This is a genomic window from Microbacterium hominis NBRC 15708, from assembly GCF_001592125.1.
GTDB classification, from domain to species: domain Bacteria; phylum Actinomycetota; class Actinomycetes; order Actinomycetales; family Microbacteriaceae; genus Microbacterium; species Microbacterium hominis.
On the sequence record NZ_BCWI01000016.1, the window covers coordinates 1 to 57671 of the forward strand.

Genomic DNA, 57671 nt, shown 5'->3' on the forward strand with positions numbered 1-57671 from the left:
GCTAGGCTCACGGGATGGACCTGCGGGTTGCGGCGTACGCCGTCGTCGTCGACGCGGACGATCGCGTGCTGCTCGCCCACTGGCATCAGGGGCGCCGCGGCGCGTGGACCATGCCCGGCGGTGGCCTCGAGCCCGGTGAGGACCCCGTCGACGCGGCCCGTCGTGAAGTCTGGGAGGAGACCGGCTTCCGCGTGCGGGTGGGCGAGCTCCTCGGCATCCATTCCCGCGTGATCCCCGCGAGCAGACGCGTGTATGCGGAGGACACGGAACCGCTCCACACCCTGCGGATCGTATACCGAGCCGAGGTGACCGGCGGCCGGTTGCGGCACGAGCAGAACGGGTCGACCGACCGCGCCGAGTGGTTTCCGCTCAGCGCCCTTCCGCCGCAACGGGTGAAGCTGGTCGACGTGGCGCTCGGCATGGCCGGCCTCGCCGTCAGCGCGTCGGGCTGACCGGCTGCGAGATGTCGGCGACCGTGGCGTCGTAGGCGGCGATCAGTTCGTCGGCGTCCACGAAGAGGCTGTACCCGTGCGCGCCGGCGCCCATCGCGATGCGGCGCCCGGCGATCGACGCGTCCGCGTACACCGGCCAGTCGGTCGTGCTGCCGATGGGGACGATCGTCCCCCGCTCGTACCCGGTCGCCTGCAGGGCGAGCTCGGGCTCCGGCAGGCGCAGCTTGTTCACGCCGACGAGAGCGCGCAGCTTCGGCCACGAGATCGCCAGGTCTCCGGGGATCAGCGCGAACAGGTAGGTGTCGTCCGACTTCTTCACCACGAGGGTCTTCACGATGTCGGCCGGCTGGAGACCCAGCAACCGCGCGGCCTCGTCGAGACTGGATGCCGGGGGTCGCTCGCGCAGCTCGATGTCGAGACCGCGCGCTGCGGCGGCGGTGCGCACGCGCGCGAGCGGATCAGTCATGGCGTTTCGACTCGCTGCGCTCGCTCAACGACCGGGGGCTGCGCTCGCTCGACGACCGGGGGCTGCGGGAGCTCGACGACCGGGACTGCTCAGGCATCCGGTGCGCGCAGCGGGTCGTCCGCCACCCACAGCTCGTCGTCGGCGCGCAGGGTCTGCCAGGCGGCGTAGACGACGCCCGCGGCCGCCGCGACGCCGAGCAGGATCGCGATGACACCGCCGGCGCCGATGCGCTTCTTGGGTGCCGCGACGCTGAGCTGCTTGGTCGCCTTCTTGCCGTACTTGTCGGCCTTCTTCTGGATGGCCGCCAGGTCGATCGAGCCGAAACCGCGGCCGGCTGCGAGGTCGTGACGCTTCTCGCTCGCGGCATCCCACACCGACAGCGCCGAGCCGATCAGGGCACCGGCGGTCGGGACGACCTTGTCGTTGTAGACCTTCTTGGAGGTCGCGACGCCCTGCTCGACGTACGGGGCGGCGTACTTCTCATACGTGTGCTGCACGGTCGGCACGACCTGCTCGCGGTTGTAGTTGCCGAGCTGGCGTCCCGCCTCGCGGGCGACCTCGCCGGCCTGTCCGATCAGGACCTGCTGCGACTCCCACAGCGTGTTCGCCTGGTGCTGGAGCTTGCGGAGTTCCTTCTTGCGCTTGCGGCTGAGGCTCACGGTGCCCTCCCTGGGTTCCGGCTGGGTTTCATCCCATCTTGCCAGACCTCCCGGGCCTTGCGAGGGGTTGACAGGTGAGAGAATGCTAGGCATGCCGATCCACACCGCCGTCGCGACCATCCACACCAACCACGGCGACATCGTCGTCAACCTCTTCGGAGACCACGCACCCCGCACCGTGCAGAACTTCACCGGTCTCGCCGACGGCTCGCAGGCGTGGACGCACCCGGCGACCGGCAAGCCGGGTGAGGGCCCGCTGTACAAGGACGTCATCTTCCACCGCATCATCCCGAACTTCATGATCCAGGGCGGCGACCCGCTCGGCCAGGGCGTCGGCGGGCCGGGCTACAACTTCAACGACGAGATCCACCCCGAGCTCACCTTCGGCGCGCCCTACCTGCTGGCCATGGCCAACGCGGGTCTGCGTCGCAACGCGATCACGGGTAAGGCCGAGGGCACGAACGGCTCGCAGTTCTTCATCACCACCGACCCGACGCCGTGGCTCAACGGCAAGCACACGATCTTCGGCGAGGTCGCCGACGATGCGTCGCGCGCCGTCGTCGACGCGATCTCGGCCGTCCCGACCGCCGCGGGCGACCGCCCGATCGAGCCCGTCGTCATCAGCTCCATCGACGTCGTCGCGGCCTGATCGCGCGGAACCGGCCGGCGTGACCGACTCCGAGCTCCGGACCAACCCGGACAACTTCTGCTACCGGCATCCGGATCGCCAGAGCTTCGTGCTCTGTCAGCGCTGCCTGCGGACGATCTGCCCCGAGTGCCAGACGCCGCTGCCCGTGGGAGTCATCTGCCCGGAGTGCCTGGCCGACCAGCGCAAGGCGGCGAACGTCACGCGGATGCCGCGGCGCCGCGTGGCCGGACTCGACGGCAAGCCGGTCGTCACGTACGCGCTCCTGATCGTCACGAGCGCCCTCTACCTCATCGGCCTGATCCCCGGCGGGGTCGGCGCGACCGTGCGCAATGCGCTCGCGTTCTACGCCCCCCTGGCCTACACCGAGCCGTGGCGGCTCGTGACCGTGACGCTCGTGCACGCGAGCATCTGGCACATCGCGTTCAACATGCTCGCGCTGTGGGCGCTGGGGCGCAGCCTCGAACCGCTGCTCGGGCGGTGGCGGTTCCTCACGCTGTACGTCCTGAGTGCGGTCGGCGGGTCGGTGCTCACGGCACTGCTCGCGCCGGCGACGGTGGTCGTCGGCGCCTCGGGCGCGGTCTGGGGTCTGCTGGGTGCGATGTTCATCATCGGCCGACACCTCGGCGCGAACGTGACGGCGATCGCGGTGCTGCTGGGGATCAACCTGGTGATCACGTTCCTGCCGGGCTCGAACATCGCCTGGCAGGCGCACATCGGCGGCGGTCTGGTGGGGGCGCTGATCGGCGTGATCTTCGCGCGCACCCGCAAGATCCGTCAGCGCGCGCTGCAGACCTGGCTGTTGATCGCCGTCGCCGTCGGGCTCGTCGCGCTGCTGGCGGTGCCGCTCTTCGTGTACGCCTGACGCCGTCCGCCTCGCGGGAGGCGGGGTCCGCGGGTGCCGCGGGAGAGAGTTATCCACAGCTTCATCCACATATGGGGATGAATCACACCGGTGTAATTCACAGGGGGATGCGCCTGTGGACAGCGCGGACGACGGGTCGTGCGGGGGTCAGCGCCAGCGCGTCGTCATGAGGAACCCGATGAAGGCGATGCCGAAGCCGATCACCAGGTTCCAGCCGGCGATGCCCGGGATCGGCAGCGCCTGGTTGCTCAGGTAGAACACGATCACCCACAGCAGACCGAGGATCATGAGCCCGAGCATGATGGGCTTGAACCACACCGGGTTGGGTGCGGACTCGCCCTCGCCGTACTCCGCGAGCTGCTCGTCTTCCTTGCCTGAACGTGCCATGGCGAAGATTCTACCTGGCAGGTCTCCCTCAGCCATGCTGTGCGAGAATCACACCGTGAACGAGGGTATGGGCGACGACGGGCCCCGGGTCGCCGGCCCGGGTGAGCACACGTCGCGTCGCGCGCGCCGACTCGCCGCACAGGACGGTGCGGGCGGTCCGTCGACCCCCTCGTCCGCGGATGCCGCCACCTCCGCCGCACCGGCCGCGGAGGCTCCCGCGACCCCCGTCGTGACCCCCGCGCGTCCGCGACGGCGCGCGTCCTTCCTGGGCGTGCTCGGCGAGTTGCTGATCACGGCGGGTGTCGTCGCCCTCCTGTACGTCGCCTGGCAGATGTGGATCGGCGACCTGATCATCGGCTCGCAGAAGCACAACGAGGCCAGCGCGCTGTCGCAGAGCTGGCTGCAGCAGCCGAGCGACGACCCGACGGCATCCGGCTCGCCCAGCGCGACACCGAGCGCATCTCCGACCGAGACGGGTGATCCGGTCGTGCCCGTCCTGGCCCAGCAGGACTACGGCCAGCAGTTCGGCGTGATGTTCATCCCTCGTTTCGGTCCGAACTGGCAGTTCACGGTCGCCGCCGGAACGGGTCGTCGCGACATCCTCGACGCGGGCGAGATCGGTCACTACACCGACACCGCCATGCCGGGCGAGGTGGGCAACACCGTCTACGCCGCGCACCGCTGGACCTCCGGCGCCCCGTTCGACCCGATCGACAAGCTCGTCATCGGCGACGCGATCGTGATCCAGACGCCCGACGGCTGGTACACCTACCGCTTCCGCACGCTGGAGTACGTGCAGGACACCCAGGTCGAGGTCCTCCTCCCCGTGCCGCAGCAGGTCGGTCTGGCGGCGAACGGCCGCTACCTCACGCTGACCAGCTGCGCCCCCAAGCTCAACATGCTCGAGCGCATCATCGCCTACGCGGTGTTCGAGAGCTTCACCCCGACCGCCGCGGGTGCCCCCGCCTCACTGACTCAGGGAGTGACCGCCTGATGTATGCCGCTCTGTGGCGCGTCCTGCCCGGCCCGGCCTGGGTGCGGGTGCTCATCCTCCTCGTCCTGCTGGCCGCCGTGCTCTACGGCCTGTTCTGGTACGTGTTCCCCTGGGTCGGTCAGTTCATCAACCCGCAGGAGGCCACTGTCGGTGGCTGATCGCGCGCGCGTGCTGGTCGTGGACAATCACGACAGCTTCGTGCACACGCTCGTGGGCTACCTGCACGAGCTCGGCGCCGACACCGAGATGGTCGAAGCGGATGCCGTCGCCGACCTGGTCCGCACGATCGGAGCGTTCACCGGCGTGCTGGTCTCCCCCGGTCCGGGACGTCCCGAGGACGCGGGGTCGTCGGTCGCCGTCGTCCGCGCCGCCGCTGCCGCCGGCATCCCTCTGCTCGGTGTCTGCCTGGGGCACCAAGCCCTCGCGGTCGCCTTCGGGGCGACCGTGGCGGAGGCGCCCGAACTGCGCCACGGCACCACCTCGCACGTGCGGCATCGCGGGGACGTCCCCTTCACGGGACTGCCGTCACCGTTCACGGCGACCCGGTACCACTCGCTCGCTGTGAGGCGGGACACGCTCCCGGAGGAACTCGACGTCACGGCCGAGACGGCGTCGGGGGTGGTGATGGGACTCGCCCACCGCCACCTGCCGCTGTGGGGGGTGCAGTTCCACCCGGAGGCGGTGCTCACCGAGGGCGGCTACCTGCTGCTCGGAAACTGGCTCGAACGGGTGGGCGTGCCCGGTGCGGCGGCGCGCGGTGCGCGACTGCACCCGCTTCGGGGCTGAGCCCGCGCGCGGCCGGTCAGGTGCCGGAGCAGACCCGCAGTTCCACCGTGGAGTGGATGGGGACGTCTCCCGGCGGCAACGACTGTCCGGCGACGATCGGCGTGCCGGGGTTGGCGGGGCACGACGGATCCTCGACGACGGTCGGCGTGAGCTTCAGGCCGTCCGACTCGAGTTCGCGCGTCGCGGCCTCCACCGTGTAGCCGACCAGGTTCACCAGCGCGACCTTGCCGCTGGCCACCGTGAGGTTGACGCGCGTGCCGACGGGCACCTGCGCTCCCTCGGTCTGGTCGGCCGACATCACGATGCCCTGCGCCAGATCGGGGTCGCTGCGGGTCGTGACCGCGCCCAGCTGCAGGCCCGCCGTCTTCAGAGCGGCCTCGGCTTGCGTGGACGACAGACCCGTGAGCGCGGGCACGGCGCTGGTCTGCTGGCCCGTCGACACGTAGACGGTGATCGACTGACCCGGTGCGACCGTGGTGCCCGCGCCCGGATCGGTGCGGATGACGTTGCCTTCCGTGATCTGGTCGCTGCTCTGGTCGACGCGCCGCGGCTGCAGATCCTGGGCCGTGAGCGTCTCGCTCGCGCGGTCCCACGACATGTCGGTGACGTCCTCGACGATGCGGGAGTTCTGGGGCACGGGCGTGCCCGGGCGACTCGTCATCACCCAGATCAGCACGGAGATCAGGACGACCGCCAGCACGGCGACGCCCGCCCAGATCCAGGCCGCGGGCGGGCCGGCCTGCGTGCGTCTCATCGTCGTGTCCGCGGTCAGCTGCCGGAGCGACCGCGCGGTCTCGGCCGCCTGCCGCGGGTTGGCGCCGTAGAGCTCGCTGGTGAGCGCCCCCACCTGCTTCTTCGTGGGTGCGCGCCCCTCGAGGGTCGCGTCGAGCGCCTGTCGGAAGGAGGCCGCGTCCTGGTAGCGCTGGAACGGATCCTTGGCGAGAGCACGCAGGGCCACGGCGTCCACGGAGCGGGGGATCGCGTCGACGAGCTCCGACGGAGCCAGCGGGGTCTCGCTGACATGCTGGTACGCCACGGCGACCGGCGACTCGCCGCGGAACGGCTGACGGCCGGTGAGGAGCTCGTACAGGACGATGCCGGCCGAGTAGAGGTCGGCCCGGGCATCGACCGGCTCGCCCTTCGCCTGCTCCGGCGAGAGGTAGGCGGCGGTCCCGATGATCGCGGTCGTCTCGGCGACCGTCGAGGAGGAGTCGGACACGGCGCGGGCGATGCCGAAGTCCATCACCTTGACCTGGCCGGCCGCGGTGATCATGACGTTGCCCGGCTTGATGTCGCGGTGCACGACGCCCGCGCGGTGCGAGTACTCCAGGGCCTCCAGGATGCCGTCCACGTAGCGGATGGCATCGGGGACCGCGACACCGCCGTCGGTGACCAGGTCTTTCAGCAGGGTGCCCTCGACGAGCTCCATGACGATGTACGGAACCTGGTGCGCCGTGCCGTCGGGGTCGGTCTCGGTGTCCTCTCCGGCGTCGTAGACGCGGACGATCGCCGGGTGCGACATCCTCGAGGCGGACTGCGCCTCGAGACGGAAACGGGTGCGGAAGGCGTTGTCGTCGGCGAGCTCGCGCTTGAGGACCTTGATCGCGACCTGGCGGCCGAGGGTCAGATCCTGTCCACGGTAGACGCTCGCCATCCCACCGCGGCCGATGAGCTCATCGACGCGGTACCGCTCGGACAGCACACGCTGCTCTCCCGACACTTCTCTCCCCTGGGCTGACTCACCGCCAGCCTAATCGAACCCTGCTGAACGCCTCCTGGGGCGCCCCCGTCCCAGGAGGCTCGCCGCTCAGGGCGCCGGAGTTCCCGTCGACGTGCTCGCCGTGGGGATCTGCGCCTGGCCCTCCTGCGAGGAGCCGCTCTCGCGGTCGCCGCACTGAGCGGTGTATTTCACCAGAATGAGTGATCCCGGCTGCACGTCCTTGTCGGCGGTCACCTGCAAGCTGCGCGGTGCGGTCGGCGACTGGTAGGTCGTGCTGTCGTTGGCGTTGAAGGTGCCGTTGATCACCGTGAAGTTGTACGCCGTGACCGACGATCCGGCCGGGCAGCTGAAGGCCTCCCACGTCACCGTGAACGTCTGCGACCCCTTGGGATCGTTCGTCACGGTCGGCGCCGTGGGCGTGCCGATCGGCGACATCTCGTCGTAGAAGGTCACCGTGATGATGCTGCCGGTGGGGACTTCGCCGCGCGTCGGGTTGGTCTGGTAGATCTTGCCGACCTCGGCGTCGGTCGGAGCGGCGGAGCCGCGTTCGCACGTGATCTGGACGTCGTTCGCGGTGGCGATGGACTGCGCCTCGTCACACGTCTTTCCGATCAGTCCGAGGCTGTCGATCGACACCGTCGTCTTGCTGGGCGTCGGCGTGGGAGTCGTGGGTGTGCGGGAGGCCGTCGTCGACGTGGTCGTCGGCGTCGGCGTCGGCTGCCCGCCCTGGTTGGCGAACAGTGCGAACAGCGTGCCGCCGAGGACGATCAGCAGCAGCGCGATGAGCGCGACGAGCGGCCACGTCCACGGGCTGCGCTTCTTCTTCGGCTCCTCGGCGGGCGCTCCCGCGTCCGCCGCCGAACCCAGCGCGGCGGCGGTCGGCAGGATGCGGGTCGCCTCCTGGGTCGCCATCCCCGGAGTGAGCAGCTTGGTGACGTCGTCGAGCGCCATCGCTCCCGCGATCGCGGGGACGATCGCCACCGCCCCGGCGACGTCGCCGCGACGCAGCGCCGTGGCGGCCCGGGCGACCGCCGACGCGGTGGCCGGCCGGTCTTCGGGCTTCTTGGCGATCATGCTCATGACGAAGTTGCGCACCGGCTCGGCGATGGTGGCCGGCAGCGGAGGCGGAGCGTCGTTGATCTGCGCCATCGCGATGGCGACCTGCGACTCACCGGTGAAGGGGCGCTTGCCCGCCAGGCACTCGTAGGCGACGATGCCCAGCGAGTAGATGTCCGTCGCCGGGGATGCCGGGTGACCCGACGCCTGCTCGGGCGACAGGTACTGGACCGTGCCCATCACCTGTCCGGTCGCCGTCAGAGGCACCTGGTCCGCGATGCGCGCGATGCCGAAGTCGGTGATCTTCACGCGCCCGTCGGGCGTGATCAGGAGGTTGCCGGGCTTGATGTCGCGGTGGACGAGGCCGGCCGCGTGGGCGGCCTGCAGGGCGGCGGCGGTCTGCGCGACGATGTCGAGCGTCTTGTCGGTCGACAGCGACCCTTCGCGCTCCAGGATCGTCGACAGCGCCTCGCCGGGCACGAGCTCCATCACGAGGAAGGCCGAGCCGTTCTCCTCGCCGTAGTCGAAGACGCTGGCGATGCCCTCGTGGTTGACGAGCGCCGCGTGGCGGGCCTCGGCACGGAAACGCTCCAGGAAGCCCGGGTCGCCCATGTACTCGTCTTTGAGGATCTTGATCGCGACGGTGCGTCCGATCACGTGGTCGGTGGCCTCCCAGACCTCGCCCATGCCGCCGATCGCGATCCGCGAGTCCAGCTCGTAGCGTCCACCGAAGCTCACACCCTGTGTCGGTCTCATCTGCTCAGCACCGCCTCCATGACTTTCTTCGCGATTGGAGCCGCGATCCCGTTGCTCGTGCCGGACTGCCCGAGACCTCCGCCGTTCTCCACCATGACGGCGACGACCACCTTCGGATCCTGCGCCGGGGCGAAGCCCGTGAACCAGAGCGTGTACGGATCCGAAGCCCCGTGCTCTGCCGTCCCGGTCTTCCCGGCCACATCGACCCCGTCTATTGTTGCACCGCTGGCAGCGCCGTCACGGACATTCGAGATCATCAGCGAGGTCATCGTCGCCGCATCCGTCGTGCTGAGCGCGCGGCCCAGCTCGGTGTCGGCGAAGCTCTCCTGCACCGTCAGATCCGGGGCCACGACGCGGTCGACCATGCGGGGCTTCATCACGACCCCGTCGTTGGCGATACCGGCCGCGACCATCGCCATCTGCAGCGGCGTCGCCGTGACGTCGCCCTGGCCGAAACCGCTGAGCGCGACCTGCGCATCGCTGAGCTTCGAGGTCGGGTAGACCGATCCCGTGACCGCGAGGGGGATGTCGAGATCGGCGCCGTTGAACCCGAACTTCTCCGCCTCGGCGCGCAGCGCGTCCTGGCCGAGGGCGACGGCGAGCTGGGCCATCGGGATGTTGCAGCTCAGCCGCAGCGCGGTGGCGATGGTGACCTGGTCGCCCGGTCCGCACGTGTTGCCGTCGAAGTTGCGGATGGAGGTCGAGGTGCCGGGCAGTGTGTAGGTCGCCGGGTTCGGGAAGGTCGAGTCCGGCGTGAACTTTCCGGACGACAGGGCAGCCGACACGACGACGAGCTTGAACGTCGAGCCGGGCGGGTTGAGGGTGCCGATCGTGCGGTTCTCCAGCGGGTTGACCGCCGCGCTGAGCAGCTCGTCGTACGTCGTGTTGACCTGCTTGGCGTTGTGCACCGCCATCGCGTTGGTGTCGTAGCTCGGGCTGGTCACCATCGCCAGGATGCGTCCGGTCGTGGGGTCCATCGCCACGACGGCGCCCTGGTAGCTGCCGAGGGCGTCGAAGGCGGCCTTCTGGATGGTCGGGTCGAGGGTCAGCAGCACGTTGGACCCGCGGGCCGGCTGACCCGTGATCACCCGCTCGACGCGGGACAGGAACTGCGAGCTCGCGGTGCCGGACAGCTCCTTGTTCATGGACTGCTCGAGACCCGTCAGGGAGTTCAGCAGCGGGTTCATGTAGCCGGTGACCGGCGCCCACATCTGCGGATCGACGTACTGGCGCTGCCACGCGTACACGTCGTCGCTGGGCACGGAGTCGGCGATCACGGTGTCGCCCGCGATGATCGATCCGCGCTGCACCTCGAAGGCGTCGTACAGGGCGCGCTTGTTGCGCGGGTTCTCGCCGAGGTCGCCGGCCTGCACGACCTGGATCCAGCTGGTCGCGCCGAACAGGGCGATGAACATCGCCAGCATGATGAACGACAACCGTCGCAGTTCGCGGGTCATCCGATCACCACCCGGGGTCGGGAGCGCACGGCATCCGAGATCCGCAACAGCAGCGCGACGATGATCCAGTTGGCCACCAGCGAGGAGCCGCCGGCCGCGAGGAACGGGGTCGTCAGACCCGTCAGCGGGATCAGGCGGGTGACGCCGCCGACCATGATGAACACCTGCAGGGCGATCGTGAACGACAGGCCCGTCGCGAGGAGCTTGCCGAAGTCGTCCTGTCCGGCGATGCCGATGCGGATGCCGCGGCTCGCGAAGACCATGTACAGGCAGAGGATCGCGAAGACGCCGATCAGGCCCAGCTCCTCGCCGAGGCTGGGGAAGATGTAGTCGCTCTGCGACAGCGGCGTCAGGCCGGGGCGTCCGCGACCGAGTCCCGTCCCGAGCAGCCCGCCCTCGGAGAGGCCGAAGATGCCGCTGACCAGCTGGTAGCTGCCGCCGTCGCGATCGATGACGGCGGGGTTGAAGGCGTCGAGCCAGTTCTGGAAGCGCCAGCCGACGTACGTCAGCACCTGCGAGGCGATGATCGCCCCGCCGACGGCGAGGAGCACGCCGAGCACCGCCCAGCTGGTCTTGCCGGTCGCCACGTAGATCATGGCGATGAACATGCCGAACATCAGCAGACCGGTGCCGAGGTCGCGTTGGAAGACGATGATCGCCATCGAGGCGAGCCAGATCAGCAGCAGCGGACCGAGCTCGCGGGCGCGTGGCCAGGTCATCCCGAGGAAGCGGGTGCCGACCGAGCTCAGCGCCTCGCGGGTGCGCACCAGGTAGCCGGCGAAGAAGATCGCGAGCGCGATCTTGGCGAGCTCGCCCGGCTGGAACGAGAAGATGCCGCCGATCGAGATCCAGACGTCGGCGTTGGCGTCGGTGCCGAGGCCCGGGATGAACGGCAGCACGAGGAGGAGGATGCCGGCGAAACCGAACACGTACGTGTAGCGGAACAGCACCCGGTAGTTCTTGAGGAAGACGACGATCGCGACGGCTGCCGCCGTGGCGATCGCGAGCCAGACGAGCTGGCGCGTGGACAGGGCGTCCCAGCCGGTGCTCTGATCCTCGATGTCGATGCGGTAGATCATGGCGAGCCCGAGTCCCGACAGCACGGTCGCGATCGGGACGACGAAGGGATCGGCCTGCGACGCTTTGAAGCGCAGCACGATGTGCAGCCCCAGGACGAGGACCGTCAGTGCGCCGCAGTAGTAGAGGAACGTCCAGTCGATGTGGCCGAGCGCGCCCAGCTGCACGAGTGCGATGGCGGCGCCGTTGATCGCGAACGCGAACAGCAGCAGGCCCAGCTCGCGATTGCGCTGCGTCTGCGGCACGCGGAGTCTCCGCAACGCCTTGACGACCGTCGTATCGGTCTGGACGGTGTCGGTCGACGCGCTCATCGTTCATCCTCCACGGTGGTGCGCAGCGTGTCGACGATCTGCTCCGCGTCGGACAGCGACCGCGCGGAGATGGTCGAGGTGACCGCGAGCCGCTGGTAGAACGGCAGGTCCTTCAGCATGATGCCGGTGTCCTCGTAGACCGAGGAGAGCGAGAGCGGACCGAGATCCTGCTGGATGCCGCGGAAGATGACGACGGTGTCGGTGTCGGCGCCCACGAAGTACCGCGTCTGGGTCCAGCTGTAGGCGCCCAGCGCCGCCGCCGCGAGCGCGAGGAGGATCGTCAGCAGCCCGACCACCCACCACACGCGTCGACGGCGGGCGCGGCGCCGATCCTCCTCGATGAGCTCCTCGAGGAACTCGGCGGCGGGCTCGAAGTGCGTCGGCTCGTTCGCGGCCTGCCGCGCCGAGTGCAGCCAGCTGGTGCGACCGGGTCGGGCGGCCGGAACCTCGACGCCCTGCGGGTTGGATGCCGAGCCGACGATGGTGGCGGTCCCGCTGAACATGGGGTGGCTGCCGCCCACGTCCACGATGACGACCGTGACGTTGTCGGGAGCCCCGCCGTCGAGGGCCTGCTTGAGCAGGAGGTCGGCCGTGCGCCCGGGAGGGTAGTGGTGGCCCAGGACCTTGCTCGTGTGGGCGTCGTCGACGACCCCGGACAGACCGTCGGAGCACAGCAGCCAGCGGTCGCCGGGCTGCGTCGGCATGATGAAGGTGTCGACCTCGGGGTCGGGGTCCATGTCGCCGAGCACGCGCATGAGGACCGACCGGCGGGGGTGGTAGCGCGCTTCCTCGGGGGTGATGCGACCCGAGTCCACCAGGCGCTGCACGAAGGTGTGGTCCGTCGTGATCTGGGTGAGCGCGTCGTCGCGGTACAGGTAGATGCGGGAGTCGCCGATGTGGGCGATGACGGCGTAGTCGTCGACCATGATGAGGCCGCTGACGGTCGTCCCCATGCCGGCGAGCTCGGGTCGGCGCGCGACGGTGTCGATGAGCACGGCCGCCGTGGAGGAGATCGCCTCCTGAAGGGCCTGTTCGGCCTCACCGGTGGACCCGTACGGGTGGTCGAGCTCCTTCAGACGGTGGACGGCGATGCTCGAGGCGACATCCCCGCCGGCGTGGCCGCCCATGCCGTCGGCGACGACGAAGAGGTTCGAGCCGGCGTAGCCCGAGTCCTGATTGTTGGAGCGCACCTTCCCCGTATGGGAGATGGCGACGCTCGATCCCTCGAACACCATGAGCCGCGGGCTACTTCCTCAGCTCGAACGTCGTCGCGCCGACCTTGATCGGTGCGCCCACGCGCACGGGCACCGGGGTGCTCACGCGTGCGCCGTCGTGCCAGGTGCCGTTGGTGGAGTCGAGGTCCTGGATCATCCACTGGTCGCCCCACAGCAGCAGGCGGGCGTGATGGCTGGACGTGTAATCGTCGCGGATGACGAGCCCGGACTCGCTGGAGCGGCCGATCGTGAGGGCCTCGGAGCCGAGGGGGAGTTCGAGGCCGGCCTTCGGTCCGCTCGTGATGACGATGCGCGACACGGCGTCGCGGGTCGCCTTCTGCGGCCCGCTCGGTGTGGGCGCCGCCGCGGGGGTGGCGGGGGCGATGGGCGCCGTGGCGGCCTGCGCGGGAGCGGATGCCGCCGCCGGGGCGAGCCCCGCGGCCGCCGGCTCGGGGAGCTTTCGAACCTTCACGCCGAAGAGGTCGGCGCGCAAGGAGTAGACGACGGCGAACACGAAGAACCACAGCAGGATCAGGAATCCGATCTGCAGCAGCAGGAGGGTCAACTCGCTCACGCGGATCCTCCGAATCCAAAGGCGCGGGTCGCGTCGGCGGCAGAGGTGGTGGGGCGGGGAGGCGTCGCCTGTGCGACGACGCGGAAGACGATGTCGGTGCGTCCGATCGTGATCACCGAGTCGGGCGGCAGCGGAGCCTCCGCGATCTTGGTGCCGTTCAGCTGCGTGCCGTTGGTGGAGCCCATGTCGCGGACCATCGCGCGCTCGCCGTCCCAGAGGATCTCGACGTGGCGGCGGCTGGTGCCGGCATCCGGGATGGTGATGTCGGCGTCGCTGCCGCGCCCGATGACGGTGCGCCCCTTCGCGAGGGGGTGCTGCGCTCCGGCGATCTCCACGACGCCGCGCCACGCGACCTGGCCGGCGGCCGTCTGGGATGCCACGCGCAGCGTCCCCGTCGACAGCGTCGGATCTGCGGTGAGCGAGATGGTCACGGGTCCCGCGAACGTGAAGCCCTGCGCCTTCGCGTGCGCATCGACGAGCGTGTGCAGCTCGGAGTCGAGCGCGCTGCCCAGGGACAGCATGCGCTCAGCATCCGCCGGCGACATGCGCACCTCGAACGTGTTGGGGGCCAGGATGCGGTCGCGGCTGACGACGGCAGCCTTCGCATCGAGCTCGCTGCGCAGGGCGGCCGCGATCTCGACGGGCTGAATGCCGCTACGGAAGGACTTCGCGAACGCGCTGTTCACTGCGCGCTCGAGTCCCTTCTCGAAGCTGTCCAGTAGTCCCACAGGGCTCCTCAGGATCGCCGACCGGTGCGTACATGCTAGTTGCACAGGCTGAGCGCACGCGGAACGTGCGATGTCGGGCGTCGCGTTTCGACTCGCTGCGCTCGCTCAACGCCCGGGGGCCCCGCCCGCGTGCCCCGTGCGCCCCCCGCGCGTTGAGCGAGGCGCGCAGCGCCGAGTCGAAACGCCTCCCGTCTCGTGATATCCTCGGGAAGTTGAGTCCGTGAGATCTTCGGATGTCGCGGCTCGCGCGAGTGGCGGAATAGGCAGACGCGCTGGCTTCAGGTGCCAGTGCCCGAAAGGGCGTGGGGGTTCAACTCCCCCCTCGCGCACCACAGGAAGACGACGGAAATCACCCCGGCTTTGCCGATGGTGATGAACTGGTCTCCTACGGTTCGATGGAAAAGGTCACCCTCCGGGGTGGCCTTTTCTGCTGTTCGGGGGCCTTCTCCGGGCCTCTCCGGCGTTCGCCTCGGCTGTGAGGGTCTTGTCCGGCTTGTAGGGCCGTCTCGTCACGTCGGCGGCGGATACAGCACCAGGCGCACGAGGGCGTGCCGCCCCTGTCGTGCCTTCTGCGAGACTGATTCGGTGATCGGATCGCACGACGAGTACGTGATCTCGTCGGTCGCTGAGTGGGCTATTCGAGATGCTGAGGCGGCGGACGTGACGTCCATATGCGCGTTCGGTGACGCGTATATCAGGCAGCACTACGCGCCCCTGATAGGAGTCGAAGCCGCGGACCTGCAGGTGTTGAACTGGTGGAGCGAGTCGCAGATTCACTTGGCCGTGACCGGTGGGCTGATGGTCGTCGCAGAGGCTGTGGGTGGCATTGTCGGTGTCGCACAGCGGGGGCGCGACGCTTCCGATCACGTGCTGTACAAGCTCTACATCGCTCCTGTCTACCGCGGTCGTGGACTCGGCCCCGCCCTCATCGAGGCTGTCATTCAACGCCTTCCGTCCAACGGTGCTCGGCTGTGCGTCGAGCACTTCGCCGGGAACGAACGTGCCGGAGCTTTCTACGAACGCGAAGGGTTCTTCGTCGAACGGATCGAGCGAAGCGGCGCCGACTCGGCACGTGACGTGGTTTGGCGCGTACGGGATCTTTGATCGCCGCTCCGTCCTCGATCGGCAGCATCGGGGGCTCGGTCCGCGGGCGGGGTCGTCGGCTACATCGTCCAATCGATGCGCAATCGGGTCATCGACGAGGCCCGCTCTCCACGATCGCGCGTCAGCTCCGCGAAGAAGCACATCGCTCTTCTCGACACCGACACCACCGAACGGTCGGGGAGCCCTTTCTCATGCCGGCGGTGACGCCGGCGCGGCGCCGGGCGTCACGCCGTAGAGCGTCCGGATGGCCTGTTCCGCGCCGACCGCGTCGCGCGCGGCGATGCGGTCGCGCAGCCGCTGCCAGTTCTCGCGGCGCGGTGCCGGTCTGGCGACGACGCCCGACCACCCCCGGAGGTTGCGTTGCACCACGATCGAAGTCTCGCGGATGATCGTGAGGAAGACCCCGTTGCCGGTCGCCCGCGTGGCGAGGAGCCCCAAAGCGGATGCCGCGGCGAAGACCGCTGCCGGCTCGCCCGCGTCGATGCCCGCGAGGGCGGCGTCGACGGTGCCGACGATGTCGGCGAGGTCCTCGTCCGAGCACCGGGAGACGGCCAGGTTCACTGCGTTGCCCAGGAAGTACGCGGCGAACTCGCCGGTGTCGCGGCGGAGCGCATCGTCGGGAGCGGTGACCCGGGTGTAGCGGCCGACGGCGATCTCGACGAGCCCGAAGCGCTCCAGTCGCTGCAGCGCCTCACGCACGGGCGTCCGGGACACGCCGAGCTGCCGCGCGAGCTCGACGTCGCGGAGCCGGTGGCCCGGAGGGAACGTGCCGTCGGCGATCGCCGCACCGATGCGGGCGTAGATCTCGTCGCTCAGGATCATCCCGCTGGTGAGTTCGATGGGAGAAAGCTCGGCACTCATGTCTGTGGAATGGTACGACTCGGCGACGGTGGGCGAAAGCGCCGGTGCGGACCCCGAGGGGTCGGGGTCCGCACCGGTCGCGTGTCAGGAGAGGGCTTTGGCCTTGAGGGCGTCGAACTCCGCAGGCGTGATCGTCCCGGCATCCAGCAGGGCCTTCGCCTTCGCGATCTGATCGGCCGGGGTGCTCGGCTCGACCAGCGACCGCACGTAGTCGGACTGGGCCTCCCGAATCTGCGCGGCCTGCGCCTGGTTGCGCTGGCCCATGCTGCGACCGCGCGCGACGAGGTACACGAGCGCCGTCACGATCGGGAAGAACAGCAGGAAGACGATCCACACGGCCTTCCACCCGCCCTTCAGGGTGTTGTCGCGGAACAGGTCGCTGATGATCGCGAAGAGGACGAACAGGTAGGTGAAGATCAGGAAGAGGGTGAGGAACCACCAGATCAGATCTCCGAACGAGCCCCAGAAGCCCTGGTAGGGGTAGGAGATGGGGGTCGCGGTCTCGAGAAGTCGCATGGGAGTCTTTCGATGTGAGGGACGGGATGTTTCCTGACGCGCTGTCAGCGCGCGAGGCCTGTGGGCAGCCGGGGAGCGCCGGCTGAGCGGTACGCGGCGGGGGTGACGCCGAGCCCGTGGACGAAAGCGCGTCGCATGCGCTCGAGATTGCCGAAGCCGCTGACGCGCGCGACATCCTCGACGCTCAAGAGCCGACGGGCCGGATCGGTGAGGGTCGCGCACGCGCGCTCCAGACGCGCCCGTCGCAGCTCGGCGGCCACGGAGGTGCCGGCGGCGGCCAGAATCCGTTGCAGATGACGGACGGAGAGGCCCGCCGCCGTCGCGACGTCGAGGGTGTTCAGCTCCGAGTCGGCGGCATTCGCCGTGATGAAGCTCAACGCGTGAGCGAGCTGCGCGTCCTGACGCCGAGGCCGGGCGCCGTCGTCGAGATCGTCGGCCAGAACTCCCGCGATCAGATGGAGGACGGCCTGCTGCGACGAGACGCCGACCTGGGTGAGCGGGCTGGGAAGCTCCGCGGTCAACGCGCGCAGGAACGTGCACACCGCGGCGAGGAAGGACGTCGCCCGGAGGGCGCGGATGCCGGTCGGCGTGGCGGGCAGCCCCTGGCCGTAGAGGACACCGCGGCGCAGGACGACGACGATGACCTGCGCGGTCTCCTCGACGGTCATCTCGAAGGGGAGGTCGCCCGTGACGGCGACGGCGGAGCCGGGGACGGCCGACACGCGGGTGTCGCCCTGCCGGAACAGCAGTCGACCGCCGATCGGCAGGTACACGGTCGTTCCGATCCGGAGCGCCTGCACGTGGGCCGGGGTGCGCTCGATCCGTGCGGGGGAGAGCGTCGTCCGGATGAGTGCCAGCGAGTCGAAGACGACCAGATCGAGCGCGATCGAGAACGTCTCCGGATCGGCGACGATCCGGGAGTGCCAGTCCATCGCCTCAATGGCCGCGACACCCTGCAGTCGTGCCGACACCGGGCGGCGCGGCGTGAAGAAATGCTCCACGACCTCGGCTCCCCCACGGCCACCCATACGCAAAGTATGAGGCGCCGCCGGAGCTCTCGACAACGCGCGCCACGGGAGGCGGTGAATCGCGCCACGCGGGCCCCGGGGGTGCGGGTCTCCGGGTCAGGCCGCGCTCGCCGACTCGATGATCGAGAGGCCGCGTCCCCGCATCCGCTGACGCTCCTGCGCGAGCGCCTCCAGCAGTCGATCGCGCGTGCCGCGGCTGTGCGCGATCACGAGGCGGCGTGCGCCGTCGGTGTCACGTGCGGCGACGGCGGCGACGATCGCGAGGTGCTCGTCGCCGGCCTGCGCGCGCGACTCGGGAGTGCGCACCTCGAGCCACCGCGTGCGCACGAGCCGGGTGAGCGCGTTGCCCATCGCCTCGACCAGGAAGGGGTTTCGCGACAGGCGGGCGAGCGCCAGATGGAAGTCGCCCCCGTCGCGGAGCACCGCGTCGGCGTCGTCGTGGCCGCGGCCGTCGCGGGCCATCGCCTCCAGGGCCGCGATGTCGGTCGCGTCCGCCCGGTCCACGGCGTGTGCGACGACCGCCACCTCGACGGCCTCGCGGTACTCCATGACGGCGCGGATCTCGGTCAGATCGATCGGCGCGACCTGCCAGGAGCGCCCGTCGCGCCGCGTCAGCCCCTCGTTCTCGAGCCGCATCAGGGCTGCCCGGATCGGCGTGCGCGAGGCACCGAGGAGCGACTCGAGGCCGCGCTCGCTGAGGCGCTCGCCGGGCAGCAGGTCGAGGGAGAGGATCGCGGTGCGCAGGTTCTCGTAGGTCCCGTTCTCGGATGCCGTGGTCATCGGACCCCCTCTTGGTGCGCCAAACTGGTATACCAATACGGTACATCATGTGAGGATGCGATGACGGAGACGATTGCGCCGGTGCCACGCCGGGCGTGGGTGATGCTGGCTCTCGGGGTCGCGGCGCAGGCGGCGGGAACGCTCCTGGTCTCGGCGCCCGCGTACCTGATCCCCCAGCTCCACTCCGTGGGCGGGATGTCGCTGGCCCAGGCGGGCCTGCTGGCGGCCGCACCGACGTTCGGGATGGTGTGCACCCTGGTGCTGTGGGGGCTGCTCGCCGACCGCCGCGGAGAGCGCGGGGTGATCGCGGGCGGACTCGCGCTCACGGGAGTCTTCGCCCTGGCGTGCGTGTTCGCCCAGGGATACGCGACCCTCGGCATCCTCCTGGTCCTCGGCGGCGCCGCGTCGGCGAGCACCAACGCCGCCAGCGGGCGGGTGGTGATCGGGTGGTTCCCGAAGCATCGCCGAGGGCTGGCGATGGGCATCCGGCAGATGTCGCAGCCGCTCGGCGTCGCGGCCGCGGCGCTCGTCGTGCCGCCGCTCGCCGAGAGCCGTGGCCTCACCGCTCCCTTCGCCGTCGCGGGGCTCGTGGCCCTCGCGCTCGCCGCCCTGTGCGCGTGGGGCATCCGCAACCCTCCCCGGCCGGCTCCCGGTCCGGCGCGGGATGCCGCCGCGAATCCGTACCGCCGCGACGGCTTCCTCCTTCGCATCCACCTCGCGTCGGCCCTGCTCGTCGTCCCGCAGTTCGCGCTGAGCACGTTCGGTCTCGTCTGGCTCATATCGGGACTCGGCTGGGAGGCGGTCGCGGCGGGGGCCGTGGTCGCGGGGGCGCAGTTCGTCGGTGCGGTCGGCCGCATCGGCGTCGGGCACCTCAGCGACCGTCTGGGCACCCGGGTGGGGCTGCTGCGCGGCGTGGCCGTCGCGGGCGTCGTCGCGATGGCGTTGCTCGCTCTCGCCGGGTGGGTGCACGCCGACGCGCTCGCCGCTGCACTCTACGTCGTCGCCTCCACGATCGCGGTCGCCGACAACGGGCTCGCGTACACGTCCGTCGCCGAAGCCGCCGGGCCCTCGTGGTCGGGGCGGGCTCTGGGCGTTCAGAACACCGGTCAGTTCCTCGCCGCATCCGCCGTCGCACCGGCCGTGGGGGCGCTGATCGCCCTCGTGGGCTACCCCGCTGCGTTCGCGATCGCCGGCTCCGCGCCGCTCATGGCGTTCGTCGCGATCCCTCGACGTGACGTCGGGTGAGGAAGCGTCGGAGCGCCGGAACCGCACTCTTGATGATACCAATACAAATTGGTATCATGTTCTCGGAAGCGAGAGTCACCGTCAGGGGCCTCGCCACTCGCAGACGGCGCCGCGGGGGCGGCGCAGCACCGGCACGTCCGGTGAGGGGTCGAAGGGCCCGGCCGGGAAGGGGGGAACCATGAGAGCCTCCGCCCTTCCCGGTTCCCTTCCCCGTTCTTTCCTCGGGTCTCTTCTCATCGACGCGACCGCGCGCGCCGGCGACCTACGCCTCGTCCCGCTCCAGGCCGCGGCGCACCGCCCACAGCGCGAGCTGCGTGCGGTCGGCGACGCCGGTCTTGCGCATGGCGGATTGCAACTGCGACCGCACCGTGTGCGCCGAGACCTTCAGATGCGCCGCGATGTCCTCGTTGCTCGTCACCCCGCTCGCGAGGATCGAGACCACACGGCGCTCGGCGGGCGACAGTGACGAGGGGAGCGCGTCGCCCGACACGGGACGCCCGCGGCGCACGAACTCCTTGAGGACGGGGGCCATCATCCGGGGCGAGACCACGGCCTCCCCACGCGCCGCCGCGCGGATCGCGTCGACGAGGTAGTGCGAGTCGTGCGTCTTGAGCAGGTAGCCCGCCGCGCCGGCATCCAGCGCGTCGCGCACGTATCCGTCGACGGCGAAGCTCGTCATCACCACGACGGCCGCCGGGTGCTCGGCATCCGGTGCGGTGAGCTGACGGGTCGCCTCGATGCCGTCGACGCCCGGCATCTGCAGGTCCATCAGGACCACGTCCGGCCGCTCGGTGCGCGCGGCGGTGAGCGCGTCGGCGCCGTTGGCCGCTTCCCCGACGACGAGGATGTCAGGGACGCTGTCGAGCTGCAGCCGCATGCCCAGTCGCACCGCTCGATTGTCGTCGGCGATGAGCACGCGGATGCGGGCGGGGGCCGCCGTCATCGTCGATCCCTCACGAGCGCCTCCTCGTTCAGCGGCACCCGCAGGTGCACACGCCACCCGCCTCCGGCGACGGGGCCCGCCGTGAGGGTGCCGCGCAGCAGGAGCGTCCTCTCGTGCATCGACGCCAACCCCCATCCGAGGCCGACGTCGGAGGCCGGCTTGACCCGTCCGCCGTCCGCGTCGTTCTCGATGACCATGTCGAGGAAGGCGTCGACGCGGATCCGGACCCGCACGGGCGCACCCGCGGCGTGCTTCGCGACGTTCGTCAGCGCCTCCTGGAGCGCGCGGTACGCGGTGCTGGAGACGACGACCGGAAGGTCGTCGAGGGAACCGACGACGTCCACCTCGACCGACATCCCGATTCGGTCCCAGTACTCGGCGAGCTCCCACGCGCGCCGCAGGTCGGCGGTCTTCGACGGCGGCTCGGCGCCGGTCGCCCGCAGATCGGAGAGCGCGCCGGTGACGCTCGCGGCCGCGAACCTGCCTTCGTTCTTCACCGACGCCACCAGCTCCATCGCCCGCTGGGGCTGGGTGTCGACGAGGGTCGCCGCCGCCTCGGCGAGCGTGATGAGGCCGGCGAGGTGCTGGCCGGCGACGTCGTGCAGCTCCTGCGCGATGCGTGCCCGCTCCGCGCGCTGCGCCTCTTCGATACGCCGATCGTGCTCCTGCTTCGCCAGGGCGGCCTCCTCGCTCGCGCGCTCCACGCGTCGCGCCTGCGTCCCCCACCACAGGCCCAGCGCCGCGACGGCGATCGCCGGCATCGTGAATCCCGCCGACTCGCGCAGCACGTACGCCTGCGCCTCGCCGACGCTGCGTCCCCAACTGAGCAGTGCGAGGAAGAGGGCGATCACGACCGCGGCGATCACTCCCGATGTCCACAGCACGGTGGCGAGGGCGCTGAGTCGGGTGGCCAGCAGGAAGAGGGCGGCCGAGATCACGAGGTACATGGCCGACAGCCACGACGGGATCTGCAGCCCGACGGCGATCAGCAGGTAGGTGGCCACCGTGATCAGCACCGCCTGGTGCGGCATCCGCTCGGCCCACACGAGGGCCACCGACTGCACGGCGCATCCGGCGACGATGACCGTCATCACCGCCCACTCCGGAAGCGGCAGCTCCCAGGACATGTAGCCCTCCATCAGGAGCGAGACCGGGTTGGAGAGCACCTGGATGAGCGTCGTGACGAACACCGTGACCGAGAAGAGCACCGCGGTGCGACGGGAGCCGAGGATGTCGTATCGCCGGGGCGTCAGCAGCGCCGACGCCCCGGCGGGATCGTGACTCGTCATGTCACGACAGTACGGGAGCGCTCTGTGCTCAGCAGACGCTGGAGAAGCTGCTGTTGCACGCACTGCTGACGTGACTGACGCCGACGGCACCATGACCGTCACCGTGTTCGCCCTCCAGCGCCTGCAGGGAGAGAAGGAACCCCATCCCTCTCACCTCCCTTCCCTCGTCGGGGATCACGCCGTGCGCGTGATCCGAACGGCCCGAGGAATCCGAGGGCCCCCGGGAGTGTCCCCACACCTTCTCCGGCCGCGGTGTGACTCGTGAGCGCGACGAGGACGCCCGCGGCTCCGGACGCGAGATCGCACGATGCCCGCATCAGACCGTCACCCGCGAAGCGCACCTCGCCCGCGCCGGCTCCGCGCACGGTGTGCAGGTCGAGGGCGGCCACGTGCCGCTCGCGCGCCCGGCGGGCGTCGACCGACCCGAAACCGAGCCGCTCCGCCTCCGCGAGCACGTGGATGAGCCCCGCGCGACCGTGGAGGAGGCCGGCCTGCACGCTGAACGGACCCGTCGCGGCGGCGAGGATGCCGTCGAGGGCGCGATGGTGCCGGTCCGTTCCCGGAGTCACGTCGAGGAACTGCGCGAGGACCAGCCCGATGCCCGCGGACCCGTAGCCGAGATAGGGGATGAGCCGCCAGCCCTCATTCACGTGCAGCCCGCCGTCCGGCGCCGCGGTCAGGGTGGCGAGGTCGACGTCGAGAGCGCGCGCGGCGAGGTCGAGGTGGGCGCGGTCTCCGTAGGTCTCGTACAGCCGGAGACCGAGGAGCGCCGTCCCGGTCGCGCCCGCGAACAGTCCGCCGCGGCTCGTCGCGACGCGGTCTCGACGCGGGGCGGCGTCGAGACGATCGCGCAGCATCCGCCCCATCGCGCTCGCCGCGACGCCCCACCGCGGGTGCTCGTCGGCATCGGCGAGCAAGGTCAGGGCGACGCCCGGGATGCCGGAGTACAGCGTCGCGTCGAGCTCGCGCCAGTCACGGCGGACGATCTCGTCGAGGAGGTGGTCGGCGACGTCCGGCATGCCGACGGCGCGGCATCCCCACACCGCACCGGCCAGGCCGTTCATCAGTCCGATGGGCTCACGCGACAGATCGCCCGAGAGGGCGTCGCGGACCCAGTCGCGCTGCGCCTCGCTGAGCGCAACCCCGGCAGCGGCCAGCGCGGCCCCCACCCCGAGGGCGCCGAAGCCGAGCGCATACGGTGGCTCCTCGAACTGACGGGGATCGCCGGGCCACAGCCGGTCGTCGCGGTCGGGGACGCCGTCACGGGAGAGGGTGTGCGCGATCTCGTCCATCGTCGCCCGCGGCGCATCCGGTCGTGCGCGCCGCCGGCCGCGCCCATGCGTCGCGCGCTCGAGCACGCGGGCCCGGTCGGCCACCCACCGATCGTCGAGGTCGAAGTGCTCGCTCGCCGTGCGCAGCAGCTGGTGCGCCTTGTCGGCGTCCAACGGCAGCAGCGCGGTGAGGGGCAGGAACATGAACAGCTCGACGCACGCGAGCGCGTACTCGTCCCGCGCCCGCGGCGAGGGCGACCCGGGGGCGACGAAACCCGGTGCGCCCACCGGCGCACCGGCGCGTGCCGACACCGGAAGCGACATCTCGAAGTCGAGCAGAGACACGGCCCCGTCGTCGGTGACGAGCACGTTGCGCGGATGCAGGTCGCCGTGGGTCAGCCCGGAGGCGTGGAGTCGGCGCACCTGCCGCCGGAGCTCCGCGCCCACGCCGAGCGCCCACTCGCGATACGACGCGATGTCCGCGGGGGTGCTCGTGCGATCCGTCAGCGGGTTGCGCAACACCACGGCATCCATCAACGACGACCCGGCGACGTGCTCGAGCGCGAGGAAACGATGGCCGTGCGCGCGGAGCACCCCTACGGAACGCGGCGCAGAGACCGAGTCCGGGATGCGCGCGAGCGTGCGCTCCTCGTCGACGAGGCGGTCCACCGCGTCGCGGCCGTCGGGGGTCCACCCGCTGTGGGGCCGGGCCTCCTTCAGGACGACAGGCCGATCGTCGATCATCGCGGCGTAGACGCCGCCCGCGTTGGAGTGGTGCAGGGCGGCCGTGATCCGCGGGAACCCGGGCGGCGGCGTCATGTCGCCGAGGGCGTCGATCTCCTCCTGCAGGAACGCCGGCGGGCGCACCCAGTCGGGACAGCGGAAGGACGGCGCCCGCACGTCGGGCACGAGCTCGCCGGTGCGCAGATCGCGCAGCGCGGGCACCGAGCGGCCCTCGTGGACGACGGTCTGGGTGAGGAACGCGCCGTAGCGGACGAACAGCGGGCCCTGCCGCCAGCGCACGTCGGAGAGGATGTAGGGCCCCGGGCATCCGCCGATGAGCGCATCGAGACCCTCGAGCGCCACGCGGAGGCGGTGATCGTCGGGCGGATAGACGGTGATGAACTTTCCCGCCGCGCCGCGATCCGCGTCCTTGGCGAGGCTGAAGCCGAGGTGCAGGCGGCTGCGCACGTGCTTGAAGGCGAGGAGATGATGGTGGCAGAAGGCCGCGACCGCATCGAGGGTCGCCGCGGCGGTGGCGGGCACGACGCTGACGTGGATCTTCCAGCCCTGGTCGGGAAGGCCCGCCGTGCGCGGCAGCCAGTGGGTCCAGTGGTCGTCGTCGACGCGGGTCCACAGGGTCCAGTCCCGGGAGTCCGGCACCTCGAACCGTGCCGACGAGTCCGTGTCGCGTCGGCCGGGCTTGTCGTAGAACAACGCGTCCGCGCGGGCGAAGGCAGCATGTGCGGCGTCCACGGCGTCTCCTCGGGCGAAGTCCTGTATCGGCGAGCACATTGTGCGCGCCGTACGTGGCGCTTTCCGCCCACGTCGACAGCCGGCGGCGGTGCCTCTGAGGGCCTTCCGGTGCCTCGGATCCGCGTGATCATGCGGATCCGAGGCGGCGCGCCCCGGCATCCCGCCGCCGAGACCCGTGGGCGTCTTTCATTCAAATGGATGATGCGACAGGCCGTCTCACGACGTCTCGCGGATGCCGGCGAGTCGGGGCGGCCCGGATCAGGCGACGCCGTGCAGCTCCCGCAGGCTCTGCTCCGCCCCGGCGCCGTCGCGGGCGTGCATCTGTGCGCGCAGCCGCACGAAGAGGTCCACGCGTCGGACCGTGTCGGCGAGGAAGGGCTCCCACCCCCGCAGGTTGCGTTCGATGGCGAGCGCGGCTTCGCGCACGACGCCGATGAACACCGAGTTGTGCGTGGCGCGGGTCACCAGCTCGAACATCTCGGTGCACTTCGCGAAGAGGAGGGCGACGTCCTCCGCGCGGGCACTGTCGACGACGGCATCCGCTGTCGCGACGATCACGGCCAGTTCCTCGTCCGTTGCGGCGCTGAGCGCGAGACGGACGGCGTTGCCCATGAGGTAGGCCGTGAAGACCCCGGTCTCACGGCGCACGCGGTCGTCCGGGACGGAGACACGGGTGTAGCGGCCGACGGCGACCTCCACGAGGCCGAATCGCTCCAGCCGCTGCAGCGCCTCCCGCACCGGGGTGCGGGAGATGCCCAACTGCGTCGCGATGTCGACGTCGCGCAGGCGCTCGCCGGGCGCGAGGGTGCCGTCGAGGATCGCCGCGCCGATGCGGGCGTAGACCTCATCGCTGAGGCTGACGCCGCTGGTCAGATCGCTGTGATCGATGGGCGAGAGTTTCGGGGACATCGCTGGGAAGAGTGTACGTCCGCCTGCGCCCGGAAACACCCCGAGGACCCCTGCGCCGGGGCGGCGGCGTTGCCACTTTCGGCGGAGTTCTTGCAACGTTTGTGTCACCTTGTCTCATCTGGTACTGCGCGCGAGGATGCCGACCGTTAGCGTGGACCCCGTCGGCGCAGTCGCGTCGTCGTCGCACGTCAGTAAGGCAGTTCATGAGCACCAGCGGTACCGTCAAGTGGTTCAACTCGGAGAAGGGCTTCGGGTTCATCGCTCCCGATGAGGGCGGCGCTGACGTCTTCGCCCACTACTCCGCCATCCAGTCGGGCGGCTACCGCTCGCTCGAGGAGAACCAGCGCGTCGAGTTCGAGATCGCCCAGGGCCCCAAGGGCCTGCAGGCGGAGAACATCCGCCCCCTGTGAGTTGAACGGCCCGCTTCCGAGCGGGCCGTTTTCACGTCGGCGTGAGCCGTCGCCCACCGTCACGGTGCGGCGGCGGCTCCTTCGGCGCGTGAGCCCGCCTCCGTGGTGACGGTTCCGCGTCGGGTCGTCGACCGCCCACGCGGTCGACGTCAATCCGCGGGAGCGGATGCCGCGTCGTCGATGAGGAGGAGCGCGCGCAACTGCGCGGCGTCGTCGACGGCCGCCGCGGCGCCGTCCGCCTCGTGCGGCCAGCTGAATCCCCATCGCACGAAGATCACCGGCACTCCCTGTGCCGCACCGCCGTCGACATCGTGGTGTCGGTCACCGATCAGGACGGGCCGGCTCGTGTCGGCTCCCGCGGCGCGCAGGCGCCGCAGCGCCTCGGCGACGATGTCCGACTTCGACGCGAGGGTCTTCTCATCGGGCGTCGATCCGGCCATCGCCTGCAGGTGCGGGGCCAGGTCGAAGTGCTCCATGAGGGCGACCACCTGCACCTCCGGCTTCGAGCTCGCCGTGGCCTGAGCGACGCCCGCGTCGTCCAGCTCGGCGATGATGTCGGCGACCCCGGGGTAGAGCCGCGCTCCGGTCGTGTAGCCGTCGGCCTTCCCGAGGGTGCGGTAGAAGGCGACCGCCTCGGTGGCCTCGGCGGGCGACATCCCCACGTTCGTCTGGAACGATTCGAACATCGGCGGACCGATCCAGTGGACGAGCTCCTCGCGCGTCGGCGCGGGCTTGCCGAAGTGCTCCAGCGCGGTCGTCAGACGACGCAGGATCCCGTCGGAGGCGTCGACGAGAGTCCCGTCGACGTCCCACAGCACACAGGTCCACGGAGATCTCAACGCCATGCCCTCAGCCTAACGAGCGGGAGCGCCGACGCAGACCGCGGTCCCGCGGGTGCGGATGCCGGGGTCAGAACAGCCGCGGCGCGCCCGACTCGATGCCCTTCATGCCCTCGTAGTCGAGGGTCACGCAACGGATGCCGCGGTCGCCGGCGAGCGTCTTGGCCTGCGGCTTGATCTCCTGCGCCGCGAACACGCCCGCCACCGGTGCGAGGTGCGGGTCGCGGTTCAACAGGTCGAGGTAGCGGGTGAGCTGCTCCACGCCGTCGATGTCGCCGCGACGCTTCACCTCGACGGCGATCGTGCCGCCCGCGGGGTTGCGCAGCAGCAGGTCGACGGGTCCGATCGCCGTCGGGAACTCGCGACGCACGAGGGTGAGCCCGTCGCCGATGACCTGGACCTGCTCGGCCAGCAGTCGCTGCAGGTCGGCCTCGACGCCGTCCTTCTGCAGTCCGGGGTCGACGCCCAGCTCGTGCGAGGAGTCGTGCAGCACCTCGTAGATGCGCACCAGCAGGGCGTCGCCGGTCTTCGCGTGCGTCACCCGCCAGTGCTCCTGCACGCCGGCGGCGATCGACTCGGCATCCGGCACCTCGACGGTGAGCGTGCAGGGCGGGCTCATCCAGTTGAGGGGGGCGTGTTGGATGTCTCGATGGAACGCGACCGTCCCGTCGGCCTTGATCATGATGAGACGCGTGGCGAGCGGAAGATGGGTGTTCAGCCGTCCGGAGTAGTCGACGGAGCAGCGGGCGATGATGAGACGCACCCGTCCAGTCTCGCAGTCTCCGGGCGCGCGATCATCGCCGGGGTAGCACCGGGCAGCACCGGGTGACCGTCAGAACGGTGGGGGAGACCCCCGCGGGGGGCGATCGTGATCGGGTGGTGAAGGACTCGTGACGAATCCCACGGTGTATCCGTCCCAGATCTCACCGCGTGCATCGCCTTCGGAGGGCCACTGCGTGCGTCCCGTGCAGGTCATATCGCGGCCACCGTCTCGTCCAGAGCCAAGTGTCTGAACGCCTGGGCCGAACACGGCAAGTGCGAGAGACGCCGCCAGATCCTGGAAGCCAACGGGTCCGAGCTGCTCAAGGTTGTAGCGACCCAACGCTTCCTCCCGTGCTTTGCGGCTTGACCCTACGCTACCGTCCACCCCTCATATCGATGGCTCTCAGGGGCACCCACGCAGCGACATACACGGAGTGCACTGCCGTCAGGGAGTCGACCTCTATGAGGCCACGCTTCAGCGTCGCCACGGCGTACGGCGGTTTCACTCATTTGTGGGATTCATCGCCTCAATGGCGACGGCTAACTTGAGCCTCATCGGGAGTTGGCCCCGTGTTCCGCGAAGCCATGAGTCGCGCAGAGACCCACCAACGCGACGGACGTTGCATTGAAGAAGGGATTAGCTATGCGCCTCAGTTTCGGCAAGCGAATCACCATAGGAGCAGCACTGGTCGCTCTCCTCGTCGGCTCAACCGCCGTCCCAGCATCCGCAACTTCGGGGACAGGGTTCGACAACACCGATCCGGCAGGCGGGCCCGACTACTGCGCAAGCGGCTCTTACCCCATCAAGACCTACAACCTGTACGCCAACGGGTCGGGGCCTCTCGTCGGGTACATGGAGGTCCGCTACTCGCCGAGTTGTCAGACGAACTGGGTACGCGTCTACAACAGCGGCACCTCGGATGCCTTAAGTAAGACGTACATCCGTCGTTACGCGCAAGGATCTCTGCCCGACTCGGGCGCCATCACAAGCAGCGACCTTTACCCCGGCGGCTGGGCGTACGGCTACCAGGTTTACGCTCCCGGGTCGACGTGTGTTCAGGTCCAGGGTGGACTCACGACCGGTGCATGGACTGCTTGGTCGCCCTACGTCACGCTCTGCTGACACGCAGGGTGGATGGCTCTGGCTATGTGATGATTCGTTCCGGCTGGGAGGGATATCCTCTCGGCCAGGGCCACCGGCGTCGACGACCACGCGGACATGACCGCGCGTGATCCTCCCCGACTCCCACGCCTGAAGTGTCGCCGGAAAGCCCTCGACGAGTTCGCGCGCCTCACCGATGCGCTGCTGCACCGTGCGGTCGGTCACCCGCAGCACCCCGCCGAGCTCCGCGGCGACCGAGCGCAGCGCCATGTCGTGCTCGCGTACCGACCCGCGCAGGGTCGCGGTCTCCGGCTCTGCCAGCCGACCGGCGCGCGCGAGCACCCACACCTCGGCCACCTGTGCCGCCGTCGCCGCACGAGCCACCGCGTCGGTCTCGTCGACGAGACCCGCCAGCGCGGCCACGAACCGGCCACCGCTGCCGGCCTCCATGACGCCCCCCGGCGCGACGTCCGTCGTACCTCGATCGTCTCGCGACCCTCCGACATCCGTTCACGCATCCACGGCTTCGGGAGGCGGCATCCGCCCTCGGACGCGCGAGTCAGTGGTGGCCGACGCCGACCTTCGAGCCGGCGATGGGCTTGGCCGCTCCGGAGGCGAAGCCGCTCATCGCGATGAGCGCCACGATGATCCAGAGGGTGTTCAGGATGCCGATCTGGTGGCTGACCCAGCCCAGGACGGGCGGCCCGCACAGGAAGGCGACGTAGCCGATCGTCGCCGCGGCCGACACCGACGCGGCGGCCTTGCGGGGGTCGTCCGCCGCCGCCGACATGCCGAGCGGGAAGCCGAGCGAGGCGCCGGCGCCCCACAGCGCGACGCCCACGAAGGCGAGCGGGAGGTTGGGCGCGAGGATGAACACGATCAGGCCGAGGCCCGCCGCGATCGAGAGGGCGCGGAGGGTCCACACGCGTCCGATGCGGTCGACGAGCGGGCCGCCGGCGGCGCGGAAGACCGTCATCGACACGGAGAACACGGTGAGGAAGATCGCGCCGATCGCCTCCGACTCGCCGTGGCCGTCGACCACGGCGATGGTCAGCCAGTCGTTGGCGCTGCCTTCGGCGAAGGCCATGCCGAGGATGATGGCGCCGATGGCGTAGGTGCGCGGGTCGCGCCACACCTCCAGGGCCGCGTGCAACCGCGCGCCACGCGACGGGGCCACGGCCTCGGAGTCGACGACAGCCAGCGCCTGCGCGGGGATCGCGCGCAACGCGTTGGCGGTCACGATCAGCCAGACCACGGCGACCGTGCCGAGGTGCCAGGAGGCCCCGACGCCCCACGCCGCCATCGCGACGCCGACGCCGGCCCCGGCGACCGTGCCGAGGCTGAAGAACGCGTGGAACAGCGGCATCAGCGTCCGCTCGAAGGCCTGCTCGACGGCGGCCGCTTCGACGTTCATCATGACGTCGGTCGCGCCGAAGCACAGCCCGAGGATGGCGAGGCCCGCGACGGCGACCGCGTAGGAGGAGAGCGCATCGACGCCGAGGGCGGCGAGGAAGAGGCCGACGGCGACGCCGACGATCGTGACCGACAGCCCTCGCTTGGCGCCCCACCGCACCACGATGACGTTCGCGGACATCACTCCCAGGAGCGAGCCCGCGCCCATCGCGAAGAGCAGGATGCCGACCTCGAAGTCGTCGATGCCCAGGTTCTGCTTGACGGCCGGCAGGCGCGACGCCCACGACGCGAACGTCACTCCGCTCAGGAGGAACAGGGTGAAGATCGCGGTGCGCCATCGGACGAGTCCGCGACGATCGAGAGTGGTTCTGGTGATCACACTTCACCTTAGCGAATCGATTCGACCCTCGCCGAAACGATTCGACGAATCGTTTCGGATCGCCTCTGACGCGAGTTACCATCGGGGAGTGACGAACCGCCGCGCCACCATCGCCGACGTCGCTCGGGTCGCGGGCGTGTCGCCGTCGACGGCGTCCGTCGTCTTCAGCGGCAAGACACCGGTCTCCGACACCACTCGGCTGCGCGTCATGGACGCGGCCGCCTCGCTCGGCTACACGGGTCCCGATCCGCGCGCGGCGTCGCTGCGACTGGGGCGCAGCGGCATCGTCGCCGTCGTGGTCGGCTCGTCGCTCAACTTCATGTTCGTCGACCCCGTGCAGCGTCTGCTCATGGACGGTCTGGCGGAGGCGGTCGCTCCGCTCGGCGCCGGCCTGCTGCTGCTGCGCCGAGACGCGGAGCTCGACATCGAGAACGCCCCCACCCTCACGACGGCATCGATCGACGCGGCCGTCCTGATCGGATGCGACGGGTCGCTGCGGGAGTCGTTGCCGATCGTGCTGGCGCGCGGCATCCCCGTGGTCGTGGTGGAGGGCGACGCGGGCGAGGGCATCCCGCGCATCGCCCTCGACAACCGCGAGGCGGAGCGCCGGGCGGCCGAGCACATCCGCGACCTCGGCCACACGCGCGTGGCGATCGTCACCCTCTGGCAGGATGCCGCGGGCACCGTCGGCTGGATCGCGCCCGACGCCGACATCACCGTCGACGTCACCCGCGATCGCCTGCAGGGCGCACGCGACGTCTTCCCCGACGCGCCCGCGCTCGCGACGGGGGGCAGCTCCATCGACGACGGGTTCGCGGCGGGACGGGTGCTCTTCGCCGACCCGCGGACGCGTCCCACGGCCGTGATCGCGCAGAGCGACCTGCTCGCCGCGGGCGTCATCCGCGCGGCCGAGGACGCGGGGCTGCGCGTGCCCGAAGACGTCAGCGTCACCGGTTTCGACGGGGTGCCCGTGGACGGCCTTGCCCCCTACGAGCTGACCACTCTCGTGCAGCCCGCCACCGACAAGGGCCGCGCCGCAGGCGCCGCGATCGCCGCCATGCTCGACGGGCGGGAGCCCGCATCCGTCGATCTGATCTCCACCTTCCGCCTCGGCAACACCACCGCGCGGGTCGGCTAGGCCCGCACGCCCGGGTAGACTGGGAATCCGACCCCCGCGACCTGTCAGGAGGCCAGATTGCTCGTGCTCCTGGCTGCGTTCGCGGTCGTTCCGCTGTCGCTGCCATGGCTGTTCGGTCGCATCGGCCCACGGGCGTTCCTCGTCGCGGCGGTCCTGCCGGTCGTGGCCTTCGTCCACGCGCTGCTCATGACCCCCGAAGTCATCGCCGGTCGGGTGCCGACGGAATCGGTGTCGTGGATCCCGCAGCTCGGGATCGATCTGTCGATGCGCATGGACACGCTGGGCTGGCTCATGACGCTCATCGTCACCGGCGTCGGGGCCCTCGTGCTGATCTACTGCCGCTGGTACTTCGACGGCAAGAAGCAGGGCGTCGGCCTGTTCGCCGCCGTCCTCCTCGGGTTCGCGGGAGCGATGTACGGCCTCGTCCTGACCGACGACATCATCGTGCTCGTGATGCTCTGGGAGATCACCAGCATCCTGTCCTACCTCCTCATCGGCTTCTACCACGCGCGTGGCGCGAGCCGCCGTGCCGCGCTGCAGGCGCTGCTCGTGACGACGCTCGGCGGTCTCGTCATGTTCGTCGGCGCGGTCATGATGGCGGTGATCTACGGCACCAACAGCCTGGCCGCCATCGTCGGCGGCACCGCGACGCTCAGGCCCGGCAGCGAAGGTCTGCTGAACGTGGCGATCGTGCTGCTGCTGGTCGGCGCACTCAGCAAGTCGGCCATCTTCCCCTTCCACTTCTGGCTCCCGGGCGCCATGGCGGCGCCGACGCCGGTGAGCGCCTACCTGCACGCGGCCGCGATGGTGAAGGCGGGCATCTACCTCATCGCCCGCCTCGCTCCGGCCTTCGCGCACAGCGAGTTCTGGCGTCCGATCGTGATCAGCCTGGGCCTGTTCACGATGCTGCTCGGCGGCCTCCAGGCGTTGCGCGAGTCGGACCTCAAGCGCATCCTCGCGTTCGGCACCGTCAGCCAGCTGGGCATGCTCACCGTCGTCCTCGGCTACGGGGAGCGCAACTCGGCGCTCGCCGGTCTCGCGCTGCTGATCGGCCACGCGCTGTTCAAGTCGTCGCTGTTCCTGGTCGTGGGCGTGATCGACCGGCAGCTCTCCACGCGTGACATCGGCGAGTTGTCCGGAGTCGGCCGCCAGGCCCCGACGCTGGCCGTCTTCTCGATCATCGCGATCGCCTCGATGGTGGGACTGGCACCCACGGTCGGATTCGTGGCGAAGGAGGCCGTGCTGACCTCGCTGCTCGAAGGCGGGTCGCGCCCGGAAGCCCTCATCCCGCTCGTCGGGATCGTGCTCGGCTCGGTGCTGACGACGGCGTACGGCCTGCGGTTCGTGTGGGGCGCGTTCTGGACGAAGAAGGATGCCGCCGGCACGCCGCTGCCGGTCACGGTGTGGCCCGACCCGCCGATGGGATTCCTCGCCGCGCCGGTGCTGCTGTCGGCACTCACCGTCGTCGCGGGCTTCGCCGCGCCGCTGCTCGACGCCGCGTTCTCCGGCTACGCCGACACCCTTCCGGCCGCCGGCGGGGAGAACGGGTACCCGTACCACCTCGCGCTCTGGCACGGATGGGAGCCCGCGCTCTTCCTCTCGCTCGGCAGCATCGCCCTCGGTGCCGTGCTGTTCTGGCTGGCCCAGCGCACCGGACTCGTCCCGCGCCGCATCCTGCCCTTCACCGCGGCCGACGTCTACAACGCGTCCCTGCGCGTCATCGCGCGCCTGGCGGTGTGGACCACCACGTTCACCCAGCGCGGGTCGCTGCCGGTGTACGTGGGCACGATCTTCGTCGTGTTCGTCGCCGCCGAGGGCACCGCCCTGCTGGCGAGCCCGTCGTGGCAGATCTCGCTGGACGCGTGGCAGACCCCCATGCAGCTGGTCGTCGCGCCGATCATGATCATCGCCGGGATCTTCGCCGTCCGGGCACGCAAGCGCTACACCGGCGTCGTGCTCGTCTCGGCCACCGGGCTCGGCATGATCGCGCTGTTCGCCTCCAGCGGCGCACCCGACCTCGCCCTGACGCAGATCCTCGTCGAGACGGTCACCCTCGTGGCCTTCGCGCTGGTGCTGCGCCGCATCCCCGCCCGACTCGGCGAGCACAACGCGTCGGTGCTGCCGCTGGCGCGCGCGATCCTCGCGGTCGCCGTGGGGGCGACGATGGCGATGGTGGCGATGGTGGCCACCGGCGCCCGGGTGGCGACGCCCATCTCGGAGCGCTTCCCCGAGCTCGCCTACGAGCTCGGCCACGGCAAGAACGTCGTCAACGTGGCGCTCGTCGACCTGCGCGGCTGGGACACCATGGGCGAGCTGTCCGTGCTCATCGTGGCGGCGACCGGCGTGGCATCCCTCGTGTTCGTCACGCACCGCTCGGATCTCATCTCGCGGTCGATCTCGGCGTTGCCCACGGGCGCGACGCGCACCCGGCGACCCCTCATCGAGACCGACGAGGGCCCCCGACCGCGCGCGAGCGCTCCCGGCAGCACACGGCAGACCTGGCTGGTCGGCGGGCAGAAGGTGCGCCCCGAGAACCGGTCGATCATGCTCGAGGTCATCGTCCGGATCCTCTTCCACACGATCATCGTCGTCTCGATCTATCTGCTCTTCGCCGGGCACAACCTCCCCGGCGGCGGGTTCGCGGGCGGCCTCGTCGCGGGCATGGCGCTGGTCATGCGCTACGTCGCCGGTGGCCGGTACGAGCTGGGCGCGGCCGCGCCGACCGACGCGGGACGGCTCCTCGGCGCCGGCATGACGCTGGCCGTCGCCTGCGCCGTCGTGCCGCTGCTGTTCGGCCTGCCGCCGCTGACCAGCTGGTTCTGGGAGACGGAGATCCCCGTCATCGGCCACATCGAGTTCGTCACCTCCACCCTCTTCGACATCGGTGTCTACCTGGTCGTCATCGGCCTCGTGCTCGACGTGCTGCGTTCGCTCGGCGGCGAGGTCGACCGCCAGACGCAGGAGCTGCGCGAGCGGGGGGTGACGGTCTCATGACGGTGTCCGCGGTGCTCGTCATCATCATGGCGGTGCTCTTCGCGTGCGGCGTGTACGCGATGCTTGAGCGCAGCCTCACCCGCGTGCTGATCGGGTTCCTGCTGCTCGGCAACGCGACCAACCTCTTCCTGCTCATCGTGATGGGTCGCCCCGGCGTCGCCTCCTTCTTCGGGTCGGGCGATGTCGAGGAGATGAGCGATCCGCTGCCGCAGGCGCTCACCCTGACGGCCATCGTCATCACCTTCGCCGTGTCGGCCTTCCTGCTGGCGCTCATCTACCGGTCGTGGCAGCTCGGCCAGGCCGACACCGTCGTCGACGACGAAGAGGACATCGCCGTGCGTGATCGCGGCACCGTCGAGGAAGACCAGATGGATGATGAGACCTCGATCGAGGACGAGGACGACGACGCGACGACCGACTTCATCGGCACCGACACGGCACCGATCACCGTCCTGCACCACCGCGATCTCGACGGCATCCGCGACGACGCCCCCGTGGACCGCCCGCGCGGCGACGCGCGAGGTCGCCGCGACGAGGGAGGTGAGCCGCGGTGAACGCCCTCGTCCCGCTCCTCGTCGCCCTCCCCCTGCTCGGGGCCGGCATCGCGCTCGTCTTCGGTCGTCAGCGCCGCGTGCAGGTCGGCGTGTCCGTCGTCACCCTCACGCTCGTGCTGGCGATCGCCGCCGTGCTCCTGTACACCGTCGACTCGTCGGGGCAGGCGATCGCCGTGTCGGTGGGCGGCTGGCCGATCCCGTTCGGCATCGTGCTGTACGTCGACCGTCTCGCCGCGTTGCTCGTCGTCATCTCGAGCATCGTGCTGCTCGCGGTCCTCCTCTTCTCGGTCGGGCAGGGCGCCGCCGACGGCGACGACGACACCCCCGTCACGATCTTCCACCCCTCCTACCTGATCCTGTCGGCGGGCATCTTCAACGCGTTCATCGCGGGCGACCTGTTCAACCTCTACGTCGGTTTCGAGATCCTGCTCGTGGCCTCGTACGTGCTCATCACCCTCGGATCCACCGAGTCCCGCATCCGCGCCGGCGTCGTGTACATCGTGGTGTCGCTGGTGTCGTCGATCCTCTTCCTCGCCGCGATCGCCGCGATCTACGGCGCGCTGGGCACCGTCAACATCGCGCAGCTCGCCGAACGCATGACCGAGCTGCCCGACTCGACGCAGCTCGTGCTGCACCTGATGCTGCTGCTCGCCTTCAGCATCAAGGCCGCGGTCTTCCCGCTGTCGTTCTGGCTTCCGGACTCGTACCCGACCGCTCCGGCTCCCGTCACCGCGGTGTTCGCGGGCCTGCTGACCAAGGTCGGCGTCTACGCGATGATCCGCACCGAGACGCAGATCTTCCGCGACAACGACGTCAACACCCTGCTGCTGATCGTCGCGCTCGCCACGATGATCGTGGGCGTGCTGGGCGCGTTGGCGCAGGCCGAGCTCAAGCGCATCCTGTCGTTCACCCTCGTCAGCCACGTCGGCTACCTGGTCTTCGGACTGGCCATCGCCACCCCGCTGGCCCTCGGCGCGACCATCTACTACATGGTCCACCACATCATCGTGCAGACCACCCTGTTCCTCGCGGTGGGACTGATCGAGCGGCGGGCCGGATCGACCTCGATCCTCAAGGTCAAGGGGCTGATGCGCGCCGCGCCGGTGATCGCCGTGCTCTACTTCATCCCGGCCATCAACCTGGGCGGTCTGCCGCCGTTCTCCGGATTCATCGGCAAGCTCGCGCTCTTCGACGCCGCCGCCGAGGTGGGAACGCCCCTGATGTACGTGCTGATCATCGGCGGCATCGTCACCTCGCTGCTCACGCTCTACACACTCATGCGCGCCTGGAACCTCGCCTTCTGGCGCGAGGACGACGACCACACCGAGGAGACCGGCGTCGTCGACCGCATCTCCTACCTCGGCGATGCCCCGGCCGCCGACGACGAGGGCGCGCGGCGCGTCATTCCGCGCATCATGACGGCGACGACCGCGGGAATGGTCGCCGTCACGGTCGCCCTCACGATCTTCGCGGGACCGCTGTACGCGCTGTGCGCGAGCATCGGCGACGCCCTCCTGACGCCGGTCACGCTCGTGCAGCTCGATGAAGGAGGCGGATCGTGAGCCCGTCCACCTCGGTCGCGTCCGCTGTGTGGCGCCAGCTCCCCTTCTTCGTCTGGCTCGTCGCCCTCTGGATGCTGCTGTGGGGACAGTTCACGGTGCTCGCCGCCGTCACGGGGCTGATCGTCGCGATCGTGGTCACCCGCGTCTTCCGCCTTCCCCCCGTGGAGCTCTCCGGCCGGGTCAACATCTGGTACGGCGCCGTGTTCGTCGTGATGTTCTTCCTGGCGCTGATCCGCGGCTCGCTGCTGGTCGCCTGGCAGACGCTGAACCCACGGCGCTACCCGGGCACGGCGGTCATCGCCGTGCCGCTGCGCACCGATGACGACCTGATCATGGCGCACGTCGGCGTGACCGCCTCGCTGATCCCGGGGTCGCTCATCGTCGACGTCGATCGTGACCGTCGCATCCTCTACCTGCACGTCATCGGCGTCTCGTCGGACCGCGACGTGGAGAACCAGCGCCGCGCGGTGCAGGGCTGGGAGTCGCGTATCGTCCGCGCCGTGGGATCGCGCGCCCAGCTCGCCGCCATCCGCACCGCGGGTGCCCAGAGCCCGCGCGAAGGGGGTGCGGGCCGATGAACGTCCTGATCGTCGCCGTCTACGTCGTCTTCGCGATCGCCGGGCTCCTGACGCTGTGGCGGATCATCGTCGGGCCGTCGATCCTCGACCGCGCCGTGGCATCCGACGTGCTGCTGACCCTGGTGATGTGCGCGCTCGGCGCCGACATGGTCATCAACCATCACACCCGCTCGCTGCCGGCGCTGCTCATCATCGCGGCGGTGGGCGTGTTCGGCTCGATCGCGGTGGCCCGTTTCGTCGCGCGGAGGGACAACACCGACCGATGAACGAGATCCTCGACACCGCCGCCCTCGTGCTCGTGCTGATCGGCGGGCTGCTCTGCATCACCGCCGCGATCGGGCTCCTGCGCTTCCACGACGTGCCCACTCGGCTGCACGCCGCCACCAAGCCCCAGGTGCTGGGTCTCATCCTCATCTGCCTCGCGATCGCGTTGTCGCTGCGGTCGTGGCCCGTCATCGCCTTCCTCGTGCCCATCGTGATGATGCAGCTGGCGACCGCGCCGTTGTCGGCGCACATGGTCGGCCGTCAGGCCTACCGCAACGGCACGATCGACGAGCGCTCGCTGTACGTCGACGAGCTCGACGCCGCCCGCCGGACGCCCCCCGGCGCCGGCGGCTGAGCACCCGCCGACGGCGCGTACCCTCCTCCACAACCCGGGGGATCGGAGATCTCCGATCCGCACCTGTGGACGGACGACGCGGCGGCCTTCCGACGCGTCACACTCGAAGGGTCGGGAGCCGGGCGCGGAACTGGGGGGTGACCGGCCCGGCCCCGACATCCTCCCTGACCGCGCGCCGGCGCGGTCAGGGGGCGAGGGACGGTGTCCGCGCGATGCCGAACTCGTGGCGCAGCACGCTGCGGGCCGCGAACCATCCCGACTGGCCGTGGACGCCCGGGCCCGGCACGGTGGAGGCTCCGCAGAGGTACACGCCGGGCAGCGGCGTCCGCCACGGGTCCGCGCTCAGGACGGGGCGGGCCAGCAGTTGCGGGAGCGTCGCGGCGCCGGCGGCGATGTCGCCGCCCACGTAGTTGGGGTTGTCGAGAGCGAGCTCGGCGGCGGTCGTGCCGCGCGTGGCGAGGATGACGTCGCGGAACCCGGGGGCCACCTCTTCGATCGCGCGAGTGACGGCCTCCGTCTGATCCACCGTCGAACCCGTCGGGACGTGGGTGTACGCCCAGAGCGCGTGCTGCCCGGCCGGGGCGCGGGTCGAGTCGAACACCGACGGCTGCGCCACGAGCACGTACGGGGATGCCGCGTGCCGCCCCGCCAGCACCTCCCGCTCGCCCGCGGCGATGCGCTCGCGCGTGCCGCCGACGTGCACGGTGCCGGCGCGCGCGATGCGCTCGTCGGCCCAGGGGACGGGCCCCGACAGCGCGAACTGCACCTTCGCCGACCCGCTGCCGTACCGGAAGCGCTCCAGACGGCTCCGGTAGCCGGCCGGCATCCGGTGCCCGGCGAGTCGGATCAGCGCGCGCGGGGTCACGTCGAGCACGATCGCCGCCGCGGTGAGCTCGTCGAGCGAGGTCACCTCGTGATCGGTGACGATCTCACCGCCGTGCGCGCGGAGATCGTCGGCGAGGGCATCGGAGATCGCCTGGGAGCCGCCGATCGGAAGGGGCCATCCGGCGGCATGCGCATGCGCCTGCAGGGCGAGACCCGCGGCCGCCGCGACCGGACTGGGCTGCGGGGCGATCGCGTGCGCCGCGACGCCCGTCATCATCGCCGGTGCCACCCGCTCCGCGAAGCCCGCATTCCAGAGGGGGCTCCCCTGCTGCAGCGCCCGCATCCCGAACCGCGCGACGATGACGGGATGCGGCGGCACGCGCAGCAGCGGCGATCCCGTGAACCGCGCGACTTCGCGTGCGCGGGCGGCGAGCGGGCCGAGGAGCCGTCGATACGCGGCGCCGTCGCGTCCGAGCTCCGCCACCGTCCGGTCGAGGTCGCGGTAGGCGATCCCGGACCCCCCGTCCGCCGCGCCGAGCGGGTGGGCGAACGAGATCTCCGGGGTGACGAACGGGATGCGCCGGGCGAGGCCGAACGCGCGGAAGAAGGGGGATGCCACCGCCAGCGGATGCACCGCCGAGCACGTGTCGTGCCGGAACCCGGGGGCGACGGTCTCCGCCGTGCGGGCACCGCCGCCCCACTGCGGCATCCGCTCGAACACCCGCACCGAGAGTCCGGCGCGCGCGAGCGTGACCGCCGCGGCGAGGCCGTTGGGTCCCGAGCCGACCACCTCGACGTCGGTCACGCCGCTCCCGCCGCCGCGTCGTGCGCATCCGTCGCCTCGGCGGCGTCGGCCACGGCATCCGCATCGGGGGTGCCGCCGGCCGGGTCGGGCACGGCCGGTCGCGCGGAGGTCTGCGCGGCGTCGCGTTCGCGACGGCGGCCCTCCGACAGGTAGCGCAGCCTACGGATCGTCTCCTCGTTGCGCAGGTGCAGCAACGGCGCCCACAGGAACCGGGGCAGACGTCCCGCGCCGCCGACCGGCTCTTCCGCCAGACGCACGACGCAGCCCTCCCCGCGGGGCCGCACCTCGATGACCACGACGGCGCGTCCGAACGGGCCCGCCTTGGCCCGCAGGCGCAGGCGCCGCGGGGGCGACCACTCGACGATCTGCGTGTCGTCGTCGACCAGCACGGGCCACGCGCCCAGGGAGTGGTGGATGTGGGCGCGCTCCGCGGGCCACTCGGGGTCGACGGCGCGCATGCGCGAGGCGCCCACCACCCAGGCCGGATACACCCAGCCGTCGCCCAGCACGGCGAACACGTCGTCGGGGGTGCAGTCGAACAGTCGGACACTGGCGGTCGCCATGGGGTCTCCTCCGGGTCCCTTCCGATCGTAGGCGGGAACGCCGCGGGGCGAGGGGCCTTGACAGGCCGTCTCGCCGCGCCGCCCGGCTGGGGCTGTGGGTGGGGGTCCGGTGTTCCGTATTCAGTCTCCCGGCCGGTGCCGCCGGGCACGACGCCCGGAATTCCGGGGTTCCGGGAGGGACGCGCCCCCATCCAGACTGAAGACGGCAGCGGACGCCCGGCCGCCCGACCGGCGCGGGCGGGGCTAGCCGATGAGGCTCGGCTGCAGGTCGCGCAGCGTCCGGCGGTGCGTCATGCGGGTGACGCCCACCGCCGACAGCGCGAGCGCCCCGCCGAGCCACAGCAGCAGCACGCCGATGTCGGTGCTCACCCGGGCGAGGTCGCCGCCGTACATCAGCTGGCGCATGGCGTCGACGACGTAGCCCATCGGCAGGATGTGGTGCAGTGCGGCGAGCGGCGCCGGAAGCGTCTGCCACGGGAACGTGCCGCCCGCGGTCACCAGCTGGAGCACCATCATCACCAGACCCACGAACTGGCCGACCGACCCGAGCCACACGTTCAGCGCGAGGATGATGGCCGCGTACGTGAACGACGCCAGCATCAGGATGCCGAGGGTGCCGAGCGGGTTGGCGAAACGGAAGCCGAGGGTGAACGACAGCACCGCGAACAGGGCGACCATCCCGACGCTGCCCAGCAGCGCCGGCGTCAGCCAGCCGGCGATCGTCACGCGGATCGGGGAGCGCAGCGCCGTCACGGCGCGGCGCGAGATCGGCTTCACGATGAGGAAGAGCGCGTAGATGCCGATCCATCCGGCCAGCGCCGCGAAGAACGGCGCGAGGCCCGCGCCGTAGTCGCCGGCCGAGGTCTGCGCGCTCGAGTCGACGGCCACCGGGTCGGAGATCACCTTGGCCTGGGCGTCGCGGGTCGCGGCATCCGTGTCGGGAATGGCCTGCACGCCCGAGGCGAGCCCGTCGCGCAGCTGCGCCGCACCCGAGGCCACCTGACCGGCGCCCGACGAGAGCGTCGCCGCTCCCGTCGCCGCCTGGTTCGCCCCGTCGGTGAGCGCCCCGGCGCCCGACGCCACCTGGGCGGCTCCGGACGAGACCTGGGCGGCACCGGAAGCCACCTGTGCCGCGCCGGCGGCGAGGCGGTCGACCTGCGCGACCGCCGACTGGAGGCGCGCGTTGCCGGCGCGTGCGGCATCCCCGACGGGATCGAGCGAGGCGAGGACGCGGTCGATGGTCGCCTGGTCGACGCCCTGCTGGGCCAAGAGCGCGGCGATGTCGGCGCGCGCCTGCGGCAGGCTGTCCACGACGTCCTGCCCCGCGGCGGCGGCCCGGTCGGCGTACCCGTCGAGGGTCGCCGTCCCGTCGGCGACCTGGGCGGCACCGTCGGCCACCTGGGCCGCTCCGTCGGCGACCTGGGTGGCGCCGCCCGTGAGCGTCGCGGCACCGGTCGCCAGGGTCGCGGTGCCCTGCGCCAGCGTCGTGCTGCCGTCCGCGACCTGCTGGGCGCCGTCGGTGAGGGTCGTCGCGCCGTCGGTGGCCTGGACGAGCTGCGCGCGGATGTCGCTGAGCCCCGTGAGCAGACGCGAGGCGGCCTCCTGCCCGACGAGCTCCGCGACCGACCGGCGGATCTTCTCCACGGCCTGCGTGCCGATGGTCGAGGCGAGGTAGTTGTTGGCGTCGTTGGTCTGCAAACCGATCGTCGCCTGCCGCGGGGCCGATCCCCCGGAGGAGACCAGCGCGGCGGAGAAGTCGGAGGGGATCGTCACGATGAAGTCGACCGTGCCGTCGTGGAGGGCGGTCGCGGCATCCGCCTCGCTCAGCGCGCGCCAGTCGAACGCGTGACCGTCGATGAGCTGCTGCGAGACCTGACTGCCGTACTGGGCCGCGTCGGCGCCGCTGCCCGACCCCTCGTCGAGATCGACGAGCGCAACCGGAACCTCGGAGAAGTGGCCGTACGGGTCCTGGTTGGCCCACAGGTAGAGGCCGCCGTAGAGCACGGGCACGAGCATGAGGGCGACGAGCGCGAGCACCGACATCCGCGTCGCCGTCAGGCGCCGCAGCTCGGCAGCGATCATGGCGGGGATCTTCATCGGTGGCCTCCGGCGAGGGGGGTGGTGGGGCGCAGGCGCACGCGACTGGGCTTGAGGACGCGGGCGCTCGACGGATGCTGAGAGGGGGATGCCGAGGCGTCGGACAGGACGGCGGCTGCCGCTTCGCCCGCGATGACCAGCACCGCGAAGCCGCGGTCGGCGAACTCCTCGGCGAGCTCCCACCACTGGGCGGGGTCGCCGCCGTGGCGGTCGGGGGAGACGAGGACGAGGCCGTCCACGCCGGGACGCGCCGAGGCCAGCTCGAGCAGGATGCGCAGACGGTGCGCGGGGGCGAGATCGGCGATCGGCAGACGCGAGGACGAGCGCAGATCGTGCTCGTCGAGCCACCGCCGTGCCGAGAGCGGGTCGGAGGCGAGACCGGCGAACATCAGCTCCTCCGCGACGACACCCGCCACCGCGATGTTCGGCGCCGGCTCGCTGACATCGGGGGCGTCGATCAGGGCGACCCGGCGACGCAGCGCGTTGTGGGCACGGCGGTCGTCCGCATCGTCGAGGGAGACGGTGCCGGCATCCGGTCGCATGCGGCCCGAGGCGATGAGCCCGAGCACGGTGGGACGCTGTTCGGTCTCGGCGACGGCGAGGGTGGCGCGGCCGCTGCGGTAGGTGAGGCTCGTCGCGCCGAGGGCCTCGCCGCGCCGCCCCTTCTGGACCTCGTCGAGGTGCACGCGCATCAGTTCGCGTCCAGCACGTCGGGGTGGGCGTTGAGCAGCGTCTCGGACTCGCGCCACGACAGCCCCGCGATGCTCAGCACGGCGCGGACGGCCAGCGAGGCGGCGATGGGCGACGATGCGTCGATGCGGCTGACGGCGGCGCGCGCCGTCTCCTCGATGAGGCGGGCCAGGGTCGGTGCGGCCATGTCGGCCCGGAGGCTCTCGTCGTCCTGCCCGGCGCGGACGACGGCGACGAGAGCGCGTCGCAGCGGCGCGAGGGCGGTGGCCGTCTGCTCGAGGTGCGTCTCGTCGAGCGCGAGGGCGGCGGCGACCTGCACGTGGGAGGCCTCGGCCCACAGCGCCGCGGTCAGGCGGGCGAGGGCGAGCGGCGGATGCGGTTCGTCGAGGGAGGAGGCGATGGTGTTGAAGCGCTGGGCGCCGGCGGAGATGAGCTCGGTGAGCAGCGCCTGACGGTCGTCGAAGTGCCCGTAGAGGGCGCGCCGGGACAAACCCGCGGCGCGGGCGATCTGGTCGATCGAGGCGGAGGGGTCGACCGCGAGGGTGGTCGCTGCGGCGCGCAGGATGCCGGCGCGATTGGCGGCGGCATCCTTGCGGGGCCGACGGAGGGGTGCGGTGGTCGTCACCGGGTCAGTGTATTAACTTGCACACGGTTGTGCAAGTTTCGGGGCTGAAGGCGTTTCGACTCGCTCCGCTCGCTCAACGACCGGGTGGTGCGGGTGGGGCGTTTCGACTCGCTCCGCTCGCTCAACGACCGGGGTGCGGGTGGGGCATGCCGGTCGTTGAGCGAGGCGCGCAGCGCCGAGTCGAAACGCCGTGAGCGCGCGGTCAGTCGGCGCCGAAGTCGAAGGACGCCGACTCCGAGGCCTCGTCCAGGGCTTCGGCCAGCTGCTCGCGCGCGGCGTCGAACGGTGCGGCGTGGCCGGTGATCCCCGCGGACTCGCCGGAGGACAGCTCGCCGACGAGCTCGGCGGTGGCGCCGCCGATGAGGCCCAACCCGGCGTACTGCTCGAGGCGTGCACGCGAGTCGGCGATGTCGAGGTTGCGCATGGTGAGCTGACCGATGCGGTCGGTGGGGCCGAAGGCGGCGTCGCCGACGCGCTCCATCGAGAGCTTCTCGGGGGCGTAGGAGAGGTTCGGCGAGACCGTGTCGAGGATCGTGTAGTCCTCGCCGCGGCGCAGGCGCAGCGTGACCGTGCCGCTGATCGCCGAGCCCACCCAGCGCTGGATCGACTCGCGCAGCATGAACGACTGCGGCTCGAGCCAGCGCCCCTCGTACATGAGACGGCCGAGGCGGCGGCCCTGCTCGTGGTAGGTCGCCAGCGTGTCCTCGTTGAGGATGCCGTTGATCAGCCGCTCGTAGGCGATGAACAGCAGCGCCATGCCCGGCGCCTCGTAGACGCCGCGGGACTTCGCCTCGATGATGCGGTTCTCGATCTGGTCGCTCATGCCCAGGCCGTGGCGACCGCCGATGGCGTTCGCCTCCCGGACGAGGGCCACGGCATCCGTGAACTCGACGCCGTTGATGGCGACGGGGCGGCCCGCCTCGAACGTGATCGCCACGTCTTCGGTCGCGATCTCCACGGACGGGTCCCAGAAGCGCACGCCCATGATCGGGTCGACGACCTCGAGCGAGACGTCGAGGTGCTCGAGGGTCTTCGCCTCGTGCGTCGCGCCCCAGATGTTGGCGTCGGTGGAGTAGGCCTTCTCGACCGAGTCGCGGTACGGGAAGTCATGGGCGACGAGCCACTCGCTCATCTCCTTGCGCCCGCCGAGCTCCGTGACGAAATCGGCGTCCAGCCAGGGCTTGTAGATGCGCAGCGCGGGGTTGGCGAGCAGTCCGTAGCGGTAGAAGCGCTCGATGTCGTTGCCCTTGTAGGTCGAGCCGTCGCCCCAGATGTCGACGCCGTCCTCCTTCATGGCGCGCACGAGGAGCGTGCCGGTGACGGCGCGGCCGATCGGCGTCGTGTTGAAGTAGGTGCGTCCGCCCGAGCGGATGTGGAAGGCGCCGCAGGCGAGGGCCACCAGACCCTCCTCGACCATGAGCGGCTTGCAGTCGATGAGTCGCGACTGCTCGGCGCCGTACTGCAGCGCGCGACCGGGGATCGAGGCGATGTCGTCCTCGTCGTACTGGCCGAGGTCGCCGGTGTACGTATAGGGGACGGCACCCTTGTCGCGCATCCACGCGACGGCGACGGAGGTATCGAGACCCCCCGAGAAGGCGATGCCGACGCGCTCGCCGACGGGCAGGGACTGAAGGACCTTCGACATGGAACCTCAGTCTACTGAGCGCCGCCGATGCCGCTGCGACGGGGGCGGGCTGGAGCGGGCCGCCCCGTCGCGGGGCTGTCGGACTGGTCGGCCCGAGAGGCCAGCCGGGGGTCGTCCGGGGGGTCGCCGTGTTGACGGGAAACGGCGCCGGTGTCCTATAGTGGTCGGCAACGTGCGCTCTCCGATGTGGGATCGGGGCCACCGACGTGGGGTCGGTTGCAGGGGCGCTCTACCTTGGGGGTAGTTGGCATGCGCGCTGCGCGCTCTTCCGTCGTGTCCGCGAAGCATCCGCTGTTGGCGGGGCTCATGGTCGTTCTCCTGGCGATCGGGGGCGTGGTGGGCACCGTCGCCCCCGCCGCGGTCGCCGCCGCCGGTCCGGGCGACTACCTGCAGATCGACAAGAGCGTCGACAAGCCCACGCCGCAGCCGGGTGAGACCTTCACCTACACCGTCAAGGTGACCTGCTCCGAGCAGGACTGCCTCGACACCCAGCTGACCGACGCCTTCCCGGCCGGACTGGTCGGCTTCGACATCGAGGCCGTGCGGTTCACCCCCGACACCACGCCCTACACGGCCACCTGGACGGGCGGCAGCGCCACGCCTCCGGCGAAGGTCGCCGCCGACACCAAGGTCACGGTCGATCTGACCGAGACCACCGACACCCCGGTGGGGGTCGGCATGTCGGCAGGCACGACGTTCTCGATGCTGGTGAGCCTGCGGGTGCCCGACGACTACCCCGCCGGCGAGAGCGGCGACATCGTCAACACCGCCGCCGTCACCGCGACCAACGCCAACCCGGTCGACAGCTCCGCGACGATCAACATCGACGTCCCCGAGAACATCGGCGTCGACGACCTGAAGACCTGGACCCCGTCCCGCCAGTCGTTCGAGCCCGGCGCCCACTCCGACATCGCGCTCAAGATCTCCAACGCCTCCAACGTCAACGTCGACCAGCTGGTGATCCAGGAGCCGAAGGCCGCCACCGAGGGCGCCGCGACGCTCGACGCGAGCAACCCGTTCACGATCACCGACTTCACCGGTTTCGAGGCCGTCGCCGTCCCGGCCAGCTGCACGACCGTCCAGGTGGACGCGTACGTCTTCGACGGCACCGCCTGGACGTGGACCGCCGGCGTGCCGTCGGCGACGCTGACCCTCCCGGACGGCGTGACGAACGCGCAGGTCGGCGGCATCCGCCTGACCTGCGACGGAACCATCGCGCCGGGCGACGAGGTGCGCTTCGACCTCGGCCTCGCGCAGCGGGCGACGCAGCGCGGCACGGGTGCCGATCTCTCCAAGGCCGAGCACCGCGTCGACAACGTCGCGACCGGCACCGCGACCGCGCACGGCCGCTCCGCGACGAAGGACGCGACCGCGAACTACACGGTCACGCCGTCGATGCCCACGGTGCAGACCACGAAGAACATCGAGCCGGGACAGATCACCGCCGGCCAGAAGGCCGCGGCGACCCTCTCCGCCACGAACGGCGACGTCCCCGTGGCCGAGCTGCGCATCGCGGACCTCGACTTCTTCACCGCCGACATCGCGTTCGGCGGCTTCACCGCCGCCCCCGTCTGGCCGGCCGGCGCCTCCTCCGCGACCGTCGTCTACCACCTCGCCGCCGGCGGCACGCAGGACGTCGCCTTCGCCGACGGTGCCGTCCCGTCGGCCCCGTCGGCCCCGATCAGCGGGTTCGAGATCGTCTTCACCGGCACGCTCATCCAGGCCGACGCCCCGGCATCCGCGGTGTTCGAGATCGACACCACCGAGAACGCGACGGGCGGGGCGCCGAGCCTCACCCTCACCAACCGCGTCACCTCGACCGTCACGGCACCCAACGGGCTGACCGCCGACGCCACCGACAGCGACACGCTCGTCATCATCGACCCGTCGGTGTCGGTCACGATCGACAAGACGGTGCGTCCGGGGGCGCCCGTCGGCCCCGGTGACAGCGTGATCGCGTCGCTCCAGACCACCGCCGACGCGACGGGCGACGGCGCGCTGATCCACGACATCGTCGTCGAGGACGCATGGGACGGCTCGCAGAACGCCTTCTGGAACGCGTTCGACCTCACCGCCATCGCGCCGACCCAGGTCCCCGCGACGGCCGACCTGACCGTCGAGGTCAAGCGTCCGGACGGTACGTGGGTGACCCTCGCGGTCGCCCCCGCCCAGGCCCAGGCGTTCGTCTTCGAGATGGATGCCGCGCAGGTCGCGGCCGCGCTGGCACCGCTGGCTCCGTCGGATGTCGAGGGGGTGCGCTTCACGTTCCACAGCGACGCCGGGTTCTCCGACACCACGAACGTGACGCCGAACCTCGTCTTCGAGGCGCAGAGCGAGCGTCGCAGCGGCGGCGCCACGACCCCCGGTCCCGACCGTCCCACGACCTACACGAACACGGCCGTCGCGACGGTCGACGGCGTGAGCGACGGCGGCAAGCCGCTCACGGACGACGCGCGCGACACGGCTCCGGGAACGATCCAGACCGACGACAACCCGCCCGGACCGGGCCCCGACATCCAGAAGCGCTGGAACCGTGACTTCGTCAACGCCCAGTCCGGCCAGCAGGCCGACACCACGCTCGGCTGGCACGTCTCGTCGGGCTACGCTCCCGTGACGATCACCGACCCGGCGACGGATGCGGCGAACCCGAAGGCCACCGTCTTCGACGCGTTCGACCTCGTCGCGGTGCGCCCGATCGCGGCCAGCTCCGACCCGTACAGCAACGGGTGGTACCTCAAGTACGACACGGTCACCGCCGTCGAGCTGTTCTTCGACAACAGCTGGCACACGGTGCCCGCTCCGGGCGGCAGCTGGATGAGCTCCGGCCGCGGCTTCGTCGGCTACACCCTCACCGCGGACGAGTCGGCCAAGACGACCGCCGTTCGCCTCGTCCTCGACGAGACCGCCGCCGACACCGCCGCGCGCGAGGCGGCGCGCCAGACCGGTCCCGCCTTCGACCCGTTCGCTCCCGCGCCGGGCTCGGGCGTCGGCTCCGGCAGCGTGCAGCGTCAGTTCGCCCTGACCTGGCAGCTGCGCGATGTCACGCGCGCGGATGCCACGCCGGTCACGGCGGCCTCCCTGCTGAACACCTCGACCGCCGGTGTCGTGGACAACACGGTGGAGATCTCGTCGCTGCCGCTGGCCGGCGGCCCGGTGGTCACCGACCGCGACGACGACACGATCCAGATCATCAACCAGCCCCCGGGCGTCAAGGTGACCAAGTCGGCATCCCCGACGTCGGCCATCTTCACCCCGGTGCAGGGCACCCCTGCGCAGGATTACCCGACGTCGCAGTGGACGATGACGGCGCGCAACGACTCGACCGCCAAGGCCAGTGCGATCCGCCTCACCGACCCGGCGACCTGCAGCCAGACCGCACTCGGCGGCTGCCAGTCCGACGTGAGCGCCGCGTTCGCCGACCCGTTCGACACGTCGGGTCAGACCGACTACCTGACCGATGCCGGGACCCCGAGCCCCTTCGACCGCTTCACCGCGACGAAGATCTCGATCGCGGCGACCATCCCCGGCCAGATCGACGCCGCCGGCTCGACCGTGTGGCTCCTGCACTACGCGGGGGGCGTCTACACCACGACGTCGCACACGATCGCCGAGGTCAACGCCTTCACGGCGGACCAGCTCGCCGACGTCGTCGGCGTGAGCGTCACGTTCCGCGGCGTCAGCGCCGGCGGCACGGGGACGATCGACCAGGACAACCGGTTCACGATGACGATCGACAGTCGGCTCCGCCCGGCGCTGCGCTCGAGCGGCGCGGCCCAGGTGCTCCCTGCCGGCAAGACCGTCGATGTGGCGAACCGCGTGTTCGCGCAGTCCTACGACCCGGTGCTGTCCCCGACGACGAAGACCGGCGACGTCGCCGACGCGAAGGTCGTGCTCACGGGCGGCGACGTCAACATCACCCCGACGAAGTCGATCAGCCCCTCCTCGATCGCGCAGCCGGCCAAGGCGACGCCCGTCACCGTGACCCTCGGCGCCAACCAGGGCTCCAACCCGCGCAGCACGCTGTCGCCGAACGTCGTCGTCATCGAGGACCAGGCCGACGCCACGGACTTCTGGAACACCTTCGACTTCGTCGCGCTCGGCACGGTGACGCTCCCGGCGGGCGCGGATCGCGTGCAGGTCGACGCGTACACGGGTGCCGCGTGGGTGCTCGGAACGCCGGCGGCGACCGCCGCGCTGCCCGCCGGTGTGGATGCCGGGGCCGTCCAGGGCCTGCGGTTCACCTTCACCCGCGCCGACGGCGGACTGTTCTCCTCCACCCTGCCCGCGGCGAACTGGTCGGCCTCGGCCGCGTTCTCCGTCGTGGTGCGCGACACGTACCGCGACGCCAGCGGCCCGGTCGTGTTCGACCACACGGTGACCAACACGCAGACGTCCCAGTCGACCCGCACCGACGGCAACGACTCGGGCCGCAAGCAGGCCGCCGCGCAGGTCACGCTCACCCAGGGCACCCACCAGATCGCGGTGAACAAGCTGAGCAACAACGGCGACCGCCTCGTCTCGGTCGGCTCGCCCGTGCCGTTCGATCTGACGTTCCAGAACACCGGGACGGGATACCTCACGGTGTCGCAGCTCACCGACACGCTGCCCGCGGAGCTGAACTTCCTCGCGACGCCGGCACCGATCTACACGAAGCAGGCCGACGGTCTGCTCTCCGACCAGGTCACCCTGGGCCTCAGCCCCGACGGGCGCACGGTCACGTTCACGTGGCCGTCGGACGGTGACCGCATGAAGCCGGGCGAGGTCTTCAAGGTGCGCCTCTACCTCGAGCTGCAGCCGGGTCTCGCCCAGGGCGAGCGCGCCACGAACACCATGACGATCCAGACCGCCGAACAGCTGACGGCCTGCCGCAACACGGTGCCGGGCGGCTCGACCACCAGCGCGTTCGCGAACGACCCGACGACGTGCGGCACCACCGACTACGTCGGCGTCGTCGCGGGCTCGAACCTGTACACCGTCAAGGGTGTCGTCGGCTCGCTCCCGGGCGCCTACCAGCCCGGCGTCGCCGACGCGATCTGCCAGCAGAACCTCGTCGCGCAGGGCAAGGGGTACTTCCGTGCCCCCTGTGTCGCCAACTCCCAGGTCGACGGCACCGACGACTGGGTGCTGCACAACGTCAACGCCGGCACCGTCCCGGTCGCCGAGATGACGGTCTTCGACCAGCTCCCGACGCCCGGCGACACGCTGCTGATCTCCGGCACCGGCCGTGGGTCGACGCTGCGCCCCGAGCTCGTCGCGGATTCGCTCAAGGTCGCGGCGCCCGCGGGCACCACCCAGACCGTCGAGGTCACCAGCAGCCCGGATGTCTGCGTCAACACCTGGTCGACGCTGACGACCGCACCCGTGTGCGAGCAGAGCGGCGAGCAGTGGACCGCGGTGTCCGCCGACACCGACTGGACGAAGGTCACCGGCATCCGCGTGCACCTCGACTTCCGCACGACGACGGCGAAGGCCCTCACCCCGGGTCAGGCCGCAGACGTCACCTTCTCCACCGTCAACCGGCTGGCTTCGGCCGACCGTCCCGACGGGGCGTCGGCCGTCGTCCCGGCCACCGACCAGTTCGCGTGGAACCAGTACGGCGTCAAGTACGAGCTGACCACCGAGAGCACGTTCCGCAAGATCGCGCCCGCCGTCGTCGGCAGCCACCTGCGCTTCGGGTCGATCGGCGTGACGAAGGAGATCACCGGCCCCGCCTCGCGGTACGCGCCGACGAGCTTCCTCGCCGACGTCGTCTGCACCGCCGGTGGGGTCCCGCTCGACCTCGGCTCGGCATCCACCGTCACCCTGAGCGCGGCCGGTGACTATGCGGCGCGCATCGACGGCATCCCGCTGAGCGAGGCCGGCACGACCTGCACCGTCACCGAGCAGGGCGACGTCGGCGCGTTCGGCGAGACGTCGCGCACCGGGTCGCCGACCACGGTCGCCGTGACCGAGGCCGCCCCGCAGGACGGGACCGAGGGGGAGATCCCCGTCGCCCAGATCGCGGCGATCACGAACGACTACCAGTTCACCGGACTGTCGGTCACCAAGCAGGTGCAGACCGAGGCCACGTCGGGCGCGTTCGGACCGTTCACCTTCTCGCTGTCGTGCACCAGCGCGACGGGAAGCCCGGTCGTGTTCGACGAGCAGGGCACCACCACGCTGACCTTCACCCTCGCGGCCGGCGAGACCTGGAACGCCCCGGCGGACCGGATCCCCGCTCGTGCGAGCTGCACGCTGACGGAGACCGACGACTTCTTCGCCGATCACATCGTGATCACGGGCACGAACGTCGACGACGCCGGTGACGGCTCCGCGACGGTCACCCCGGGCGTGGATGCCGCAGAGGTCACCGTGACCAACGGCTACGACGCCGGGCGCCTCACCGTCGCCAAGGACGTCACCGGGGCGGGTGCCGACCTGTACGGCACCGGCGCGTTCGACTTCTCGGCGGTCTGCGTCTACCAGGGCCAGACGCTGCTCGATCAGCGCTTCTCGCTGCGCGGCGGCGACACCCAGAGCTTCGGGGTCTACCCGGCGGGCACGCTCTGCGACGTGACGGAGCTGACCACCGGCGGTGCGACCGAGGCGACCCTCGACCCCGCCGACGGGAAGGTCACCATCGTCGCCGCGACCGACCCCGTGGGCATCGGAGACGTGACCGTCACGGCCACCAACCGCTTCGACCTCGCCTCGTTCGACGTCGTCAAGGAGCGCGAGGGCAATCTGCTCAACCCGGGTGCGGCAGGTCCGTTCACGGTCGACGCGGTCTGCACCTACGTCGTCGACGGCACCGTCACCGCGCTCGAGGTCCCGGGCGGGTCGGAGCGTCAGCTGACGGCCGACAACGACTACCGCGCGACCTACGCCGACCTCCCCGTGGGGGCGACGTGCGAGGTCACCGAGACCGTCACCGGCCACGCCGACGCGACGACCATCACGGTCGACGACGCCGATCCCGTCACGGGGACCTCGGCGACCATCAAGCTGGTCGGCGGGGAGACGCCGCAGCTGATGACGATCGCCAACACGTTCACGGCCGGCCAGATCTCGGTCACCAAGACGGTCTCCGGCACCGCCTCCGCCGCGCACAGCGGCGACACGTTCGGCGTGACGCTCGTCTGCACCTGGTACGGGGCCGACCTGCCGATCCCCGGGGGAGCGGTGCGCGACCTCGTCGTCGGAACGCCGGTGGTCTACACCGACCTGCCAACGGATGCCGAGTGCGTGCTCACCGAGTCGCGCACCGGTGACGCCACGCAGGTCACGGTGACCGTCGACGGCGCCCCGGCGAAGAACCCGGCATCCCTGACCATCGGCAAGGACACGACGATCGCCGTCGCGGTCGACAACCGCTTCGACAAGCCGCTGCCGGCCACGGGCGGCAGCTCGGCGATCATCGTTGCGCTCTCGGGCCTGGGCGTGGGCGGCGTGCTCGCGGGCATCGCCCTGCTGACCCGTCGCCGTCGCCGCGAGGTCTGATCCGCCGACCGGGCGGTGCGTACGCCAGGTGCGCACCGCCCGACCGCGGCGGGGCGGTGTCGAGGGTGCTCGATAGGATGGGGTGTACCGGCATTCCCGGTGCAACCGTCCGATGTGCGCCAGAAGGCCGAAAACGGGGGAGCTGTCCATGCCAGGAATCGTCATCGTCGGCGTCCAGTGGGGTGACGAGGGCAAGGGGAAGGCCACCGATCTCCTCGGCGACCGCACCGACTGGGTCGTCAAGTTCAACGGCGGCAACAACGCGGGTCACACCGTCGTCATCGGCGACGAGAAGTACGCGCTGCACCTGCTGCCCTCCGGCATCCTCTCGCCCGGCGTCAACGCCGTCATCGGCAACGGCGTCGTCGTCGACCTCGAGGTGCTCTTCGCCGAGCTCGAGGCGCTCAACGCGCGCGGCCTCGACACCTCGCGCCTGAAGATCAGCGCGAACGCGCACGTCATCACTCAGTACCACCGCACGCTCGACAAGGTCACCGAGCGTTTCCTCGGCAAGCGCATGATCGGCACCACGGGTCGCGGCATCGGCCCGACCTACGCCGACAAGATCAACCGCGTCGGCATTCGCATCCAAGACCTGTTCGACGAGAACATCCTGCGCCAGAAGGTCGAGGGCGCCCTCGACCAGAAGAACCACCTGCTGGTGAAGGTCTTCAACCGCCGGGCCATCACGGTCGACGAGATCGTCGACGACCTCCTCTCCTACGTCGAGCGCCTGCGCCCCATGGTGTGCGACACCGGGCTGCTGCTCAGCCGCGCTCTGGATGCCGGCGACGTCGTCGTCTTCGAGGGTGGCCAGGCCACCATGCTCGACGTCGACCACGGCACCTACCCCTTCGTGACGTCGTCGTCGGCGACGGCGGGCGGCGCGTCCACCGGCTCCGGCGTGGGACCGAACCGCCTCGACCGCATCGTCGGCATCGTGAAGGCGTACACGACGCGCGTCGGCTCGGGCCCCTTCCCGACCGAGCTGTTCGACGAGCAGGGCGAGTGGCTGCGCAAGCGCGGCTTCGAGTTCGGCACGACCACGGGCCGCCCGCGGCGTGTGGGCTGGTACGACGCCCCGATCACCCGGTACGCCACCCGCATCAACGGCATCACCGACCTCGTGCTCACCAAGCTCGACATCCTCACGGGTCTCGACGAGATCCCCGTGTGCGTCGCCTACGACGTCGACGGCGAGCGGTTCGACGAGGTGCCGGTCAACCAGAGCGACTTCCACCACGCGACGCCGATCCTCGAGTTCTTCCCCGGCTGGAAGGACGACATCTCGGGGGCGCGGACCTTCGACGACCTGCCGGTGCAGGCGCAGGAGTACGTGCTCGCGCTCGAGGCCATGAGCGGTACCCGCATCTCGGTGATCGGCGTGGGCCCCGCCCGCGACGCGGTCATCGTGCGCCACGACCTCGTCGACTGACGTGCGTTTCCTCCTCGGGGGCTACACCGCCGACGGGGGTGGCGCGGCCGAGGGCATCGGGGTGCTCCTCGCGGGCGATCCCGACGATGCCTCCGCCGCTGGGGAGCTGTCGCGGCGCGCGGCGACCGCGGTGCGCGCCGACTCGCCGTCGTGGATCACGTGGCATCCTTCCCTGCCCGTCGTCTACGCGGCGCTGGAGCATCGGGGTCTCGTACAGGCGTTCCGGCGGATCGGCGACGAGTCGTTCGCCCCGCTCGGTGAGCCGGTCGCGGCGGGAGAGGCGGTGTGCCATGTCGCGGTCGCCCCCTCGGGCGACACCGTGATCGCCGCCTGCTGGGGTGACGGCCGGCTGGTGCGGATCCGCCTCGACGGCGAGGGTCGACCCGTCACGGCGGCCGATCTGGCCGCCGCTGAAGACCCGTATGCCCTCGGCGGCATATCGGCGACGCCTCCCCGCCCGTCGCGTGCCCACCACGTCCGCTTCCTTCCGCGGAACACCGTCGCGACGACCGATCTCGGCTTCGACCTCGTGCGGTTCTGGCACGGCGACGGCGGGCAGGGCTCGCGCGATGTCGTGCTTCCGCGCGGAACCGGACCGCGCCACAGCAGATGGCATCCGTCGGGGCACCTGTTCGTCGTGACCGAGCTGTCCACAGAGCTCTACGCCCTGGCGCCCGACCCGAACGGACAGTGGCGGGTCGTGGGCGGCGTGCCGTTGTCGCCGGCCGCGCTCCCCGGGGATGCCGCGGCCGAGCTCGCCTTCTCGCGCGACGGTCGCTACGTCTACGCCGGTCTCCGCGGCTCGAACACGCTGGCGGTGCTCGAAGTGCGCGGGGACGGGGCCGAGCTGCGCCCGGTCGCCCTGGTGGACGCGGGCGTCGAGGGGCCTCGCCACCACGTGGTCGTGCGCGATACGGTGCTGGTCGCCGGTCAGCTCTCCCACGAGGTCGTGGCGCTGGCGCTCGACGAGCGTACCGGGGTGCCCGGCCGCGCCCGCCGTCGCGTCGACGCCCCGTCGCCGACCTGCGTGCTCCCGGCATCCTGACCTCGTCGCCGGGCCTCCCGCGTGCTCAACGCAGGCCGTCTGCCCAGAACAGGCGGATGCCGGGGTGGGGACTAGACCGCGAACAGTTCGCTGCGCGGCGTGTCGATCAGCGCGGTGATGGGCATGAGCGCCGAGCCGAGTGCGACGGTGTCGCCGCCGAACGTCGCCGGCACGAGTTCGAACTGCATCCCGAGGCGGTGCAGGCAGTTGCGCCGCACGGCGTCGGCGATCTGCGCCGACCGGTGCTCCATCAGCCGCATCCCGACCCATCCGCCGACGACGACGCGTTCCGGATTGGTGAGGTTGACGACGCTGCCGAGCGCCGCACCGAGCGCCTCGACGACGTCGTCGACGACGGCGCGCGCATCCGCGTCGCCGTCCGCCGCGGTGAGGAGCGCGCCGACCGCCTGCCATCCCGACCCGTCGAACGAGCCGCCGCGCGCCTGCCACGCGTGCAGGATCGCATCGGCGCCCAAGTAGGCCTCGACGCAACCGTTCTGCCCGCAGCGGCAGCGCGCACCGCCGACGTTGATCTTCGTGTGACCCCACTCGCCCGCGCTGCTGAACGCCCCGTGCGCGAGAGACCCGTCGGTGATCACGCCGAGTCCGACGCCGCGCCCGAGGAGGGCGACGACGGCATGGTCGATGCCGCGGGCGGCGCCGTACCAGAGCTCGGCCCGGGCCTGCGTCTTCGCGCCGTTCTCGGCGAAGACCGGCAGGTCTGCATCGAGGTCGCGCGGGAGGGGCCAGGGCTCCCACCCGAGGCTCTGGGCGTAGAGCACCTGGGCACCGTCCGGTCCGGTCTCCACGACGCCGGGCAGGCCCAGCCCGATGCCGAGCACGCGCGGCCACCGCTCCTGGTTGCGCGCGCGCAGGGCGGCGACGGCTTCGACGAGATCGCGGTGGATGCCGTCAGGAGTCTCATCGTGGCGTCCGCCGCGGAACTCGCGGTCGACCATCGTGAGCGACAGGTCGAAGAGCTCGACCGCCACCCCGCGCTCGCCGACATCCACACCGATCGCGTAGGCGCCCTCGGCGCGCGGGGCGATGAGCGAGATGGGCCGTCCGCCCCGCGAGGAGACGGATCCCACTTCCGCGAGCAGTCCGTCGTCGATCAGCTCGGACGTGATGTTCGCGGCGGATGCCGCGGAGAAGCCGCATCGCCGGGCGAGGTCCGCGCGCGTCGTCTCGCCCTGCTGGAGCACGAAGCGCAGCGCGGCCGCCCGGTTCTGCTGACGCAGTGTCGTGACGGTCGCGGAGGCGCGTGCCGGGGAGCCGGCCCCCCGGGCCTGTGCACTCATGGTTCGACGATAGCCCGTCATGTGCGCACCTCGAGTCGTCGCACCAGCACGGGCCGGGTGGCGGTGAGTTGGAGGCGCCCGTCGTCCCACCGCGCCGAGACGGCCCGGGGGTCGTCGGCGTCGACGTGCCAGGATGCCGGGCGCGTGGAGAACCCGAAGGAGAGGGGGGTGTCGGCGGTGACCTCCACCGGCACGTACTCGTCGCTGCGGTAGGCGGCCCCCGCGGTGTGATGCCAGATCCCCTCCGGGACGGGGGCGGCGGTGAACCGGGCGATCGAGGTCTCGCCCGATCCGCTGCGTCCCGTCCAGGCGGGAAGCTGCAGGTCGGGGCGCGCGAAGAGGGCATCGAGCACCGGGGTGCGCACCTCACAACGCTCCACCGCGACGGCGGCGAGATACTCCTCCAGGATGCGCCACGCGCGGTCGGGGTCGAGCGTCGCCGTCGGGTCGGCGATCAGCTCCCACCCCTCCGGCACCCGCGCCGAGAGGGGGGAGGTGAGCGTGTCGAGCTTCTTCCAGGGCCAGAAGTTCCAGCCGATGCCGTGGCGTTCGTAGAGCCGCGTCGCCGCGTAGACCCAGCCGGGCGTGTTCTCGCCGCCCTCGCCCATGTAGATCGGCAGAGCCGACTCGCGGCGCAGCTGCAGGAAGTCGGCGATGCTCGTCTCGTCGGGCGCGCACCAGTACCGGTGGAACTGCACGGCCTGGTTGTCGTCGTAGCGCATCCGCACGGGCTCGGGGTTGGTCGCCCAGTGGCTGCCTTCGTACATGAGCAGGTGGTGCGGGTCGATCTCGCGGATCGCCGCGGTGAGCTCGCGGTAGAGGGAGACCAGGTCGTCCTGATAGCGGTGCTGCCACTCGTTCGGCAGCGGTTCGTTGAGAAGGTCGTAGCCGAGCACCGTCTCGCTGTCGCGGAACCGGCGGGCGATCTCGCGCCACAGCGCGACCGTGTGCGCGCGGTGGCGCTCCGACATGAACAGCTCGGGGATGCCGCGGGGCGAGTCGTCGATGTTGGTCCCCGTCTGCCCGCCCGGCGCGCCGTGCAGATCGATCAGCACCCGCAGGCCGTGGCGTTCGGCCCAGGTGACGGCGCGGGCGATCAGCGCGAAGCCGTCGTCGAGGAAGCGGCCGTCGTCGTCCATCACGCCGCGCGCGTTGATCGGCAGGCGGACGTGATCGAAGCCCTGCGCCGCGATGAGGGCGAAGTCCTTCTCGGTGACGAACTCGTCGCGGAACCGCCGCCA

Annotated in this window: 48 protein-coding genes and 1 tRNA gene (1 of these 49 running past the window's edge); 20 read left to right on the forward strand and 29 right to left on the reverse strand. The window is 70.9% G+C overall.

The annotated features are described in order from the left end of the window. The first annotated feature begins 14 nt into the window (after nucleotides 1-14). Nucleotides 15-452 (forward strand): NUDIX hydrolase, encoded by a 438-nt coding sequence (locus MHO01S_RS12225; protein WP_060959603.1) that lies wholly within the window; start codon nucleotides 15-17, stop codon nucleotides 450-452. On the opposite strand, the gene MHO01S_RS12230 is transcribed toward MHO01S_RS12225, so the two are convergent. Together MHO01S_RS12230 and MHO01S_RS12235 are read right to left on the reverse strand one after the other, a co-directional pair. Beyond that, entirely contained in the window at nucleotides 436-918 is a 483-nt protein-coding gene (locus MHO01S_RS12230) for an aminoacyl-tRNA deacylase (RefSeq protein WP_060959604.1), read from the reverse strand. The two genes, MHO01S_RS12225 and MHO01S_RS12230, sit on opposite strands and share 17 nt — an antisense overlap. Before the next feature lie 89 nt (nucleotides 919-1007). After that, nucleotides 1008-1577, reverse strand: coding sequence for a hypothetical protein (locus tag MHO01S_RS12235; RefSeq protein ID WP_060959605.1), 570 nt, complete (start codon nucleotides 1575-1577; stop codon nucleotides 1008-1010). Nucleotides 1578-1668: 91 nt separating this feature from the next. Between MHO01S_RS12235 and MHO01S_RS12240 the strand changes: the two genes are divergently transcribed. Together MHO01S_RS12240 and MHO01S_RS12245 are read left to right on the forward strand one after the other, a co-directional pair. Continuing rightward, the gene (locus tag MHO01S_RS12240; RefSeq protein ID WP_060959606.1) at nucleotides 1669-2226 is read left to right on the forward strand and encodes a peptidylprolyl isomerase; all 558 of its coding nucleotides are present in this window, start codon (nucleotides 1669-1671) and stop codon (nucleotides 2224-2226) included. Nucleotides 2227-2245: 19 nt separating this feature from the next. Continuing rightward, complete coding sequence (locus tag MHO01S_RS12245) at nucleotides 2246-3088, forward strand: rhomboid family intramembrane serine protease (RefSeq protein WP_060959607.1); 843 nt, start codon at nucleotides 2246-2248, stop codon at nucleotides 3086-3088. Between the two features lie 147 nt (nucleotides 3089-3235). Here MHO01S_RS12245 and MHO01S_RS12250 read toward each other — a convergent pair whose 3' ends face one another. Next, entirely contained in the window at nucleotides 3236-3475 is a 240-nt protein-coding gene (locus tag MHO01S_RS12250; RefSeq protein WP_060959608.1) for a cell division protein CrgA, read from the reverse strand. Nucleotides 3476-3530: 55 nt separating this feature from the next. On the opposite strand from MHO01S_RS12250, the gene MHO01S_RS12255 reads away from it, so the two are divergent. From MHO01S_RS12255 to MHO01S_RS12260, 3 genes are read left to right on the forward strand one after another with little or no spacing between them, the layout of a single operon-like run. Continuing rightward, nucleotides 3531-4469: a class E sortase gene (locus tag MHO01S_RS12255; RefSeq protein WP_371836326.1), complete on the forward strand. Its 939-nt coding sequence runs from the start codon at nucleotides 3531-3533 to the stop codon at nucleotides 4467-4469. Further along, complete coding sequence (locus tag MHO01S_RS16905; protein ID WP_223848761.1) at nucleotides 4469-4627, forward strand: hypothetical protein; 159 nt, start codon at nucleotides 4469-4471, stop codon at nucleotides 4625-4627. Before MHO01S_RS12255 ends, MHO01S_RS16905 begins: the two co-directional genes overlap by 1 nt. Beyond that, on the forward strand, nucleotides 4620-5255 hold the full coding sequence (locus MHO01S_RS12260; protein WP_060959609.1) for an anthranilate synthase component II: 636 nt from the start codon (nucleotides 4620-4622) through the stop codon (nucleotides 5253-5255). The genes MHO01S_RS16905 and MHO01S_RS12260 overlap by 8 nt, the downstream gene beginning before the upstream one ends. A 16-nt stretch (nucleotides 5256-5271) precedes the next feature. Here MHO01S_RS12260 and pknB read toward each other — a convergent pair whose 3' ends face one another. From pknB to MHO01S_RS12295, 7 genes are all read right to left on the reverse strand, one after another. Next, nucleotides 5272-6975 (reverse strand): Stk1 family PASTA domain-containing Ser/Thr kinase, encoded by a 1704-nt coding sequence (gene pknB, locus MHO01S_RS12265; protein WP_060959610.1) that lies wholly within the window; start codon nucleotides 6973-6975, stop codon nucleotides 5272-5274. An 87-nt stretch (nucleotides 6976-7062) separates the two neighbouring features. Next, a complete protein-coding gene (locus tag MHO01S_RS12270) occupies nucleotides 7063-8787 on the reverse strand; it encodes a serine/threonine-protein kinase (protein WP_061782374.1) in 1725 nt (574 codons plus the stop codon). Next, nucleotides 8784-10244, reverse strand: coding sequence for a peptidoglycan D,D-transpeptidase FtsI family protein (locus MHO01S_RS12275; protein ID WP_060959612.1), 1461 nt, complete (start codon nucleotides 10242-10244; stop codon nucleotides 8784-8786). Before MHO01S_RS12275 ends, MHO01S_RS12270 begins: the two co-directional genes overlap by 4 nt. Beyond that, a complete protein-coding gene (locus tag MHO01S_RS12280) occupies nucleotides 10241-11632 on the reverse strand; it encodes an FtsW/RodA/SpoVE family cell cycle protein (protein ID WP_060959613.1) in 1392 nt (463 codons plus the stop codon). Before MHO01S_RS12280 ends, MHO01S_RS12275 begins: the two co-directional genes overlap by 4 nt. Beyond that, nucleotides 11629-12867 (reverse strand): PP2C family protein-serine/threonine phosphatase, encoded by a 1239-nt coding sequence (locus tag MHO01S_RS12285; RefSeq protein WP_060959614.1) that lies wholly within the window; start codon nucleotides 12865-12867, stop codon nucleotides 11629-11631. The genes MHO01S_RS12280 and MHO01S_RS12285 overlap by 4 nt, the downstream gene beginning before the upstream one ends. Nucleotides 12868-12877: 10 nt before the next feature. Beyond that, nucleotides 12878-13420 carry an FHA domain-containing protein FhaB/FipA gene (locus tag MHO01S_RS12290; protein WP_060959615.1) on the reverse strand — a complete coding sequence of 181 codons (543 nt, stop codon included), beginning with the start codon at nucleotides 13418-13420 and terminating at the stop codon, nucleotides 12878-12880. Then, nucleotides 13417-14148 carry an FHA domain-containing protein gene (locus MHO01S_RS12295; RefSeq protein WP_060959616.1) on the reverse strand — a complete coding sequence of 244 codons (732 nt, stop codon included), beginning with the start codon at nucleotides 14146-14148 and terminating at the stop codon, nucleotides 13417-13419. The genes MHO01S_RS12290 and MHO01S_RS12295 overlap by 4 nt, the downstream gene beginning before the upstream one ends. A gap of 245 nt (nucleotides 14149-14393) precedes the next feature. Here MHO01S_RS12295 and MHO01S_RS12300 point away from each other — a divergent pair. Next, nucleotides 14394-14480, forward strand: a tRNA-Leu gene (locus tag MHO01S_RS12300). Nucleotides 14481-14733: 253 nt separating this feature from the next. Beyond that, nucleotides 14734-15252, forward strand: coding sequence for a GNAT family N-acetyltransferase (locus tag MHO01S_RS12305; RefSeq protein WP_231735088.1), 519 nt, complete (start codon nucleotides 14734-14736; stop codon nucleotides 15250-15252). A gap of 189 nt (nucleotides 15253-15441) precedes the next feature. Here the strand turns inward: MHO01S_RS12305 and MHO01S_RS12310 are convergent, their stop codons facing one another. The 4 genes from MHO01S_RS12310 to MHO01S_RS12325 all read right to left on the reverse strand — a co-directional run bounded on the left by MHO01S_RS12310 (nucleotide 15442) and on the right by MHO01S_RS12325 (nucleotide 18437). Next, entirely contained in the window at nucleotides 15442-16113 is a 672-nt protein-coding gene (locus MHO01S_RS12310; protein ID WP_060959617.1) for a GntR family transcriptional regulator, read from the reverse strand. An 84-nt stretch (nucleotides 16114-16197) separates the two neighbouring features. Continuing rightward, nucleotides 16198-16629 carry an SHOCT domain-containing protein gene (locus MHO01S_RS12315; RefSeq protein WP_060959618.1) on the reverse strand — a complete coding sequence of 144 codons (432 nt, stop codon included), beginning with the start codon at nucleotides 16627-16629 and terminating at the stop codon, nucleotides 16198-16200. Between the two features lie 44 nt (nucleotides 16630-16673). Beyond that, on the reverse strand, nucleotides 16674-17630 hold the full coding sequence (locus tag MHO01S_RS12320) for an AraC family transcriptional regulator (protein WP_061782375.1): 957 nt from the start codon (nucleotides 17628-17630) through the stop codon (nucleotides 16674-16676). A 123-nt stretch (nucleotides 17631-17753) separates the two neighbouring features. Continuing rightward, nucleotides 17754-18437, reverse strand: coding sequence for a GntR family transcriptional regulator (locus MHO01S_RS12325; RefSeq protein WP_060959620.1), 684 nt, complete (start codon nucleotides 18435-18437; stop codon nucleotides 17754-17756). Between the two features lie 60 nt (nucleotides 18438-18497). On the opposite strand from MHO01S_RS12325, the gene MHO01S_RS12330 reads away from it, so the two are divergent. Further along, complete coding sequence (locus MHO01S_RS12330) at nucleotides 18498-19682, forward strand: MFS transporter (RefSeq protein ID WP_060959621.1); 1185 nt, start codon at nucleotides 18498-18500, stop codon at nucleotides 19680-19682. 262 nt (nucleotides 19683-19944) lie between these two features. Here the strand turns inward: MHO01S_RS12330 and MHO01S_RS12335 are convergent, their stop codons facing one another. The 4 genes from MHO01S_RS12335 to MHO01S_RS12350 all read right to left on the reverse strand — a co-directional run bounded on the left by MHO01S_RS12335 (nucleotide 19945) and on the right by MHO01S_RS12350 (nucleotide 25570). After that, nucleotides 19945-20625 carry a response regulator transcription factor gene (locus MHO01S_RS12335; protein WP_060959622.1) on the reverse strand — a complete coding sequence of 227 codons (681 nt, stop codon included), beginning with the start codon at nucleotides 20623-20625 and terminating at the stop codon, nucleotides 19945-19947. Further along, the gene (locus MHO01S_RS12340) at nucleotides 20622-21914 is read right to left on the reverse strand and encodes a sensor histidine kinase (RefSeq protein ID WP_060959623.1); all 1293 of its coding nucleotides are present in this window, start codon (nucleotides 21912-21914) and stop codon (nucleotides 20622-20624) included. Before MHO01S_RS12340 ends, MHO01S_RS12335 begins: the two co-directional genes overlap by 4 nt. A 98-nt stretch (nucleotides 21915-22012) precedes the next feature. Further along, entirely contained in the window at nucleotides 22013-24661 is a 2649-nt protein-coding gene (gene lanKC, locus MHO01S_RS12345) for a class III lanthionine synthetase LanKC (RefSeq protein WP_060959624.1), read from the reverse strand. Nucleotides 24662-24919: 258 nt separating this feature from the next. Continuing rightward, complete coding sequence (locus MHO01S_RS12350; RefSeq protein ID WP_060959625.1) at nucleotides 24920-25570, reverse strand: GntR family transcriptional regulator; 651 nt, start codon at nucleotides 25568-25570, stop codon at nucleotides 24920-24922. 203 nt (nucleotides 25571-25773) lie between these two features. Here MHO01S_RS12350 and MHO01S_RS12355 point away from each other — a divergent pair, with 203 nt between their 5' ends. Next, nucleotides 25774-25980, forward strand: coding sequence for a cold-shock protein (locus MHO01S_RS12355; RefSeq protein ID WP_028496198.1), 207 nt, complete (start codon nucleotides 25774-25776; stop codon nucleotides 25978-25980). 149 nt (nucleotides 25981-26129) lie between these two features. Here the strand turns inward: MHO01S_RS12355 and MHO01S_RS12360 are convergent, their stop codons facing one another. The 3 genes from MHO01S_RS12360 to MHO01S_RS12370 form a co-directional block, all read right to left on the reverse strand. After that, nucleotides 26130-26825, reverse strand: a complete 696-nt coding sequence (locus MHO01S_RS12360) for an HAD hydrolase-like protein (protein ID WP_060959626.1) — start codon at nucleotides 26823-26825, stop codon at nucleotides 26130-26132. 64 nt (nucleotides 26826-26889) lie between these two features. Then, nucleotides 26890-27582, reverse strand: a complete 693-nt coding sequence (gene nucS / locus MHO01S_RS12365; protein ID WP_060959627.1) for an endonuclease NucS — start codon at nucleotides 27580-27582, stop codon at nucleotides 26890-26892. A 1660-nt stretch (nucleotides 27583-29242) separates the two neighbouring features. Continuing rightward, nucleotides 29243-30475 (reverse strand): MFS transporter, encoded by a 1233-nt coding sequence (locus MHO01S_RS12370; RefSeq protein ID WP_061782376.1) that lies wholly within the window; start codon nucleotides 30473-30475, stop codon nucleotides 29243-29245. Nucleotides 30476-30563: 88 nt separating this feature from the next. Here MHO01S_RS12370 and MHO01S_RS12375 point away from each other — a divergent pair, with 88 nt between their 5' ends. From MHO01S_RS12375 to mnhG, 7 genes are read left to right on the forward strand one after another with little or no spacing between them, the layout of a single operon-like run. After that, complete coding sequence (locus tag MHO01S_RS12375; protein WP_060959629.1) at nucleotides 30564-31613, forward strand: LacI family DNA-binding transcriptional regulator; 1050 nt, start codon at nucleotides 30564-30566, stop codon at nucleotides 31611-31613. A 57-nt stretch (nucleotides 31614-31670) separates the two neighbouring features. Then, on the forward strand, nucleotides 31671-34607 hold the full coding sequence (locus MHO01S_RS12380) for a Na+/H+ antiporter subunit A (protein WP_061782377.1): 2937 nt from the start codon (nucleotides 31671-31673) through the stop codon (nucleotides 34605-34607). Further along, on the forward strand, nucleotides 34604-35161 hold the full coding sequence (locus tag MHO01S_RS12385; protein WP_061782378.1) for a Na(+)/H(+) antiporter subunit C: 558 nt from the start codon (nucleotides 34604-34606) through the stop codon (nucleotides 35159-35161). Before MHO01S_RS12380 ends, MHO01S_RS12385 begins: the two co-directional genes overlap by 4 nt. Further along, nucleotides 35158-36723, forward strand: coding sequence for a Na+/H+ antiporter subunit D (locus MHO01S_RS12390; protein ID WP_060959632.1), 1566 nt, complete (start codon nucleotides 35158-35160; stop codon nucleotides 36721-36723). Before MHO01S_RS12385 ends, MHO01S_RS12390 begins: the two co-directional genes overlap by 4 nt. Next, nucleotides 36720-37301 (forward strand): Na+/H+ antiporter subunit E, encoded by a 582-nt coding sequence (locus tag MHO01S_RS12395; protein ID WP_060959633.1) that lies wholly within the window; start codon nucleotides 36720-36722, stop codon nucleotides 37299-37301. The genes MHO01S_RS12390 and MHO01S_RS12395 overlap by 4 nt, the downstream gene beginning before the upstream one ends. After that, complete coding sequence (locus tag MHO01S_RS12400) at nucleotides 37298-37567, forward strand: MrpF/PhaF family protein (protein WP_060959634.1); 270 nt, start codon at nucleotides 37298-37300, stop codon at nucleotides 37565-37567. Before MHO01S_RS12395 ends, MHO01S_RS12400 begins: the two co-directional genes overlap by 4 nt. After that, the gene (gene mnhG / locus MHO01S_RS12405) at nucleotides 37564-37920 is read left to right on the forward strand and encodes a monovalent cation/H(+) antiporter subunit G (RefSeq protein ID WP_060959635.1); all 357 of its coding nucleotides are present in this window, start codon (nucleotides 37564-37566) and stop codon (nucleotides 37918-37920) included. The genes MHO01S_RS12400 and mnhG overlap by 4 nt, the downstream gene beginning before the upstream one ends. 184 nt (nucleotides 37921-38104) lie before the next feature. Here the strand turns inward: mnhG and MHO01S_RS12410 are convergent, their stop codons facing one another. The 6 genes from MHO01S_RS12410 to argG all read right to left on the reverse strand — a co-directional run bounded on the left by MHO01S_RS12410 (nucleotide 38105) and on the right by argG (nucleotide 45170). Next, complete coding sequence (locus tag MHO01S_RS12410; protein ID WP_061782379.1) at nucleotides 38105-39550, reverse strand: phytoene desaturase family protein; 1446 nt, start codon at nucleotides 39548-39550, stop codon at nucleotides 38105-38107. Next, the gene (locus MHO01S_RS12415) at nucleotides 39547-40113 is read right to left on the reverse strand and encodes an SRPBCC family protein (protein ID WP_082734152.1); all 567 of its coding nucleotides are present in this window, start codon (nucleotides 40111-40113) and stop codon (nucleotides 39547-39549) included. Before MHO01S_RS12415 ends, MHO01S_RS12410 begins: the two co-directional genes overlap by 4 nt. 243 nt (nucleotides 40114-40356) lie before the next feature. Beyond that, nucleotides 40357-42210: a YhgE/Pip family protein gene (locus MHO01S_RS12420; RefSeq protein ID WP_061782380.1), complete on the reverse strand. Its 1854-nt coding sequence runs from the start codon at nucleotides 42208-42210 to the stop codon at nucleotides 40357-40359. Then, on the reverse strand, nucleotides 42207-42902 hold the full coding sequence (locus MHO01S_RS12425; RefSeq protein ID WP_060959638.1) for a hypothetical protein: 696 nt from the start codon (nucleotides 42900-42902) through the stop codon (nucleotides 42207-42209). The genes MHO01S_RS12420 and MHO01S_RS12425 overlap by 4 nt, the downstream gene beginning before the upstream one ends. Further along, nucleotides 42902-43525 (reverse strand): TetR/AcrR family transcriptional regulator, encoded by a 624-nt coding sequence (locus tag MHO01S_RS12430; RefSeq protein ID WP_061782381.1) that lies wholly within the window; start codon nucleotides 43523-43525, stop codon nucleotides 42902-42904. The genes MHO01S_RS12425 and MHO01S_RS12430 overlap by 1 nt, the downstream gene beginning before the upstream one ends. 202 nt (nucleotides 43526-43727) lie before the next feature. Further along, a complete protein-coding gene (gene argG, locus MHO01S_RS12435; protein WP_061782382.1) occupies nucleotides 43728-45170 on the reverse strand; it encodes an argininosuccinate synthase in 1443 nt (480 codons plus the stop codon). A gap of 249 nt (nucleotides 45171-45419) precedes the next feature. Between argG and MHO01S_RS12440 the strand changes: the two genes are divergently transcribed. The 3 genes from MHO01S_RS12440 (at nucleotide 45420) to MHO01S_RS12450 (ending at nucleotide 55129) form a co-directional block, all read left to right on the forward strand. Then, a complete protein-coding gene (locus MHO01S_RS12440; RefSeq protein WP_082734153.1) occupies nucleotides 45420-52649 on the forward strand; it encodes a DUF5979 domain-containing protein in 7230 nt (2409 codons plus the stop codon). 148 nt (nucleotides 52650-52797) lie between these two features. Further along, a complete protein-coding gene (locus MHO01S_RS12445) occupies nucleotides 52798-54084 on the forward strand; it encodes an adenylosuccinate synthase (RefSeq protein WP_060959642.1) in 1287 nt (428 codons plus the stop codon). Between the two features lies 1 nt (nucleotide 54085). Then, the gene (locus tag MHO01S_RS12450) at nucleotides 54086-55129 is read left to right on the forward strand and encodes a lactonase family protein (protein WP_060959643.1); all 1044 of its coding nucleotides are present in this window, start codon (nucleotides 54086-54088) and stop codon (nucleotides 55127-55129) included. A gap of 71 nt (nucleotides 55130-55200) precedes the next feature. On the opposite strand, the gene MHO01S_RS12455 is transcribed toward MHO01S_RS12450, so the two are convergent. Then, the gene (locus MHO01S_RS12455; protein ID WP_060959644.1) at nucleotides 55201-56430 is read right to left on the reverse strand and encodes an ROK family transcriptional regulator; all 1230 of its coding nucleotides are present in this window, start codon (nucleotides 56428-56430) and stop codon (nucleotides 55201-55203) included. A gap of 17 nt (nucleotides 56431-56447) precedes the next feature. After that, nucleotides 56448-57671 carry the 3' portion of a glycoside hydrolase family 5 protein gene (locus MHO01S_RS12460; protein WP_060959645.1) on the reverse strand. The gene runs 213 nt beyond the window's last position, so only the last 1224 of its 1437 coding nucleotides appear in the window; its start codon lies off the right edge, out of view — the gene reads right to left on this strand; the stop codon is at nucleotides 56448-56450.

What these genes read in the sequence shown, in the direction of transcription:
- MHO01S_RS12225 (WP_060959603.1), top strand. Translation starts at nt 15, where the DNA reads ATGGACCTGCGGGTTGCGGCGTACGCCGTCGTCGTCGACGCGGACGAT.
- MHO01S_RS12230 (WP_060959604.1), bottom strand. Translation starts at nt 918, where the DNA reads ATGACTGATCCGCTCGCGCGCGTGCGCACCGCCGCCGCAGCGCGCGGT.
- MHO01S_RS12240 (WP_060959606.1), top strand. Translation starts at nt 1,669, where the DNA reads ATGCCGATCCACACCGCCGTCGCGACCATCCACACCAACCACGGCGAC.
- MHO01S_RS12250 (WP_060959608.1), bottom strand. Translation starts at nt 3,475, where the DNA reads ATGGCACGTTCAGGCAAGGAAGACGAGCAGCTCGCGGAGTACGGCGAG.
- MHO01S_RS16905 (WP_223848761.1), top strand. Translation starts at nt 4,469, where the DNA reads ATGTATGCCGCTCTGTGGCGCGTCCTGCCCGGCCCGGCCTGGGTGCGG.
- MHO01S_RS12270 (WP_061782374.1), bottom strand. Translation starts at nt 8,787, where the DNA reads ATGAGACCGACACAGGGTGTGAGCTTCGGTGGACGCTACGAGCTGGAC.
- MHO01S_RS12275 (WP_060959612.1), bottom strand. Translation starts at nt 10,244, where the DNA reads ATGACCCGCGAACTGCGACGGTTGTCGTTCATCATGCTGGCGATGTTC.
- MHO01S_RS12280 (WP_060959613.1), bottom strand. Translation starts at nt 11,632, where the DNA reads ATGAGCGCGTCGACCGACACCGTCCAGACCGATACGACGGTCGTCAAG.
- MHO01S_RS12285 (WP_060959614.1), bottom strand. Translation starts at nt 12,867, where the DNA reads ATGGTGTTCGAGGGATCGAGCGTCGCCATCTCCCATACGGGGAAGGTG.
- MHO01S_RS12310 (WP_060959617.1), bottom strand. Translation starts at nt 16,113, where the DNA reads ATGAGTGCCGAGCTTTCTCCCATCGAACTCACCAGCGGGATGATCCTG.
- MHO01S_RS12315 (WP_060959618.1), bottom strand. Translation starts at nt 16,629, where the DNA reads ATGCGACTTCTCGAGACCGCGACCCCCATCTCCTACCCCTACCAGGGC.
- MHO01S_RS12325 (WP_060959620.1), bottom strand. Translation starts at nt 18,437, where the DNA reads ATGACCACGGCATCCGAGAACGGGACCTACGAGAACCTGCGCACCGCG.
- MHO01S_RS12330 (WP_060959621.1), top strand. Translation starts at nt 18,498, where the DNA reads ATGACGGAGACGATTGCGCCGGTGCCACGCCGGGCGTGGGTGATGCTG.
- MHO01S_RS12335 (WP_060959622.1), bottom strand. Translation starts at nt 20,625, where the DNA reads ATGACGGCGGCCCCCGCCCGCATCCGCGTGCTCATCGCCGACGACAAT.
- MHO01S_RS12340 (WP_060959623.1), bottom strand. Translation starts at nt 21,914, where the DNA reads ATGACGAGTCACGATCCCGCCGGGGCGTCGGCGCTGCTGACGCCCCGG.
- MHO01S_RS12350 (WP_060959625.1), bottom strand. Translation starts at nt 25,570, where the DNA reads ATGTCCCCGAAACTCTCGCCCATCGATCACAGCGATCTGACCAGCGGC.
- MHO01S_RS12355 (WP_028496198.1), top strand. Translation starts at nt 25,774, where the DNA reads ATGAGCACCAGCGGTACCGTCAAGTGGTTCAACTCGGAGAAGGGCTTC.
- MHO01S_RS12360 (WP_060959626.1), bottom strand. Translation starts at nt 26,825, where the DNA reads ATGGCGTTGAGATCTCCGTGGACCTGTGTGCTGTGGGACGTCGACGGG.
- MHO01S_RS12385 (WP_061782378.1), top strand. Translation starts at nt 34,604, where the DNA reads ATGACGGTGTCCGCGGTGCTCGTCATCATCATGGCGGTGCTCTTCGCG.
- MHO01S_RS12400 (WP_060959634.1), top strand. Translation starts at nt 37,298, where the DNA reads ATGAACGTCCTGATCGTCGCCGTCTACGTCGTCTTCGCGATCGCCGGG.
- mnhG (WP_060959635.1), top strand. Translation starts at nt 37,564, where the DNA reads ATGAACGAGATCCTCGACACCGCCGCCCTCGTGCTCGTGCTGATCGGC.
- MHO01S_RS12415 (WP_082734152.1), bottom strand. Translation starts at nt 40,113, where the DNA reads ATGGCGACCGCCAGTGTCCGACTGTTCGACTGCACCCCCGACGACGTG.
- MHO01S_RS12420 (WP_061782380.1), bottom strand. Translation starts at nt 42,210, where the DNA reads ATGAAGATCCCCGCCATGATCGCTGCCGAGCTGCGGCGCCTGACGGCG.
- MHO01S_RS12425 (WP_060959638.1), bottom strand. Translation starts at nt 42,902, where the DNA reads ATGCGCGTGCACCTCGACGAGGTCCAGAAGGGGCGGCGCGGCGAGGCC.
- argG (WP_061782382.1), bottom strand. Translation starts at nt 45,170, where the DNA reads ATGTCGAAGGTCCTTCAGTCCCTGCCCGTCGGCGAGCGCGTCGGCATC.
- MHO01S_RS12440 (WP_082734153.1), top strand. Translation starts at nt 45,420, where the DNA reads ATGCGCGCTGCGCGCTCTTCCGTCGTGTCCGCGAAGCATCCGCTGTTG.
- MHO01S_RS12445 (WP_060959642.1), top strand. Translation starts at nt 52,798, where the DNA reads ATGCCAGGAATCGTCATCGTCGGCGTCCAGTGGGGTGACGAGGGCAAG.
- MHO01S_RS12455 (WP_060959644.1), bottom strand. Translation starts at nt 56,430, where the DNA reads ATGAGTGCACAGGCCCGGGGGGCCGGCTCCCCGGCACGCGCCTCCGCG.